Genomic DNA, 57,671 nt, shown 5'->3' with positions numbered 1-57,671 from the left:
CACGTTATTTAAAACTTTACCTGCCTCAATGACGCCAAGCCGATTCAAGATTTCAGATATAAATAAAATCGCAATTTGATCTCGGCATGACTGTTCAAATTCAGAAACAGTAGACATGTTCACTCCCTTTTAAAAATGGTCATTAACGTCATCCATCATGATGTTAGTTAACCATTTCTAATGTTAGTCAAACATTCCACGCTTTGAGTAGGAACTTTATCTACAAAAGTAAACAAATGTTTCCAAATGGGCTTTGGACTTAAAATAGCGCTTTCAATAAGTTAAGTTTAATTTGCGTTTTAAGAAACTCATGGCATAGTCAATTTATGAATTATTTAACCGCTCTGACCTGCACGCACACGACAACGATCACCATCAATGGTGGGTCGCGAGTTGTGGTGCGCGGTGTCTAAGACCTAGTGCACTGATTAAAAACAACTTTAGCCCCGCCGACTAGGCAGGGGTGCTTTTCTCCTGACCTAATGGCATTTAACAAGGAGAAAACCATGCAAAATAATTCCTCTTCAAAGCAGGCGCTGTTAGTTATCGATATGCAAATCGGTCAATGCTCAGTTGAGCCTTTACCCCTTCATCGCGAAGAGTTGCTGAATAATATAAACCGATTAACTGAACATTTTCATTCACGGCACCTGCCGGTTATTTTCGTTCGTCATGCAGGCCCACCGGGTTCACCTTTCGCGAAAGGAGAAGCTATCTGGAATATTGTCCCAGAACTTAATTTTGACGCTGATAAAGATATAGTTGTCGATAAATCACGTGCCAGCTGTTTTGATAACACCCCGCTCGCAGAGTTATTAGTCGAACAAAAAGTCAGTGAATTGGTTATTGTCGGCCTTAAAACTCAATATTGCGTAGATACTGCCTGCCGCACTGCTTCAGCCTATGGATTCAAGCCGATTCTTATATCTGACGCACACAGCTGTATAAATACCGATCAATTAAGCGCCGAAGCTATTATTCGCCATCACAATGCGTGCCTCAATGGGCCTGTTGCTCGGGTGGTTTCTACCGACGCGTTTATTGCCCAATAATGTCGGCGATAAACTGTTTCTCATTCCTTTAACTTCCCCACTCCTTCGCTACAGGAGCAAATTCCATGACTCCTGTAGCGACTCTACTCTACTATTCGATGTAAGCTGATGTTATTTAGGACAAGTCTTGAATAACGCTTCACACGAGATCAGGCCTTCAATACCTTAAGGTTTTCTTAATATAATGCTTTTACAATCAAGCAATTCTCCAACCTAGACAGAAGTTAAATAGAAGTTAATTTAGGAATGTCACTACTTTACGCTAGCAGAATAACTCTCTAACGTTGAACTCAGGCCTATTTTAGCAGTCTGGTGAAGGGCTTATTGATTAAGGACTCGTTAATACAGTTTTGAAAATGACCAGTTTGGACAATGATCAGTTTTGAACATGACCAGTTTTGAAAGTGACCAGTTTTGATAAAAATAATTTTTCGGCGCCTATTTTGCCGGTAAAAGATGAGGGTATATATGGAACAGCTTAACCATTTGCTGTTTACCTGGATCAATGCGACACCAGACTCGCCGTCGTGGCTGTTAAGTATCGCGCTTTTCCTGGCAAACGATTTGATATTCATTGTCCCGGTGCTGATCGTCGCACTTTATCTTTGGGGACATCATCACCACATCGCCTTTCAGCGAGAATTAGTCAGTAAAACAGCCATTGCGCTAATCTTTGCCATGACCTGTGCAAAAACACTTTCCGAACTGTTTCCGCATGCGCGTCCGTTTATGGAAGGCTTTGGCTACACCTTCTTGCACCACGCAGCCGACAGCTCCTTCCCAAGCGATCACGGCACCGCCATCTTCACCTTTGCCCTCGCCTTTCTGTTTTGGCATCGCGTGTGGTCAGGCGCTATCTTTCTGGTGGTCGCGCTCGGCATCGCCTGGTCTCGCGTTTACGTCGGCGTGCATTGGCCGCTAGATATGCTGGGTGGATTGCTGGTAGGCATGTTGGGTTGTCTGTTCTCCCAGCTTGTCTGGAATCTTTTTGGCAACGTAATCAGCGGTATGCTGGATAAAGTCTACCGTTTCAGTTTTGCCCTGCCTATACGTAAAGGCTGGGTGCGCGAATAGTATTAGGCTTTACGCTTTCGGTTTAGAATGTAAAAAGGCGAGGATAAATTTCTCGCCTTTTGTTTTGCTTTTCATAACACGTCAACGTGGTCGATCACGCTTATGAAGCGGTTTTTCCAAATACGCTGTCGTAAAGGCCACTAATTTTCATCATCACAAAATCGATGATTCGGCTAAAGAAGCCGCCTTCCGGTACATCGGCTTTCGCCACCAGCGGACGTTGGTCGATGACTTTGCCGTCGAGTGAAAAGTTGATCGTTCCCACAACCTGATTTTTTGTAATCGGCGCTTCAAGCTGCGGATTATTAAGCGTAAAGCTGGCTTTCAGATTCTTGAGCTGGCCTTTCGGGAAGGTCAGCGAAGCATCTTCTGCTACGCCAAGCGGCACAGTTTTATCGGCGCCGAACCAGACCCGCTGGGTGGTAAAGGCATCGGCAGCTTTAATGGGGGTGATGGTTTCATAGAAACGGAAGCCCCAAGTCAGCAGCGATTCGCTTTCGTTGAAGCGCACACGATCGCTCGGCGCGCCCATCACCACGGCAATCAGGCGCATGCCGTTGGAATCGATAGCCGAAGAGACCAAATTGTAACCCGCGCCCGAGGTGTAGCCGGTTTTGATGCCGTCTACGCTAAGATTGGTGCTCCACAACAGGCGGTTACGGTTAACCTGACGAATTCGGTTAAAGGTAAACTCTTTCTCTTTGTTAAGCGCGTACTCTTCTGGCGTGTCGTGGATAAGCGCGCGGGAGAGCAGCGCCATGTCGCGAGCAGAAGTATATTGCCCGTCAGAATCCAGCCCGTGTACGGTTTTGAACATCGTATTGCTAAGATTAAGCTGCTGGGAATAGCGATTCATCAGCCCGACAAAAGCGTCCTGGCTTCCGGCAACGTAATCGCCCAACGCGATACTGGCGTCATTCCCCGACTGAATAACGATGCCTTTGTTTAATTCAGATACCGGCACCTGATCGCCAGGTTTAAGGAACATCAAAGAAGAGCCGCGAAGCACTGGATTACCGGTGGCCCAGGCATCTTTACCCACGGTGACCAAGTCACTTTCGTGGATTTTGCCCGATTTCAGAGCCTGTCCGACCACATAGCTGACCATGATCTTGCTGAGGCTGGCAGGATCGAGGCGGGCATCAGGCTGCGACTCGGCAATAATTTTGCCGCTGCCGTAGTCCATCAGTACCCAGGATTTTGCGTTAATTTGTGGCGCGGCCGGCGCACCCGGCGTAGCGGTTGTTGGGGTTAGCGCGACCGATTTAGCCGGTGCCGTATCGGCATGCGCAGTGGGAAACGTCAGCAGAAAAACGGTGCCGCTGAACGTACAAAGAAGGTTCCGTTTGGATAAGAGAGATATTGTCATAGGTTATTAGCGCTTCTGTCCGGGTAACTGAAATTTGGTTATCTTTCAATCAGATCTTGATTTGCTGGAAGTCAAAATACTCCTAAACTCAGAATTATCTTGGCTTGACGGCTTTACCGAACTAAAAACTAACGTTTTAGCCGCTGATAAGAAACCATTCCATTGTAAAGTTTCTATGAATAGTAGACTTTAATGCGCTTTTGCCTGCTTTACACTCTCTAATGAGTCGATTTATATACAAAAACCACAAATTTTTTTAGTGCTCCCTCCGCAGGCAAAGCCAGGAACGTCAATCACGAAGGATTCTAAACGCTTCATCAACATTAAGGTGAACTCAGAAAAATATCAGATGTGATTTTTGAGCCTAGTCGGTTTAAAGGTCACAAGCTTTACTAAAAATTTGCTTAAGCCCCCCTAGTGTTCATCGGTTTTTCCGCTAACCTCAAATATGTCGACTAAGAGAAATGCCATCAAGCCATCGTTTTGAAACCATCGTCTTGATAAGCGGGGACCGGTTATGGATTTAGCGCTGTTTGACCTCGATAAAACGCTGATTTGCGATGACAGTTCCAGCCTTTGGCTTCAGTGGCTGGTCTCGCAAGGCTATACTTCCACCGCAACGTTACAGCATCACCAGCGGCAGATGTCTACCGTGACCCGTTATAGCGACGCCCCGCCCGATCCTCATTCTGTGACCCGTTATTTGAAAGATACTTTAACGCCGATGCGCGGATATCACTGTCGCACAGTGTCAGGATGGGTGGAACGTTTCGTTCATCGCGATATCATGCCTCGGCTTTATCCGCAGGCGCGTCAGCAGATTACCTGGCATCGCGAACGTGGTGACATGGTGGCGCTGGTCTCTTCTTCTGGTGAACATTTAGTTATGCCGATAGCTAAAAGGCTCGGAATACAGCAGGTGTTCGCCGTACAGCCCGAGCTCAACCCCGATCCTCTCTGTTTTACCGGCGAAACGCTGGGCGACATTACCTTTCATCAGGGCACGGTTGAGCGCCTGAAACAGTGGCTGGCACAGCCCGACACGCCTAAATTTGCTCACACCTTTGCCTATAGCGATTCGATTTTTGACCTGCCGCTGCTCGAGTTTGTTGACCGCCCTACCGTGGTTAACGGCTGTCAGGCGCTGCGTACTCTTGCCGAAGAGAAAGGTTGGCCAAGCATTGATTGGTTACGTCATCCCGTTCGGCAGAAAGTCATTTCCTAAAAATCAGCTCTTAAAATTCCATTCTCATCAGGCATTCAATCGGACCAAAGATTTCATAGCTTGAAATCCCGTTCGAATGCCTCGCTTTCACGCGTCAGCAAATCACAGCTGAAATCAATAAACTGGCTTAGCGCCGCCGAACGATGCTTGCCCGCCTGAGTTTGCAGCTGCAAGGTACGCTGATTAAGCTGCTCGATGTTGATCGATTTGACCACCAAATTGTCGGTACGCGCCTTAAACAGCAGTGAGAAATGACTACAAGCCACGATAGCGCCCGGCGTGCCGAGCATAAATTCATACAGCGTACTGAAACGATTGCAGCTTAATGCTGGCTCGAGAAATATTCCGTTCATTCGGCAGGTGATATCAAACAGCTGTCGAATGGTGCTGCTCGGCTCATTCAATGCCAGCGCGTAAGCATGCAAGTCGGTTAATAAAATGTCGCGGTCGGCTAGAGGATGATCGGGGCGCATCGCCATCCTAACCTTTGCAGGATGCGAGGCCAGCACGTCGACGCCCCGCTCGGGGCTTAGGCTAAACTGCAACGCCAAGTCACAATCGCCGCTGCGGATCATCTCCGATACCTGCAACGCGGTGCCCACGTTAAGGTAAAACATCACGCCAGGATTAATCGCGCGGAAACGGGCAAACATTTGCGGCAACAGGTCAAAAGCAGGGCCATCCGTGCAGGCCATTCGAATCACCGTACGGCGAACGGCTTTGAGTCCTTGAATTTCAGCAATCGCAAACTCCATATCCATCATGCTCTTACGCACGTGATTTTCCAGAATCTGCCCAGCATCGTTTAGCACCATGCCGCGCGCATGACGCTCAAATAACGTCGCACCGACCCGCGCTTCAAGCTGTTGAATCTGCCGACTGATTGCCGAAACTGCCACAAACAGCTGTTTACTGGCCGCGCTCAGTGAACCTGTACTCGCTACCGCCATGAAATAACGAATCTCGTTACTTTGCATAATCGCCCCAAAAGTGTGCGTGCCTCTATTTTGTGCATATGAGCGTTATAATTAAAGCAACGCTATATTGCAATTTTTATAATTGTGGCAACGCTCACTTTTGTATTAGATAGAACGATAACAACAAAACGATTTAACACTAATACGACACAACATCAGGCTATTCTTATGACTATTAATAAAACGACAGTGGATAAATTAACGGCAGAACATGCAGTAAATCGCGCAATGGCGTGGTTTGACCGCGGTGAGTTTAAAGCTATTTTAGCTCGCCGCGTGGCGCTGGCGACTGAAAGCCAGTCAACACAGCGCGATGACGAACTGATGCGTTACTTTGAACAAGAGATTAATCCCGCGCTGTTGGCGATGGGCTTTGAGCTGCAACTTATTGAAAATCCTCATGCAGCGCATCGTCCATTTTTGATAGCCACTCGCATCGAAGATGCCGCGCTGCCCACCGTTTTAAGCTACGGTCACGGCGACGTCGTGTTTGGTGACGACGAAAACTGGAGCGAAGGGCTGAACCCGTGGGAGCTGAAAGAAGACGGCGATCGCTGGTACGGACGTGGCAGCGCTGACAATAAAGGCCAGCACAGCGTCAATATTGCCGCGCTCGAGCAGGTTTTTGCGGCTCGCGACGGCAAGCTCGGATTCAACTGCAAGCTGCTGTTTGAAATGGGCGAAGAGATAAGTTCGCCGGGCTTGGCCGAAATTTGCCACACCTATAAAGAAGCGTTGAGTGCCGATATTTTTATCGCCTCCGACGGCCCGCGCCTTAGCGCAGAGCGCCCTACGCTATTTTTAGGCTCACGCGGCGCGGTAAATTTCCGCCTTACGGTGAACGCACGGGACAAAGATTATCACTCCGGTAACTGGGGCGGCCTGCTGCCAAACCCCGGCACGCTGCTCGCCAACGCGATTTCTTCTTTGATTAATCAACACGGCCAGCTGCAAGTGAGCGCGTTAAAACCGCCGGCAGTCAGCGCGGCGATTCGTGAGATTCTTTCAGACGTTGAAGTCGCCGCCACGCCGGGCGATCCGGAAATAGACGTAAATTGGGGCGAGGCCGGATTAACCCCTGCCGAGCGCCTATTTGCCTGGAACCAAATGGAAGTATTGTCATTCCTGACCGGCAATCCTGCGCGCCCGATGAACGCCATTCCGGGCAACGCGACGGCGGTTTGTCAGCTGCGATTTGTGGTGGGTACCGATTGGCAGAATCTGCAACAGCACGTTCGCGCACACCTTGATGCGCACGGCTTCCCGCAGGTTGAGGTGGAATTTATGCGCGGCTCACCGGCGACCCGTTTTGATCCCACCGATCCGCTGGTCAACTGGGCGCTCGACGTGATGGCGCAAAGCAGCGATAAAAAACCTGCGCTGCTGCCGAATCTGGGCGGTTCGCTGCCTAATGAAGTGTTTGCCGATATTCTTGGCCTACCGACGCTGTGGGTGCCGCACTCTTATCCGGCCTGCGGTCAGCACGCTGTCGATGAACATATGCTGATTTCAATTGCTCGCGAAGGGCTCGAAATCATGACTCGTCTATTCTGGGATTTAGGCGAGCGCGGCGATACGTTGCTGCAAGCCCACTATGAACACGCGGCACAGTCTGCAAAAGGCGGTAAAAAATGAGCCAGTTTTCCTCTGCAAAAGCTGCTGTAAACCCTTCTCCATTGGCAGGCAGTGTGGCAAAACCGAGCCTGACCAAAACGCTGTTTGTAACCTGTATCGGCAACGCGCTGGAGTGGTTCGATATCGCGGTTTATGGCTTCTTCGCGGCCTATATCGCCCGCGCCTATTTCCCGACGACAGACCAAACAGTCTCTTTATTGCTGGCTTTCGGCAGCTTCGGGGTGTCGTTCCTGATCCGTCCGTTGGGTGCAATCGTGCTCGGGGCGTTTGCCGACCGCGCGGGCCGCAAAGCGTCGTTATTGGCTTCAATAAGTTTAATGATGCTCGGCAGTTTGATGATTGTTGTTACGCCGTCTTACGCAACGATTGGTCTGGCCGCGCCGCTGCTTATCTTGCTGGCGCGTCTGATTCAGGGCTTCTCGGCGGGCGGAGAATTTGGCAGTTCGACGGCGTTTCTGGTCGAGCATTTCCCTGAGCGCAAGGCGTACATCGCCAGCTGGCAGTTTGCGACGCAGGGCGCGAGTACCCTTCTGGCTTCGGCTTTTGGTCTGGGCTTGGCGCAGGGGCTTTCTGAAGCGCAGATTCAGGATTGGGGATGGCGCATTCCGTTTGCCTTTGGCCTGTTGATTGGTCCGGTGGGTTTGTACATTCGTCGCAACATTACCGAAGCAGAGAGCTTTGTTAAAGCTGATAAAACCGCATCGCCCCTCAAAACGCTGTTTGGTAAGCAAAAATCGCTGCTGTGCATGGCGGTGGGTTTGATGGTGGTTTCTACCGCCGTCAACTACATGCTGAATTACGTGCCGACTTACGCTACTAAAACGCTGCATTTCTCGAGTCAAGTGGCCTTCACTGCTACGCTGCTGGCTGGCGTTATTCTGACTGTCGCGACGCCGTTGATGGGTCTATGGGCGGAAAAAGTCGGTCGTTTGCCGCTGATGTGGGGTTCACTTATCCTGCTGCTGGTGACGATTTATCCCGGATTTTGGTTGATGACTCACTACACCACGGCGTTTTCGCTGGTGGCGCTGGTCTGCTGGATGGCGTTACTGAAATCTGTTTATTTCTCGGCGGTACCGTCGATGATGGCGGATTTGTTCCCGGTGACCACGCGTGCTAGCGGCATGGCGATTGGCTATAACGTGGCGGTGACGGTATTTGGTGGTTTTGCGCCGTTTATCTGTACATTGCTGATTAGTGCGACTGGGACCAGTTTAGCGCCAAGTTATTATTTAATGATAGTGGCGTTATTGAGTTTATGGGCTTTAATAAAGTCGCAGCAAACTAAGAAATAACAACGAGTTGGATTTTAGATTTGGAATCTAAAGGCAATTTTCTAAGGGATTAGAATCTGGTCTTTAGATTCAATTTCAACTTTTAAATTCAAATTCAAATTCATGCGCTTCGCTTACTGGGCGCTGGCCCAGACCAGGCAGAGGGGCGTTAACGCGCCCCTCTGCACTCCCGCGTTTTTTTTCCACAGTTGCAACTTGAAAGCTTAAAAGTGAGATCTTTCCAGTGACTCCAAAGTGTGGCGTTGGTCGCGGCGCTTCGCGCTTCCGTCACTTCGTTCAGAAGCCAAAAACGTCTTCTTCACTCCGTTCCGCGCCGCCCTGAAGCCGCCAATTACAGCTTAAAAAGAAAAAACGGTAACTTTTCTGCGGTCAAGAACCGATTCTTCAACCTAAAATTTATTGTTTGAGGGATCGGCCTTTGACCGCCTAAGAGTTTCCGCCCTTGCCGTAGATTCTGTGATTGGCGGGATCAGGGCGGCGCTGAGTGGAGTGATTTGAGACGTGTTTGGCTCAAATCCGTAGTGAAGGAACGGCGAAGCCGCGCGACCTACGCCACGCGCTGAGGTATCTGGAAAGATCTCCCTTTCTAGTCCTCAAGTTGCAGCTGTGGAAAAAAAGCTTGGGATTCCAAAGGGGCGAGCGACTGCGCCTCTTTGGGCGGTCTGCGCCGCCGCGCAGTAAGCGAAGCGCATGAAGTTGAATTTAAAACCGCAATGGCTCGGTCAAACCCAGCACCGCGCAGTAAGCGAAGCGCATGAACTTGAACTTGAACTTGAACTTGAACTTGAACTTAAAAAATTTGAAATTAAAAAATCAAAACTATTTTGGTGAGATTTTTAAAAGCTTTCCTTTTGATTCGTCAGTCAAAACATAAACATACCCATCTGCCCCGACTTGAACCTCACGTATCCGCTGCCCTAAATCGGTCAGGCCGCGCTTCTCGTTTAAAACACGCTTATCGTTAACCCGCAGCTGAATTAGTGTGGTTTCTTTTAGCGCGCCGACAAACAACATATCTTTCCATTGGGGGAATTTGTCGGAATTGTAAAACGCCATGCCGCTAACAGCGGGTGAAACGCGCCAGTAATAGATTGGATCTTCCATTCCGTCGATGTGCGAACCCTTTGCTTCAGGGATTGGCACGCCGGAATAGTTAATCCCGAAGGTGGCAAACGGCCAGCCGTAGTTGCTGCCTGCTTTGAGAATATTCACTTCATCGCCGCCGCGTGGGCCGTGTTCGGTTTCCCACAGCTCGCCGCTTTGCGGATTAAAAGCCAACGCCTGCGTATTACGATTGCCGTAGGTCCAGATCTCATGCCGCGCGGAGGCATTTTTCACAAACGGATTATCAGCGGGAATGCCGCCCTCAGGCGTAAGACGGATGATTTTGCCGCGCAGAGAATTGAGATCCTGCGCCTGACTGCGCTGATTATTATCGCCCAGCGACATCAAAATATTGCCCTTGGCATCAAATACCAATCGGCCACCAAGGTTGATGCCACTTTCCAAAGCAGGCGTTTCTACGAAGATAGTTTTGAAGTTTTCCAGATGCAGCCCGTCCTGCGACAGCGTGCCGTAACCCAGCTCGGCGTGCGGCTCACCTTTGTCATCCTTGGCGGCATAGCTGAGATAGACGCGGCGGCTGGTAGCAAAATCTGGCGCCAGCCTGACGTCCCATAATCCCGCCTGCGCTTCTACCCACACGGCCGGCACGCCGGTTAAAGGCTCAGAAAGTGGCTTGCCTGGCTGCCATAAACGTAACGTTCCGCTGCGTTCGGTAATCAATGCGCCCTGATTATCCGGCAGGAAAGCCAGCGACCATGGATGATCTAATCCCGTTAATTCAGTTTCGACATTTAGCGCCAGTTTTGGCACCGGTTTGCCTGCGGCCTGCGCCAGTGCAGCGGCGGGCGTCGCTATCACGCCAGCCACCAGCAGCGCGGGCCAAACGCGGGAAGAAATCTTAAGGGAAAACGGCATGTGAGATCCTTTTCGAAACGGCAAATTGATGTTTAGTTGTATTTTAGACGAGTAATAACGCCCCAATGTATAGGGACTGTAAATTAAACAATATCTAAAGTATTGAAAAAGCTCAGGCCAAATGGAAAAGGCGGTTAATAAATCGACGCCTTTCTTATAGCCAAAAAATATATGCAAGGCGCGAAAAATGATAATCAAGGCCATTCCAAAGCAGGAAACAAGTCGCTACTATGCTTGTTAAATTAGACACCTAGCCTTATAGATGTCTATATAGTTCAATTTTAATATAACTAACCTGTGCATTCCTTTAATGCGTGACCTACTGGGATCCCGCCAACGCCTGACGGAGTAATAATGAAAAAAATGTCCGCGTCACTGCTCGCATTGAGCCTGTTTGCCGCTGTTCCGGCGTTCGCTGCCGAAAAACCTGCCATCGCCGCCATTCCTGCCGCCATCGCGCAGCATAATGGACCTATTCGCATCGCGGTGATTCGTAATCTTGGTTCCGATGACAATACGACCCAATTCTTGGCGGGTGCCATCAAGCAAGGCCGTGCGCTGGGCTTCAAGGTGGACACTTTCCTGAGCAACGGCGACGACGCAAAATTCCAGGACTTTGTTAATCAGGCGATCAGCCAGAAATATGACGGCATCATTCTCTCTCAAGGCCGCGGCCCCTATTCCAACAATTTGGTGAAACGCATTACCGATGCAGGCATCGCCGTTTCCGTATTCGATACTGAAGTCACCGAGGGCACGCCGGGAGTGACGGTGTCACGCCAAGATGATACTTCGTTGACTAAAGCGTCGATGGGCGAATTAGTTAAAGATTTCAACGGCAAAGCTAATATTGTGCGCCTGTGGGTGGCGGGCTTCCCGCCAATGGAGCGCCGTAACGTTACTTATCAGCAGATCTTGAAAGATAACCCGGGGATTCATCAGCTTGAGTCAATCGGTGCCGTCTCTTCCGACGTTCAGGGCGATACGGCTAATCAGGTCGGCGCGCTGTTAGCTAAATATCCGAAAGGAAAAATCGATGCCATTTGGGGCGCGTGGGATGCCTTCAGTCAGGGCGCATATAAGGCATTAAAAGAAAACGGCCGTACAGAAATCAAGCTTTATAGCATTGACGCGTCGAATCAGGATCTCCAACTGATGCGCGAGAAGGATAGCCCGTGGAAATTTACTGCCGCAGTGGATACTCAGCTTATCGGCGCGGTGAACCTGCGTTTAGTGGCGCTGAAAATTGCCGGTGAAAAAACGCCTGCGACTTATGAATTCCCGGCGCAGGTCATCCCGCAGGCGCTACTGGCGAGCCAGCCGGGTGCCGTTAACGTTAACGCGTTAGGCAAAATCATTCCGGGTTGGGGAAAATCGGAAGATTTCACCGCGCCGTGGTTCGCAACGCTTGAAGCCAAGTACAAAAAATAATCTTGTATTAAGTTTTCTCTCATCTGCTAATTACCCGTCAGCGAAAAACTGGCGGGTTTTTCTTTTCATCCTCTCTGCCAGCCTTCGCGTACACTCATCAAACAGCTCATCGATGAAAAAATTGCCTCTGTGATCGCGATCACACTGGAAGGCGATTAATTTTAATTGTATGATGAATGCATATTTCGACTGGGGCAAGACCATGAAATCCGCACTATCACTTCCTATCCAATATTTACGGGCATTTATTCTGATTTATGCCTGTCTTTACGCAGGGAATGCTATTTCCGCCCTGCTTCCGCTGGCTATACCGGGCAGCATTATCGGCATGCTGATTCTGTTTGTGCTGCTGTCGACTCAAATCTTGCCTTATAAGTGGGTCAAACCCGGTTGCAGTATTTTGATTCGTTATATGGCGCTGCTGTTTGTGCCGATTGGCGTGGGCGTGATGAACTATTACGACCAGCTGCGCAGTCAGTTTGGGCCGCTGGTGGTTTCCTGTTTTATCAGTACATTTATCGTGCTGCTGGTCGTGGCCTACTCTTCGCAATATGTGCACGCCGAGCGTAAAACCGTGATTGATCCGGAGGAAAAACCATGAGCGAAATCTGGTGGTCACTGCCGCTGACGCTGGTCGTGTTCTGGGCCACGCGCAAACTGGCAATCAAGCTGCGGATGCCGTTACTTAATCCATTATTAATGTCGATGGTAATAATCATCCCGATATTGCTAGTGACTCACGTCTCATACGCGCGCTATTTTGCCGGCAGCAAAATCCTCAACGATTTGCTACAACCCGCCGTCGTTGCCCTCGCCTTTCCTTTATACGAGCAGCTGCATCAAATTCGCGCCCGCTGGAAATCGATTCTGAGCATCTGCTTTATTGGCAGCGTGGTCGCGATGACGACAGGCACCGCGATTGCGCTTTGGATGGGTGCAACGCCCGAAATTGCCGCCTCTGTTTTACCGAAATCGGTGACCACGCCGATAGCCATGGCGACTTCGCAGGCAATCCACGGTATTCCGGCCATTAGCGCAGTGTGCGTTATTTTCGTCGGTATTCTTGGCGCAGTGTTCGGCCACACGATTTTAAATCTATTGAAGATAACGACTAAAGCTTCACGTGGATTAGCGATTGGTAACGCCTCGCACGCGCTTGGGACTGCACGTTGCGCCGAGCTTGATTATCAGGAAGGGGCGTTTAGTTCACTGGCGTTGGTGATTTGTGGGATTATCACCTCATTAGTGGCACCCTTTTTGTTTCCTATTTTATTAAAAATCTTTTAAAGCAAAATCTGTATTTTAGATTTTAAATCTAAAGGCAATTTTCTTTAGGTCTAAATCTTTAAATTCAATTTCAAATTCAACTGCATGCGCTTCGCTTACTGCGCGGCGGCGCAGACCGCCTCAAGGATGTTCCTAAGCGAACACCCTTGAGAATCCCGCGCTTTTTTTCCACAGCTGCAACTTGAGAGCTGAAAAAGTGAGATCTTTCCAGTGACTCCGAAGTGTGGCGTAGGTCGCGGCGCTTCGCGCTTCCGTCACTTCGCTCGAAAGCCAAAAACGTCTTTCTCAACTCCGTTCCGCGCCGCCCTGATCCCGCCAATCACAACACTTAAAGCAAGGGCGGATACTCTTGGGCGGTCAAAAGCCGATCCCTCAAACAATAAATTTTAGGTTGAAGAATCGGTTCTTGACCGCAGAAAAGTTACCTTTTTTTCTTTTTAAGCTGTAATTGGCGGGATCAGGGCGGCGCTGAGTGGAGTGATTTGAGACGTGTTTGGCTCAAATCCGTAATGAAGGAACGGCGAAGCCGCGCGACCAACGCCACACGCAGTGGTCGCTGGAAAGATGTAACTTTTTAGTCCTCAAGTTACAGCTGTGGAAAAAAAGCTTGGGATTCCAAAGGGGCGAGCTACTGCGCCTCTTTGGGCGGTCTGCGCCGCCGCGCAGTAAGCGAAGCGCATGCCGTTGAACTTGAATTTAAAACCCTAAATTTGAAATTAAAAAAAATTGCCTATAGATTCCAAATCTATACCACCACCCCTATGGATCCCCGAGCGATGAAAATCGCTCCAAACTCCTTAAGGGTGCCCGCGACTTCACCCCTCAAGTCGCAAATAATCCGTCTTGCCGCTTCCCTTCCCATCTCATACACCGGCTGTGCAATCACCGACAGCGGCGGGGAGACTATCTCCGTCCACGGGAAGTTATCGAACATCACAAATGATAAATCCTCCGGCACTCGCAGCTTGCGATTGGCAAGTTCGCGCAGTACGCTCATGGCGATCAGGCTGTCGGAGGCGATTAATGCCGTCGATGGCTGCGATGATTTAAAAAGTGTGTCGACGATAGCCGCGATGGCCTCGTCACTGGAGGCGTTGGGCTGGATAAGTTCGGCAATAAACGGCACGCCGCGCTCGGCAAACGCCTGCTCCATGCCCGCCACGCGCTGCGCTACCGGCGTTAAGCCAAGTTCATCGGCGCAGACAAAAGGCTTGTCGAGCGTCATGCTAGTTAAATAGCTAATACGCCGATGTCCTGCGTCGAGCAGCGCTAAAGTCGCCTGACGCGAAGAGGCCGTAAAATCGACCATAATTGCCTCCACGGGAAGACCAGGCACGCCGCGGTCAAACAGTTTTAACGCCCTGCCGTCGGCCAAAATCTGCGCCAAATGGGCGTTATCCTTCTGCAACGAAGAGCTTGGCGCGATAATAATGCCGTCGACCTGTTTCTCCAGCATCACTCTTACCGCGTCCTGCTCTTCCACCAGCGTTTCGTCACTGTTGCCAAGCAAAATGTGATACCCCTCCGCGCGCGCCACGTCGGCGATTCCACGCAGCGCCAAACCGAAGTGCGGGTTTTCAATGTCGCCAACAATCACGCCCAGCGTGTTGGAACGGCCAGTATTCATGCTGCGCGCCACTTCGTTGGGTCGATAAGCCAGCTTTTGCGCGGCCGCCATTACTCGCGTCAATACCTCTTCGCTGACGGAACCGTAACCGCCGAGAGCCCGCGCCGCTTGGGCCTTCGACACCCGTGCTTCCCGCGCGACGTCGGCCACGGTCGGGGCTTTACTGCGAATGTTACCTAGACTCATAAGTTATTCGTATCACAGGTTGCGTTAAGGGAGATTGACGTTTCGATAAAGCCGTTGCTAGTATCATCATAACTGATTTGAGACCGGTCTCACAATGATTCGTCTCGATTATCAGCACCTGCATTGAGACCAGTCTCCAGCGTCGTTTTGGGCGTTATAAAAAGGGCCGGCTCAAGTGTCGTTGATGTTAACTACAACAAAAACGGACTCACTATGAAATCGCAAAACTCCTTCGTTAAGCTGGCCGCTGCACTGATCGCCTCAGTGTCACTCTTTTCCCTCTCCTCTTCTTTCGCCACGGCGGCGGACAAACAGGCTAATCCTTACGGGCTGATTCAACCTAACGAGCTGCGCGTGGCAAGCCTCGGCGATGCCAAGCCCTACACGTTCACCGACGCTTCGGGCAATTTTACGGGCTTCGACGTAGAATTTTTCACTGACGTCGCGAAACGTATCGGCATCAATAAAGTGGTATTTATCGGTCAGGATTTCGCGGGCATCTTGCCTTCCGTGGCCAATGGCCGTTATGACGTGGGCGTCGCGGCGATCGGCATTACGCCTGCCCGTTCAAAAACTGTCGACTTCTCAGACGGTTATCTGGCCGGTTATCTGACCGTGCTGACCCGTAAAGATTCAGGCGTGACCGACGTTAACTCTCTCGCCAAACATCGCATGGCGGTCGTGCAAGGCACGTTGCAGGAAAATTACGCGGTCCAGCATTTTACCCAGACCGATCTGGTACGTTTCCCGGATAACAATGCCGCGATTTCAGCACTCAATAATGGCACCGTCGATGCCGACTTCCTCGATTACGAAGCCGCCAAGGATTACGCCGCGCGTTTTAACCTGATTCACGCCGCCGACATTCCTTCGTTTGATGCGCCAGCCGGTTTTGCTATCGCCAAAGACAAGCCGGAATTTAAAGCCGCGCTGAACAAGGCGATTCAGGCGTCGATGCAGGATGGCACCTGGAAAAAACTTTACGAGAAATGGTTCCCGGGTTCACCGATGCCAAAACAGTATCTGCCAAAATCTAGTTGAGACTGAATAACTAGCCTGAATACAAAGACTTCTCTCTGTTCATCCAGCGGTGGAGATATTCCACCCTGTGAATGAGCGAGAGAGCGAGTCCACCCTGTTAAAGAGCGAGTCCAAGTATGAGTCTATTTGAAATGCTCTCCCGCACCTTTTTCGATTTTCACTCGATGGGTGAAGTGTTGCCGCAGCTGCTGAAAGTCGGGCTGATCAACACGCTGATAATTTCGATTGCCGCGACCGTGCTGGGTACTACCATCGGGCTGATTCTGGCGCTGATGGGCATCTCACCTTCGCGCTGGCTGCGCGTGCCGTCGCGTATTTATACCGACCTGTTTCGCGGCCTGCCGTCAATTCTGACCATTTTGCTGATCGGTCAGGGATTGGCGCGCTACAGCTACGAGCTGTTTGGCCCCTCGCCTTATCCGCTCGGCATTTTTGCCCTAAGCTTGATTGCCAGCGCCTACATGGGCGAGATTTTCCGCGCCGGAATTCAAAGCGTGGAGAAAGGCCAGCTCGAAGCCTGCCGCGCGCTGGGCATGAGCTATGGTCGCGCGATGCGGCTGGTGATTATTCCGCAGGGCATTCGCCGCGTGTTACCGGCGCTGGTCAATCAGTTTATCGCCATCATCAAGGACTCTTCGCTGGTGTATCTGCTCGGTTTGATGGTCAACGAACGCGAGCTGTTCCGCGTGGGGCAAGACGCCGCCGTATTGACCGGCAACCTGTCGCCGTTGATGCTTGCCGGCCTGTTCTACCTGATTATTACCGTGCCGATGACCCATTTGGTCAACTATGTCGATGACCGTTTCCGCACCGGGCGTCGCAAAATGACCCGTCCGGTCAGCAGCTTGAAAGAAGTCGACGAGCTGAGCAAGCTGGATCCGCGCGGCGGCGGCAGTGCCTTCACCATCGAGCGAGGACAATAATCATGACGGCGTCTACTACACTGTTAATCAAAGATAAAAAGTTTGTTCAGGATAAAAAGCTTACGCAAGATGAAAAGACTGTCACGCAGGAAGAGACGCAGGCGTTTCACGGCGCAAGTGTTGAAATCCGTGATTTAACGCTGGCATTTGGTGATATTCAGGTGCTGCGTAATGTTTCATTAAAGGTCGCGCCGGGCACCACCACCTGCATTATCGGGCCATCGGGATCGGGCAAATCCACCCTGCTGCGTGGAATAAATCGGCTACACGAGCCGCATTCTGGCGACGTGCTGGTGTCGGGTCGATCGGTGTTGAAAGATAAACCCGACGCGCTGCGTTTGCGTATCGGCATGGTTTTCCAGCACTTTAATCTGTTTCCGGATCACACCGCGCTCGAAAACGTGGCGATGGCGCCCTGGAAAATCAAAAAATTACCCAAGGCCGTGGCTTATAAACTGGCGGCCGAAAGATTAAAAGAAGTTGGGCTCGAGCAGCGCGCCGACCATCGTCCGCGTTATCTTTCTGGCGGCCAGCAGCAGCGCGTGGCGATTGCCCGCGCGTTGGCGATGGACCCCGAAGTCATGCTGTTCGACGAAGCCACCTCGGCGCTGGACCCTGAATTAGTCAAAGGCGTGTTGAATTTAATGGCGGACCTGTGCCGCCGTGGCATGACCATGATCGTCGTCACCCACGAAATGGGTTTTGCCCGCAAAGTGGCGGATCAGGTGGTGTTTATGGATGAGGGCGAAATCGTCGAGGCCGGTACGCCGGAAGAGATTTTTGACCGTCCGCAGTCTGCTCGTTTGCAGCGATTTTTATCTGAGGTGTTGTGATCCATTGAGGCTCACGGCAGCTTGCAATTAACTCATTTATTAGCAATAGGAAAGATTATGTCATTAGAAAATAAGGCAAAAAGCGCCATTGTTCTCGGCGGCGGCATCATCGGCGTTTCGAGCGCGGTTCACCTGCTGCGCCGTGGCGTTGACGTCACGCTCATCACCGACGCGGCGCTGGTTTCGGGCGCATCGGGCCGCTCGCTGTCGTGGCTCAACTCGGCTGCCGATCGTACCAAGGAATATCACGCCATTCGCATGGCCGGCATCGACCGTTATCGCACCCTTTTTGCCCAAGATCCTTCCCGCGAATGGCTGCGTTTCGACGGCGGCCTCTATTGGGGCAAAGATAAGCAGCAGGAAACGCAGGCGCGTTACGCCTATGAAAGCGCGCACGGCTACGCTTCACAGCTGGTTGCGCCGGAAGAGGTCAGCAAAATCGACCCCGAAGTTAACGCCGACGCCGTCACCGAAAGCGCGCTGTTTAATCAGGGTGAAGGTTGGGTCAGCCTGCCGCATCTGGTGAACTTCTTGCTGGTCGAATTCCACAAATTGGGTGGGCAGCTGGTTGAACACGCCGGAAAATCCTCCGTGTTGACGGATGCCAGCGGCAAGGCGATTGGCGTGCGCACCAACAATGGCGAAAGCTTCTCGGCCGATGCCGTGCTGGTAGCCTGCGGGCCGCAAACGCCAGACGTTGTCGCCCCGCTCAACGTGACGATTCCAAATGATTCGCCGCTGTCGATGCTGGTGATCACTCAGCCGGTCGAAAAAAATATCAAGGTGGTGATGAATACCCCGCGCGTGGCGCTACGTCCTAATCCGGGCAAAACGCTGGCGCTGGATCACGACTGGTACGAATCTTCCATCACCCTTGATAACAAAGGCGAATATACCATTCCCGAAGCCGTGGTTAACGAACTGGTCGAGGAAGCGGCCAAGGTATTGGCGGGTGACAAAGGGTTGAAGGCCGCCAGCTGGAAAATAGGTTTGAAGCCTATTCCAGGTGACGGCAATCCGGTATTGGGCGAGCTAAAAACCGTGCCAAACTGCTTCGTGGCGTTTACGCATTCGGGCGCAACGTTAGGGCTGATTGTGGGCGAACTATTAGCCAGTGAAATCGCCAGCGGCGAAAAGCATCCGATGCTGGCAACTTTCCGCCCTGAACGCTTTTCTGCCTAATTTGAGATAAAACAGATTTAGTTCAACGGCATCCGCTCGGGGTCGGGATATTGATACTCAAAACCCAACTCTTTTACGATGCGGCTGCCGTCAACCAGCTTGCCCGCCGACTCAGCCGGTTCTGCAGCAAAAGTAGGTTCGGCCAGCCCTAATTTTCTGGCCGACAGCGGATAAAACTGCTGTTTGGCAGGATGCGCGGGCGCGCACAGATTGTACGTGTGACCGCCGCGCGGCAGAGAAAGCAGCAGTTGAATCGCCGCAACCACGTCATCCTGATGCACCAGATTCACGCCGTGATTCGCCCCTTTTACGTTACTTTTACCCGCCAAAAAGCGCCCCGGATGACGTTCCGCACCGACCAATCCCGCGAGACGCAGCACGTCAACTGAAGTATTCGGCAATCGATGGAACCACTCTTCCAGCTCTTTCAACACCTTGCCGCTTGAAGTTACCGGTAAAAGCGGCGAATCTTCACGCACGATCCCTTCAACGTCGCCATACACCGAGGTCGAACTGGTGAAAATAATCCGTCCGACATTGTGCGCCAGCGCGCTGTCCACCAGCATCTGCACTGACTGGAAATAAAGCTCGCTGCCTTCCACCGTGCGTCGCGCGGGCAAGGTAATAATCAGCACGTCGACGTTAAGCAAAACATCAAGATCGTCGGTGTCACATTCCCACGCCAGTTCGGGCGTGAAATTTAGCTGATAACAGTCGATGCCACTCATTCGCGCCGCTTCAACGCCGTCCAGAGTGGTTTTACTGCCGACGACTTGATAACCGCGCGCGCTCAGGGCCATGGCTAGCGGCATGCCGAGCCAGCCTAGACCAATTATCGATACCTTTTTCATCCTGCTCTCCGTGACTGCGTTTTCTTTGTTTAATTATGTTCATCTAACCTTGAGTTTAGCAGGCTAACGCCCTCATCCGCCTAACTCAACGCTATAATCGTGAATGAATTTAAACGTCTTTTCAGTGATTTACTTAAGCCGCCTCATTCAGGTCTTCTATACAACCCATGACAATTCATTCACGTTAATCATTAGACCGCCAAAGATATTAATATTATTCATCACCCTAAAAAAAGGTTGCGCAGTCGTGCGCGGTGGTTTAGGTTAAATGCCAACAGATTATTAACCTGTTGCCCTATCGCGGCAGGCACGATTCAAATAACGAGAGAAACACACCATGCTGAACGTTCTGATTAACCACCATCATCACCATCATCCTGACTAGTCTTTCAGGCAGATTGGTGCTGGGAGACTTTTAAGATCTTCCAGTGGCGCAGAACGCAGCAGAGAGCCTTCGGAAGATTTCTTCCGGGGGCTTTTTTTTCGCCCCGAAGATTTAGAAAAATGAATTAAAACATAAACTTAATTTTAATACTGTTTGAAAGGATTGAATCATGTTGGACAAGAACCGTTTACGTATCGCGATGCAAAAATCAGGTCGCCTCAGCGACGAATCCCGTGAGCTGCTGGCCCGCTGCGGGATCAAAATCAACCTGCAAGAGCAGCGCCTGATCGCCTTCGCCGAAAACATGGAAATCGACATTCTTCGCGTTCGTGATGACGATATCCCGGGTCTGGTAATGGATGGCGTGGTTGACCTCGGCATTATCGGCGAAAACGTGCTGGAAGAAGAGCTGCTGAGCCGCCGCGCTCAGGGTGAAGATCCGCGTTATTTCACGCTGCGTCGTCTCGATTTCGGCGGCTGCCGTCTGTCGCTGGCCACGCCTTTGGACTTCGATTACACCGGTCCTGAAAGCCTCGGCAACAAGCGTATCGCCACCTCTTATCCGCACATCCTCAAGCAGTATTTCGATAAAAAGAATCTTGATTTCAAATCTTGCCTGCTTAACGGCTCGGTAGAAGTAGCACCGCGCGCGGGTCTGGCCGATGCGATTTGTGATTTGGTCTCTACGGGTGCCACTTTAGAAGCCAACGGCCTGAAAGAAGATGAAGTGATTTATCGTTCGAAAGCCTGTTTGATTCAGCGCGATGGCGAAATGTCACAGGCTAAACAGCTGTTGATCGACAAGCTGATGACCCGTATTCAGGGCGTGATTCAGGCGCGTGAATCGAAATACATCATGATGCATGCACCAAGTGCGCGTCTGGACGAAATTATCGCCCTGCTGCCAGGTGCCGAACGTCCGACGATTCTGCCTCTTGCCAACGACCAGCAGCGCGTGGCGATGCACATGGTCAGCAGCGAAACGCTGTTCTGGGAAACCATGGAGAAACTGAAAGCGCTGGGCGCGAGCTCGATTCTGGTGTTGCCAATTGAAAAGATGATGGAGTAAGACGATGCAAGCCAACGGTTTCTCATCCTCTAAGGGTTTCTCGGAGTCTGTCGGGTTTTCAACGCCGATTGACTGGCAGGCCTGCGACGAGCAGCAGCGCCGCGAGCTGTTAACGCGCCCTGCTATCGCCGCGTCGGGCAGCATTACCGCAACCGTCACCGAGATTCTGGGCCGCGTGCGCAACGAAGGTGACGCGGCGCTGCGCGAATACTGCGCGCATTTCGATAAAACCGAGGTTGATAATATTCGCGTGACGGCAGAGCAAATCGAGCAGGCTTCCGCGCGTCTCGGCGACGACGTAAAGCAGGCGATGGCCGTCGCGGTGCGTAATATCGAGACTTTCCACGTTGCGCAAAAGCTGCCGCTAGTGGATATCGAAACTCAGCCTGGCGTGCGTTGTCAGCAGATTACCCGTCCGATCGCCTCCGTGGGCCTCTATATTCCAGGCGGTTCTGCGCCCTTGCCGTCAACCGTATTAATGTTGGCGACCCCGGCGCGCATTGCCGAATGCAATAAAGTGATTTTGTGTTCGCCACCGCCGATTGCCGATGAAATTCTCTATGCCGCCAAGCTGTGCGGCGTGACCGAGGTTTATCAGCTCGGCGGCGCGCAGGCTATCGCCGCGATGGCTTTCGGCACCGAAAGCGTGCCGAAGGTAGCGAAAATCTTCGGGCCGGGTAACGCTTTCGTTACGGAAGCCAAGCGTCAGGTGAGTCAGAGCTTGAACGGCGCGGCGATTGATATGCCAGCCGGTCCGTCAGAAGTGCTGGTGATTGCCGATGAAGGCGCGACGCCGGACTTCGTGGCCTCAGATTTGCTGTCACAGGCCGAGCACGGCCCTGATTCGCAGGTCGTATTGCTAACGCCAAGCCTCGAGATGGCAAAGGCCGTGGCGATCGCCGTCGAAAATCAGTTGCAAAGCCTGTCGCGCAGTGACATTGCCCGTAAGGCGCTGGAAAGCAGCCGACTGATCGTGGCGAAAGATTTGGCGCAGTGTGTTGAAATCAGCAACGCCTACGGTCCAGAGCACCTGATTCTGCAAACTCGCGAACCTGAAGCGCTGGTCGACAGCATTACCAGCGCGGGCTCGGTATTTCTGGGTGACTGGTCGCCAGAATCGGCGGGCGATTACGCCTCGGGCACCAACCACGTGCTGCCAACCTACGGCTATACCGCAACCTGCTCAAGCCTGGGTTTGGCCGATTTCCAGAAACGTATGACCGTGCAGCAGTTAACCCCGGCGGGCCTATTGGCGCTGGCCCCGACGATTGAAACTTTGGCTCAGGCCGAGCAGCTGACCGCGCACAAAAACGCCGTTACCCTGCGCGTGGCCGCCTTGAAGGAGCGTGGAAATGTCTGACAATCTTGAAAGTGAAGTTTCTTCCAGCGTCGTCTCTTTGGCACGCGAAAACGTGCAGGACCTGACGCCCTATCAGTCTGCCCGCCGCCTCGGCGGCAATGGCGACGTGTGGCTTAATGCTAACGAATACGCGCTGGCGCCTCAGTTCGAGCTGACTGCGCAAACGTTTAACCGTTATCCAGAAAGCCAGCCGGTAGAGGTTGTTCGTCGTTACGCGGCCTACGCCAACGTGCAGCCGGAGCAGGTTCTGGTCTGTCGCGGCGCGGATGAAAGCATCGAGCTGTTGATTCGCGCATTCTGCGAGCCGGGCAAAGACGCTATCCTTTATTGTCCGCCGACTTACGGCATGTACAGCGTCAGCGCCGAGACTTTTGGCGTCGAAGGGCGCACAGTGATGGCGAAAGCCGACTGGCAGCTTGATGTGCCCGCGATTGAGCAGTCGCTCGACGGCGTGAAATTAGTCTATATTTGCAGCCCGAACAACCCGACCGGCCAGCTGATTAATCCACAAGATATTCGCACCGTGCTGGAAATGACGCGTGGCAAAGCCATTGTTGCCGTCGACGAGGCGTACATCGAGTTTTGTCCGCAGGCGACGGTTGCAGGCTGGCTGAAAGATTATCCGCACCTCGCTATTCTGCGCACGCTGTCGAAAGCCTTTGCGCTGGCGGGCCTGCGCTGTGGCTTTACGCTGGCTAACGTTGAGTTGATCAACGTGCTGAATAAAGTCATCGCGCCTTATCCGCTTGCCACGCCGGTGGCCGATATTGCCGCGCAGGCGTTGAGCGATCAGGGTCTGGCAACAATGCGCGCACGCGTAGCCGAGGTGACTGAAACCCGTCACTGGTTGCAGCAGGAGCTTGAGAACTGTGACTGTGTCGAGCAGGTGTTTACCAGCGAAGCCAACTACTTGCTGGTGCGTATGACCGCCTCAGCAAGCGTGTTTAAAAGCTTGTGGGATCAAGGTATTATCCTGCGTGATCAGAATAAGCAACCGAGCCTTTCCGGCTGTTTGCGCATTACTATTGGCACCCGAAAAGAGTGCCAGCGCGTCATTGACGCACTGCGTCCGTTACCGGGCGCTCAATCATCCGTGAGTGAAAACCGTTGCGCCAGCAAGGAGCCTATGTGAGCCAGACCCCTGTTAGTCAAAAAATTCTTTTTATCGATCGTGACGGCACGCTGATTTCCGAGCCGCCGCAAGATTTTCAGGTCGACAGCCTCGAGAAGCTGGCCTTTGAGCCGGGCGTGATTCCTGCGCTGCTGGCCCTGCAAACGGCGGGTTTCAAGCTGGTGATGATCACCAATCAAGACGGTTTGGGCACCTCGAGCTTCCCGCAGGAAACGTTTGATCCTCCGCACAACCTGATGATGCAAATTTTGAACTCGCAGGGCATCGCGTTTGACGACATCCTTATCTGCCCTCACCTGCCGGCCGATAACTGCGAATGCCGCAAGCCGAAAACCCAGATGGTGCAGAGCTATCTCGACAGCGGCGTGCTCGACAGCGTCAACAGTTATGTCATTGGCGATCGCGAGACCGACATCCAGCTGGCACAGAATATGGGCATCGGCGGCCTGCGCTATCAGCGCGACACGCTGGGCTGGGCGGCTATCGCCAAGCAGCTTACGCAGCGCGACCGTCACGCCAAAGTTAATCGCGTGACCCGCGAGACCGCGATCGACGTCGACGTCTGGCTTGATCGCGAAGGCGGCAGCAAAATCAAAACCGGCGTGGGTTTCTTCGACCACATGCTGGACCAGATTGCGACCCACGGCGGTTTTCGTATGAACATCGAAGTAAAAGGCGATTTGTATATCGACGATCACCACACCGTTGAAGATACCGGTTTGGCGCTCGGCGAAGCATTGAACAAAGCGCTGGGCGACAAACGCGGCATTGGCCGTTTCGGCTTCGTGCTGCCGATGGACGAATGTCTGGCGCGCTGCGCACTGGATATCTCGGGCCGTCCGCACCTCGAATATAAAGCCGAATTCAGCTACCAGCGCGTGGGCGACTTAAGCACCGAAATGGTCGAGCACTTCTTCAGCTCGCTTTCGTATGCCATGGGCTGCACCCTGCATTTGAAAACCAAGGGCAAGAACGATCATCATCGTGTCGAAAGCCTGTTTAAAGCCTTTGGCCGCACGCTGCGTCAGGCCATTCGCGTTGACGGTAACACCCTGCCGAGCTCGAAGGGAGTGCTCTAATGAACGTCGTTATCCTCGATACCGGCTGTGCCAACCTGTTTTCGGTTAATGCGGCGATCAAACGTTTGGGTTACGAACCGAAAATCAGCCGTGAAGCCGACGTGGTGTTGCAATCCGACAAGCTGTTCCTGCCGGGCGTAGGCACCGCGCAGGCGGCAATGGACAAGTTGGAAGAGCGCGACCTGATCGAGTTAATCAAAGCCTGCACCCAGCCGGTGCTGGGTATTTGCCTCGGCATGCAGCTGCTGGCCGCCGCCAGTGAAGAGAGTGGCGGCATTCAGACGCTCGGTATTATTGATAAAAACGTCATCAAGATGCCGGATCGCGGCCTGCCGTTGCCGCACATGGGCTGGAATAAAGTGAAGGCGCTGGCCGGAAATCATCTTTTCCGTGGCATCGACGAAGACGCCTACTTCTATTTCGTGCACAGCTACGCGATGCCGGTGTGTGAAAACACCATCGCGCAGACGCTTTACGGCGAGCCGTTCAGCGCCGCCGTAGCAAAAGACAATTTCTTCGGCGTGCAGTTTCACCCGGAACGTTCGGGTTCCGCTGGCGCGCAGCTGTTGAAAAACTTTTTGGAGATGTAAGCAGCATGATTATCCCCGCTTTGGATTTAATCGAGGGCAGCGTGGTGCGTTTGCATCAGGGCGACTACGGCCAGCAGCGTGACTATGGCAATTCACCTTTGCCGCGCCTGCAGGATTATCAGGCTCAGGGTGCAGAAGTGCTGCATCTGGTAGATTTAACCGGCGCGAAAGATCCGGCAGCGCGACAAATTCCCCTGCTAAAACAGCTGGTTGCCGGTGTAAGCGTGCCGGTACAGGTTGGCGGCGGGATTCGTACCGAGCAGGACGTCGAAGCTCTATTAGCGGCGGGCGTGTCGCGCGTGGTGGTCGGTTCAACGGCGATTAAAAATCCTGAGCTAGTGCAGCAGTGGTTTACCCGTTTTGGTGCCGACGCGCTGGTGCTGGCGCTGGATGTTCGCATTGATGAAGCCGGAAACAAGCACGTCGCGGTCAGCGGCTGGCAGGAAAATTCGGACTCCACGCTCGAGCAGGTCGTTGAACAGTTTTTACCGTTCGGCCTAAAACACGTCTTGTGCACCGATATTTCCCGCGACGGCACTCTCGCCGGTTCTAACGTCGAGCTGTATCGCGAGGTCTGCGCGCGATTCCCGCAGGTGGCGTTTCAAGCATCTGGCGGCATTGGCGGACTGGCTGATATCGCCGCGCTTCGCGACACGGGCGTAAAAGGCGTGATCGTTGGCCGCGCCCTGCTTGACGGCAAATTTAACGTATCGGAGGCAATTTCATGCTGGCAAAACGGATAATTCCCTGCCTTGATGTCAAAGACGGTCAGGTCGTCAAAGGCGTACAGTTTCGTAATCACGAGATCATCGGCGATATCGTGCCACTGGCAAAACGCTACGCCGAAGAAGGCGCCGACGAACTGGTGTTTTACGACATCACCGCCTCCTCCGATGGCCGCGTGGTGGATAAAAGCTGGATCACCCGCGTCGCTGAAGTGATTGATATCCCATTCTGCGTGGCGGGCGGCATTAAAACGCTTGAAGATGCGGGCCGCATTTTAGAGTTCGGCGCGGACAAGATTTCGATCAACTCCCCTGCATTAGCCGATCCGACGCTGATTAGCCGTCTGGCCGATCGCTACGGCGTGCAGTGCATCGTGGTCGGAATCGATACGTGGCACGACGCAGAATCCGATACTTATCAAGTACATCAGTTTACCGGCGACGAAACGCGCACTAAAATAACCACCTGGCAGACGCTGGATTGGGTGCAGGAAGTGCAGCAGCGCGGCGCAGGCGAAATCGTGTTAAACATGATGAATCAGGACGGCGTGCGCAATGGCTATGACCTTCGTCAGCTCAATATGGTGCGCGAAGTGTGTCAGGTTCCATTAATTGCCTCCGGCGGCGCGGGCGAACGCGGACACTTCCTCGACGCCTTTACGCTGGCGAAAGTCGACGGCGCGCTGGCCGCTTCCGTGTTTCATAAACAAATCATAAATATCGGTGAGCTGAAACGCTATCTGGCCGAACAAGGCGTGGAGATCCGCTTGTGAGCAATCTAGAACAGAATCAAGAAGTTAAAAGCGTCAAAGCCCCCGTTATTCTTAGCGCAGAACAACTCGGTCAGCTCGACTGGGAAAAAACCGACGGCATGATGCCTGCTATCGTGCAGCACGCCGTCTCGGGCGAAGTGTTGATGATGGGTTACATGAATACCGAAGCGCTGGACGTTACGCAAAGCAGCGGCAAAGTCACCTTCTTCTCGCGCACTAAACAGCGCCTGTGGACCAAAGGCGAAAGCTCCGGCAACTTCTTGAATGTTGTCAGTATTACGCCGGATTGCGACAACGATTCGCTGCTGATTCTGGTCAATCCTATTGGCCCGACCTGCCACAAAGGCAACAACAGCTGCTTCCATCCGGCAAGCAGCGACTGGGGATTCTTGTACCATTTAGAGCAGTTGCTGGCATCGCGTAAAACCGCCAGCCCTGACAGCTCCTATACCGCCAGCCTTTATGCCAGCGGCACCAAGCGTATCGCGCAGAAAGTCGGCGAAGAAGGCGTTGAAACCGCGCTGGCAGCTACCGTCAATGACCGTTTCGAGTTGAAAAACGAAGCCTCGGATCTGGTCTATCACCTGCTGGTCCTGCTCCAGGATCAGGATTTAGATTTTAGTACAGTGATCGAGAATCTGCGTGAGAGGCACAGTAAGTAACTCATCGCACTTATCTGAATTATAGATGTTAAAAAGCCGCCAGAGTTGGGCGGCTTTTTTTATAGCTTAACTTAATAAAAATTTAAAAAAATGCATTGAAAACATCGTTAAATCAGTTCGTTATTTTTGCTTTGTCGGGAATAATTTCCGTTTAGAATCATGACTCAGCAAGCGATAAAATCGCAGTAATAAAACTTAAGTATTATAAACATAATTATTAGTTTACTGTGCGCTCACTAATTATCACCAAATCTCTATCTAATAAGTAAGAGAAATTAATAATAATGCTAAATAAAATGCAGAAAAGTCAGCTAGCTTTTACTATTTCATGCCTCGTTTTAGGTTTAATTGTAAGCATCTGGGTAGTTAATTTAAACTTTACTGTTGATGCGGATGTAGCTAATTCTTCGATAGTGTGGCATGAAATTCAGCAGCACGGTTGGTCAGTAATGAAAAATTGGCTACCCACGCCGGACAACTGGTATTTTTCTGTATACCCAATCCATTTTCTATTGTTTGAACTAACAGGTAGCACCTCACCAGACATAATGTATGGGGTCTCTATAGCTCAACTCTTTCTCTGCGCAACACTCATGGCCGCCATTTGCTATGAACGTAGTAACAACACCTTGAGCTTCCTATTAGTACCATTTTTTTGTGGTTTAAGCCAATATGCTGTCATTCCAGGTTATATTACTCACCCTTTCTCTCATAATATAACCAACCTATATGGACTCCTATGTCTTTATCTCTATCTAATTAATATCCGTAAGCGCAAAAACTCGATTGACATCCTCATTTATATACTCGTGATCATAGCTTCGGTCAGTGATCCCTGGATGTTAGCGGCTTATTATTTGCCGCTCCTGTTTGCCACATGTTATCAGACATTCATTCTCAAAATGCGAGAACGTAAGGCATTAATTATTCCAGCGTTGACTGGTATAATACTTTTCACCCATGCAATTGAACACCTGTTGCACCTCCCTATCGCCCGTTTCAAACTGGGTTCAGTCGAACAAATGCTCTCGAATGGCTATTGGTTTTTATACGGCCTTGGTGGCATGCTTAACCTATTTATGGTTCAGCAGGAAACTACTTTCATAATTTCTGCTCTGCTAATTATCGGCATGTATCTACTTTCTATTCGCAAACCGCTACGCATTAGCACTGCCGATTTCTTGATACTGATGTCAATATTGGGTATCACTTCTTCCTTTATATTAGGTGAAACGCCGGCAGCGCAATATAGTGCGCGCTTCTTAGTTAATATCATTTACCTGTCTATTGGCTGTATTTTTCTTCGTGCTATTTCAGACCGCAAAGTCTTTTTAATCCCACTGTTGATGCTGACCGTTTCTGGATATGCCTCGCATATTACGCTCGCACCTCACAAGGATCGCCCTTCCACCGCGAATGTGCTAGTAAAGTTCCTACGCGCAAATGACTTACATTATGGTTATGGCCCTTATTGGGGCACTGATGCCCTAGCAACCACGTGGTATTCCAACTGGCAACAAATTATTAGACCTATCACTTTTGATATTCATTCTGGTGAAGCCCTGTTCGTAGATAGAGGACAGACCTTTGTAAATTGGTATGACATTGATAGTGAGAATGCCCCTACTCGACAGTTTGTAGCCATTAAGAACGATGGTGAAACATGCCCAAATGTGGCACTGTGCTCAAAAGGGGTAGTTAACCAATTTGGTATACCTGATCAAACACTCAAATTCAACGATACGATTTTCCTCATTTACAATAAAAAGCTGATTTCCGATTTAGCGATAGCAAACTTATCTTCTCAAGGACATTTGACCTTTGGGGGAAGCAATAAAGCTTACTTGTGGAGAGATTGGAGTTGGAATCAAGAAAATTATCGTTGGACCGATGGCTATCATCCGACGATGCTATTAAATCCTCCAACTAACTGGAAAACTGGGAAATTTCTATTACATGCTTTGACCAATCAGCCATTAAAAGGTACGTTGAGCGCCAACGGGATTGTGGTAAAAAAACTAAATCTTTCTTCAGGTGTTCATGAAATCACCTTTAGCCTAGAGAATAACGTACCCAATAAAGCTTTACTGATATTAAGATTTGATTTTGAGGTCGTTAAAAGCCCAAGAGACCTCAAAATGAACGGCGACCCGCGTAAACTGGGTCTTCAAGTAAGTAACCTTGATTATAGTTTCGAGTAAATGTTAAGTAACTTTGCCGTAGACCTAAAAGCTAGCGGTTCAATGTACATCGTGCATTAAGTAGGAATATATAAGGGTTAGAGACAGAGCTAGCAGGATGGTTCAATACGGTTTCAAATGAAGCATTGGAGGGTTCATCACTTGATGGTCTATGTTTGGCCACAGGATTTAGATTTCCATACCATGCTTGAAAAGCTGCGTGAATGTCTTTATAGACAAATTTTACTATTTGCTCCAGATATGAAAAAGCCTCCTGAATTAGGCGGCTTTTTTTATAGGTCAATCACTTTTTAATAACGTATCTTGGTCTACCCTTTGTCTCAATATATATCCTGCCAATGTACTCACCAAGTATACCAATCCCAATCAGTTGCACACCGCCTAAGAATAATATAGAGGCCATAATTGAAGGATAACCGCTCACAGGGTTACCAAATACAAGTGTATCGAGAACTAACCAGCCGCCGTAGAGGAATGATAATAGTGAAACCATTAATCCTATATATGTCCAAACGCGAAGTGGAAATGTAGAAAAACTGGTGATGCCCTCAAGCGCCAAATTCCATAATTTCCAGCCGTTGAATTTACTGGTTCCCGCTACCCTAGCAGCCCTCGAATATTCCACAACTTCAGTTTTTCCTCCTACCCAGCTTAAAACCCCTTTCATAAACAGGTTTCTTTCAGGCAGTTGCTTGATATTTTCGACCATGTGGCGTGACATCAAACGAAAATCGCCGACATTTTCTTCGATTTGTGGATTACTGATTTTATAGTGTAATCGATAAAACATGAGAGCCGACTGACGCTTAAGATGACCATCGCTAGTACGGTCCGCTCTTTTGGCCAACACCATATCAGCACCCGCCTGCCACTTTTCAATTAAGCGTGGTATGACTTCTATGGGATCCTGTAAATCGACGTCGATAGGAATAACAGCATCACCGGTAGCATGTTCAAGACCCGCCACCAAGGCGGGCTCCTTGCCAAAATTACGGGTAAAGTTTACTTCCTGAACAAGAGGATCGGCCAACGCCAAAGAATTAACTATCGCCTCAGTCGAATCCTTGCTGCCATCGTTAATGAAGACAATCTCGACTTCATAATCCTTTAAGTCTTTATATTCGCGCACCGTTTTATAGAAAATCTGTATTGTGGCCTCTTAATTAAAAACGGGTACTACAAGAGAAATCCTCATTACACTTTTTTCCTAAATACGACAAAATTTGAATACAGAAAACCAATAACTAGACTGGTTATTGTAAAGCCAATCAAGGTGATTAATGGGTTAAACTGCATCTTATCGGCCATAAAACCAAAGGCGAGAGCAAGGCAACCCATGAACCCAACATACATGAAGTAGCGCAGGGTGGTTTGTTCGGCGTTAAAAGTCCACTTGGCATTGGCAAAGAAGCTAAAAGTTACAGCAATACAAAAGCCTACAAGATTACTCACCGCCTGCGTACCATGCAAAAAATGATAGACAACAGCAAAGGATATCCAATGCAGCGCAGTGTTAAAGCCTCCGACGACACAATATTTGAACAAGATTTTTATCATTGTGACCTTCTTTCTCGACAGTCAATTGACATGACCCGTAGGCATTCAAAATCAATATCATTCAACGCTGATAGATTTGATCCCTATCGCCAACATACGTGTATCAGGACCAAGACCAGCATTAATCGGAGTAATGGCATCCTGAAATTCAAAGTGAAGACTGATGGTTTTATGGCCTTCAGTTAATTCATCAGGGAGAGCAATTTCTTGAGACGATCCTGCTCCATCTGAACTTTTGAAATTGGCAATGGTTATCCCTTGTGATTTAATAACCACATGCTGAACTGGCGATTTAGATGATATAAACGGATTGTATTTCAACGTTATTTTATGACTACCCGCGTTGAGAGGAAGCATGATTGTAGCTTGCTTACCACTACTCCATACACCCCAAACTTCAGGAATTGACCAACCATCTGCTAAAAGAAGTGAATTTTTACCTTGCTGACTAAAATCAAAAGATTTTTCAATCAATCTTTTTTGATAAATTATCTGACATTGTGCACAAGGACCATATCCAGGAGCAAGAATATATACTCCGTCTATTTTGGCATAGAGATCATATGGTTGAATAGTGATTAACGAACTCCAATCCTTATCCATTACGTAAATAGTATCTTTTTTGTATTTGCCATCCAGCAATGACTCAAGAACATCTTTATTCATTTGCCCAGCTTTAATCGTATCAAAACGGGCCATATAAACAGCATTAGTTGCTTTATTTGCTTTAGACGCATAGAAGGAAAGCTCCTTCCAATAATTTTCAGACGAGTTATCAAAAGGCACCCATCGTATATTGCTATATTTATTTGCTGCGTTAGCCCAAAATTCGCTTGTAAGGTGAGGAGTCCAATTAGATTGTTCGTTAGTTGTATATTTTTTGTGGATCATTGACCAACCGTTACTAGTATCAACAATTTGTACGAATGCACAAAATGCCAATAAATAACAGGAGACTTCTCGACTATTATTCTTAATCGTCAATACTATCAAATACACAATAAACAAATAAGTGACAGGCCAGAAAAAACGCCCAGAAGCTCGAAACATGGCGCATAATCTAAGAATAAAATCCGGCAAAGGATAATGTAGCGTATAAGGGCCGATGCCAATCTGATTACTTAATGAATAAATAAACAAACAAATAACAGCAATGAGAATAGGTAATTGTTTTTTAAAATTTGAAATAGTTATAGATTTATATATATTTATAATATTTATTAGTGCAAGAAAAATTACACCAAGCCCTATAAAGTTAAAGCCTTCACCCTCAGTTGGTAAATAGCTATGTGTATTTATAATTAAAGACCATCCATTAGCTAAAAATGGTGATAAAAGATTTGCACGATAAGCACCAAAACCTTGACCAGCCACCCCATGGCTTACAGATAAATAACCGAACACATAAGCTAACATTGCAGAAATAACAATAATAGGAAGCATTTGAAACAGTACAACCCGAAGAACTAACTTCCTGTTATTTATGATGTTAACTAACATGACACAACCCCAGAAAGCACAGACCATCACCGATAGGTAAAGATGTACCAATATCGAAGAACAAATTAATAGCCCCCAACTTATTGCATTGTATCTGTATCTCGGACTAATCGTGATAAAAACAGCAGCCAATATAAAAAAATTCGCCATCAAATTAATATGATAGATACGATTTATCCATGCCGGGATAAACATCAGCAGCAATACCCCAGCTACTTTTAAAATCATACTATCTGAATAATTACTAATTATTTTCCAGGCAAATGTTGCTTGTAGAATACAACATAGCAACAACCACATACCAAAATACTGAAAGTCCGAAGGAAGGTATGAATTAAACAGCTTAAATATTACAGCTAATAACGGATTGGAATCTGAATAAACTATGGCATTACTAACTTCCATACCAAAATGTGGTGTCAAGCCTAAAACGGGAAAGCTCCATGGTGAATTTCTAAAAAAAATCCATCCTAGATACGCCTGTGCTGTATCACCCTGACTTAACCATGCAATATGTGTAGGGTTAAGAACATCGCTACCAAAAACTAAAAAATAAAAAGCCATCCCGAGAACTACCGAGATTAAATATCCGCTGTAGGTAGTGCTACCAGCAGGCCTGTCTTGCAACATGTAACTTCCTTAACCAATCTGTTAAAAATAGTAAGCATTTTGTCAAGAAGTGTACATAGATTAACCAAGTGTGTCCAAATTTTAAAACCCATTGGGATAATTAGTAATCAATTTCAGATAAAGTATATCTTTGCAAAAAAAAACCCAGACCGAATTAGTCTGGGTTTTCATTAGCGAGTGCGTTCACACTCCACTAAACGACAGGATAAAAATGTACTTATTCCATCCACTCGGTATGGAATACGCCTTCTTTATCGGTACGTTTGTAAGTATGTGCACCGAAGTAGTCGCGCTGAGCCTGGATCAGGTTAGCTGGCAGAACCGCGCTGCGATAGCTGTCATAGTAGTTGATCGCAGCTGAGAAGGTCGGTGTTGGAATACCGTTCTGCACAGCGTAAGAAACAACGTCACGCAGCGCTTGCTGGTATTCGTCAGCAATGTTTTTGAAGTATGGTGCCAACAGCAGGTTCGCGATGGAAGCATCTTCAGCGTAAGCATCGGTGATTTTCTGCAAGAACTGAGCACGGATGATACAGCCCGCGCGGAAGATCTTGGCAATTTCGCCGTATTGCAGATCCCAGTTGTTTTCGTCGGAAGCCGCTTTCAACTGTGAGAAGCCCTGAGCGTAAGAAACGATTTTGCCCAGATACAGTGCGCGACGGATTTTCTCGATGAACTCTGCTTTTTCGCCTTCGAAAGCCTTCACGGTTGGACCGGTCAGCACTTTCGAAGCAGCAACGCGCTGCTCTTTCAGAGAAGACAAGTAGCGAGCGAAAACGGATTCGGTAATCAGTGACAGCGGCTCGCCGAGGTCCAGAGAGCTCTGGCTGGTCCACTTACCGGTACCTTTGTTGGCTGCTTCGTCAAGAATAACGTCAACCAGGTAGTTACCCTCTTCGTCTTTCTTGGTGAAGATATCTTTGGTGATGTCGATCAGGTAGCTGCTCAGCTCGCCTTCGTTCCACTCAACGAAGGTTTTAGCCAGCTCTTCGTTGCTCAGGTTCAGAGACTGTTTCAACAGGGAATAAGCTTCAGCAATCAGCTGCATGTCGCCGTATTCGATACCGTTGTGAACCATTTTAACGTAGTGACCTGCGCCATCGGCACCGATATAAGCTACGCAAGGTTCGCCGTCTTCCGCCAATGCAGCGATTTCGGTCAGAATTGGGGCAACCAGTTCGTAAGCTTCTTTCTGACCACCAGGCATGATGGATGGGCCTTTCAGTGCGCCCTCTTCGCCACCGGAAACGCCGGTACCGATAAAGTTGAAGCCCTGCTCGGAAAGTTCTTTGTTACGACGAATGGTGTCTTTATAGAAGGTGTTGCCGCCATCGATGAGGATGTCACCTTTATCAAGGTGTGGTGTGAGGGAGGCGATAGTTTTATCGGTCGCTTCGCCTGCTTTCACCATCAGCAGAATACGGCGTGGTTTTTCCAGTGACTCAACAAACTCTTCAACTGTGTAGTATGGAACTAAGTTTTTACCCGGATTCTCAGCAACGACTTCTTCGGTCTTATCGCCAGAACGGTTAAAAATGGCAACGGAATAACCACGGCTTTCAATGTTAAGCGCCAGGTTACGACCCATTACCGCCATACCGACGACGCCGATCTGTTGTTTGGACATTAGCAACTCCTGTCTGAAATAGTTGATAGCTCGGTGCAACGCAATCCCATGTTATTAGTGGGATTATCGCCACCGCGCCATACAAATGAACCCAAGCATTGTACATCAGAATGACTGAGGGTGTACCTATCACAGCTATAACTATCACTACCACCGAAGTGGTCGGTGCAGTTCAGCCTCAGCCACCATGCTGAGCACGAAACACTTTACCGGTAACAGTGGCAAATTGCAGGTCAAAAAGAGCGATGAAATGTTTTGTGCGGAAGTTTTAAGCACTTCAACTATCGCACGCCGCCAGAGAGCAAACTTTCATATATTTTAGCGTACTGCTCAACCATCCGTTCTGCCGTGAACAGCTGATCGAAACGCACTTTCGAGGCTTCACCAAAGCGTTTGGCCTCTTCTGGATTTGACCAGATTCGATCCATAGCAACGCGTAAAGCCTGCGGATCGGCAGGAGGAACGACTAATCCTGTCGATTCATCAATATTAATAAAGGTAGTACCTGTCCCGATTTCGCAAGAAATTAACGGTTTGGCATAGAGCGACGCTTCGATAAGCGAAATACCAAACGCTTCAGAGCGTAAATGAGAAGGAAATACCAGGCAGGTCGATAACTCGAGTAATGCCGCTTTATCTTCATTACTTAGCGCGCCCAAAAAGTCGATATTAGTGACGCCACTTTTACTAGCCTGCTCTTTTAACTCGTTCTCAATCGGCCCACCGCCGATAATTACAATCGGATACTGCGAGTTTTTGGCCGCTTCAATAAGAATATGCAGCCCTTTATAATACCGGAATGCGCCTACAAACAGGAAAAACCCATCTGGATAACGCTGCTGCCATTGCGCTTTAACGTCAGCGGTGGCGGTATTATAAAATTTGCTGTCAAGGCCGTACGGGATAACCTCAACCTTGTTTTTAAATCGCTGTAATACGCTGCTGCTTTCAACATAATTTGGCGAAGCGGCAACGATCACATCCATATCCCCCAAAAATTTGTTCATCAGTGGAGTATAGAGATTCAAAAGGAATTTTTGTTTGACGATATCCGAGTGATAACTTAATACGCTCGGTTTTTTAATGCGGGCCCCGTAATGCAAGAAGTCCATAAACGGATACGGGAAATGATAATGAATAATATCCGCTTTTTCGGCCAGCTTTTTGAATTCATTAAAGGCTTTGAGCGAAAAAGGCGTTGAGGCCACTTCAAGCTGCGTTTTGACGCGATAGCTTGAATGATTCTCGATGGGGCTCGGATTAGCGCCAATCTCATTATCGGTCAGCGTAAAAACGGTCGAGGATATTCCCCGCTGTACTCCGCCTTCGGATAATTGGTAGATAACTTGCTCAATGCCACCAAAGGAATCTGGATAATAGGTTTTATAACAGTGTAAGACGTTAATCATAGAGTTCCGAAACCTGCTTATAGGCTTGAAGGGTTTTATCAGCACAGTGCTGCCATGAGAATTTACTGGCCCTTTCAATGCCGGCAGTTATCATGCTCTGCTCTACCGAAGAGTCCTGAATAAGCAGATTTATGGATTCCGAGAAGCTGACAACGTCATAAGGGTCATGCATCAACGCCGCTTCGCCTACCACTTCTGGCAGAGAACTGGCATTTGAGCAGATAACCGGCACGCCAGATGCCATGGCTTCCAGAACAGGTAATCCGAACCCTTCGTAAATAGACGGAAATAAAAAACCTTTCGCTGAGGCATAAAGCTTGGGTAAATCCTCAGAAGCCGTGAAGCCCAGATATTTTAACCAACCTTCATCGGTGCCTTTTTTGAACAGCTTGAACAGCTCGTCGTTTTCCCACCCTTTATAACCACTAATCACCAGCGGATAATTTCTTTTTGTTACCGCATTAAGCCGGTCATAGGCCTGCAACAGACTCAGAATATTTTTACGCGGTTCAATAGTGCCCGTATAAAGGAAGAACTGCTTATAACCCAGCTGATACTTGTCTAATACCGACTGCACCTCGCCTTGCTGACGCGGAGCAAAAAATCCACTGCTGGCAAGAGGCGCAACCACGACATTCGCCGCCTCAAGACTAAAGTAATCAACTAATTCAGTCTTGGTATATTCTGAATCGGTAATTAATACCTTGGCGCGGGCCACCGTCTTTTTCAACTCTTTCTGCATTAAATGCACGCGACCAGCCGGGTGAAATTCAGGCCAGTGGAAAACTGAAAGATCATGAAAGGTGGCAACGCTTTTACCGATATTAGGCGGGATATAATAGTTGGGACTGTGGAATATATGTTCTTTCTGCTTATTAAGCACATAAGACTTGGCATATGGATAAGTGATTCTATAGATATCACTTACCAGACGGCTTTTTTGTAACTGCCTCTTCAATCCTTGTCCGCTATTACCCGTCTCGCTGGCTACGGGTAATGTTTTTGTGATTGATAAGCCATTGAGATATGACAGGTCAACACTCTGGCTGATTTCGAGCTGTTTACCCAGCTCGAACGCATAGCGCCCGATGCCAGTTAACGGGAACTTGATGCAGTCAGTGGAAAGGATTATTTTCAACATCAGTTATTTAGCATCCAACGTAGCGTCTCTTCCAACGCTATTTTCGTAGGCAGGACTTTACATGTTGCCTGAAGGCGACGTGTATCACCGCAAAGCTCTTTAATCTCATTCGGTCGGACAAACTGTGGGTTCACTTGAACATCAATCTTGTGACCGGTGATTTTCTCGCAAAGAGCAATAACGTCGCGCAGGGAATACATTTCACCCGAAGCCACATTAAAGGTGCCGCCGAAAGCCTGGGCATTAATTAATGCGTGATATACCGCCGTCACGTAACGCACATCAGAAAAATCGCGCCAGACGTCAATATTTCCCAACTCGATAGTCGGAGAACGTCTTTTGAAATGATCGACGATTTTAGGGATCAGGAAGTTAGTCGCCTGACCTTCGCCAGTATAATTAAACGGTCGCGTTATAATAATCGGCAGCTTGGCCGAATACATTTTCGCCACATATTCCATGGCTATTTTACTGACCGCATAATCATTGGCCGGATTCAGTTCCGTCGCTTCACTTAATCGCCCTTCTGCTGCATTACCATAAACATTGGCACTACTGGCAATTAATACCGCTTCTGGCTGATGTGAGCAGTCAACTAAGGCCTGTAACAGATTACGTGTGCCGCAAACGTTCACATTATAAAAGGCGTTAATATCGGCGTGGCCGACAAAGGCAATGGCGGCCAAATGCACCACGACATCAGGTTTAATCTTTTCGATAACCGCTTTTGTTGCATCGACATCAGTCAGGTCGACGGCTGCGTAATTAATCAGTGAGGAGGATGGCTGAGTTCCCAGGCCAAAGACCTGGAAACCGGCAGCCGATAATTCGGCTGCCATGAAATGGCCTGTAAATCCCTTAATCCCAGTGATTAAAGCTATTTTGCCATTTTTAGTCATTAGAAGGAGAAACCTTGTTTATTACGACGAAGATCTTCTTCAACCATCATTTTACACAGCTGCTCGAGCGTAGTTTTTGGTTCCCAGCCCAGAACTTCTTTAGCTTTAGCTGGATCACCGATCAGCAGCTCAACTTCTGCAGGACGGTAGAACTTAGGATTAACTTTAACCAGCGTTTTATTGGTCGCAGTATCAATACCCACTTCGTTTTCGTCTTTACCTTCAAAGCGCAATTCAATACCCACTGCTTTGAATGCCATTGAAACGAAATCACGTACAGTTTCGGTACGGTTGGTCGCTAATACGAAGGTGTCAGGCTGATCGGCCTGCAGCATACGCCACATACCTTCCACGTACTCTTTTGCAAAGCCCCAATCGCGTTTGGCATCCATATTACCCAGCTCGAGCACGTCTAATTTGCCCAGGTGGATTTTAGCAACGGAATCGGTAATTTTACGGGTGACGAATTCCTGGCCACGCAGTGGTGATTCGTGGTTGAACAAAATACCGCTGGAAGCAAAGATGTTATAGCTTTCACGGTAGTTAATGGTCATCCAGTGGGCATAAAGTTTTGCTACGCCGTACGGGCTGCGTGGATAGAAAGGCGTATCTTCTTTCTGCGGAATAGCCTGAACCTGACCAAACATTTCAGAGGTTGAAGCCTGATAGAAACGTACTTTCGGGTTAACGATGCGAATAGCTTCAAGCAGGTTTACCGCGCCAAGGCCGGTAATTTCGGCAGTGGTAATAGGCTGTTCAAATGACACACCTACAAAGCTTTGCGCAGCAAGGTTATAAACTTCGGTAGCACCGGTATTCTGCAGCAAACGAATACTGGCTGACAAATCGGTCAGGTCATATTCTGTCAGGTGCAGATTAGGATTACCTTTAATTCCCAACTCTTCAATACGCCAGAAGTTTACAGAGCTGGTACGACGGTAAGTACCGTAAACGGTATAGCCTTTCTCCAGCAGAAGCTCAGCCAAATACGCGCCATCTTGTCCGGTAACACCAGTAATAATCGCTACTTTATTAGTCATCTTGAAATCCATCTAAGTTTACAAATGTCATAGTTTATTGATTATCAATTAAAAGTGCATTGATAAGTTGTTGTGTACTTTCAGCTCGGATTAAACAAACTATTTAACCTGAACAAATGTATCCGCTTTCTTAAAATCACTTTTGGGTCTGCTAACTATAAAAACGCATTATAACTTTTTATAGGCTGAAACAGTTTCCTCGGCACAGCGTGCCCAAGAGAATTTTTTGGACTGGCTGATACCTAAATCCATTGCCCTTCTACGCCAAACATTATCTTCTATCGCGCGCTGAATAGCATGACTAAATCCATCAACATCCATCGGCTCGCACATTAATGCGCAATCCCCCACCACTTCGGGCAGAGAGGCTGCATTAGAACAAACCACTGGCACACCTGAAGACATTGATTCCAGCACTGGCAATCCAAACCCTTCATATAGAGACGGAAAAAGGAAAGTATTCGCTCCTGCAAATAGTAAGGGCAAGTCTTGTGATGCTACATAGCCTAAATACTTTATCCAGCCTTCATGTTCGCCGCGTTTAAACCGCAGATGAATTTCTTCACTACCCCAGCCTGCGTAACCGCACAACACTAACGGATAATGATCCCTGATTGAAATCGGTAATTTCTCATAGGCATCCAATAGTGTCACAATGTTTTTTCTTGGCTCGATGGTTCCGGTATATAAACAGTATTTGCCATGCTTCAGACCCACCCTTTGCATGAGTTCGGCAGTTTCACTTTCAGAACGTGGATAAAACTGTCCACTACTCGCTAAAGGTGTTGTATCAATTTTGTCCAAGGGATAGTTAAAATAGTTGGCGATTTCTTGACGGGAGAATTCAGATATAGTCAGTAACCTATCCGCCCGTTTAAGCGAAAGTAGCATCTCTTTACGCATAAATTTAATGCGATCGGCTGGGTGACATTCAGGCCAGGTAAAAATCGACAAATCATGAAAAGTGGCGATCGCATGGTCAACATTCGGGGGCAAAAAATAGTTAGGGGAATGAAAGACTGCATCTGTCGCCTGATTTATAGCTCTAGACTTTAACCAAGGATATATATACCGATAAGCGCTCGTAATTATAGGGTTTTTACGTAACACACTTCTCACCCGAGGCTCTACCGCTCCATTTTCGTTTGGAACAGGTAAATGCTCAACCAAATGGCGACCATTGAGGTAATGAAGTGTTTTAATTTCGGCGTTTGTTTCAAGTTGGGTTGCTAATTCAAGAGCATAACGACCAATTCCAGTTAGAGGATATTTAATGCAGTCTGACGCAAACACTAACTTCATTTTTACATCCTTCTGCAATAGTCTTTAAATTAAACATCTTTATTAAATGCCATAAGCCAGCACTTAACCAATCAAGGCGCCGAAAATGAATATCCCTGCGCCTTAATTGATGACGATAAATTATAAAGGCAATTGCTTGACTAGTAATTCAGTACTTTCTCGCCATGTTAGCCAGTTGATATCCGAAGATTGAGGGATATTTCCTGTTTTAGCATTTTCTATCCAGCTTAAGATCACATCACTCAACACGGCAGGTTCAGAACCATTAAAATATGTTGCGTTGTCGCCAGCAATTTCACGGAATACCGGAATATCCCGAATGATAACAGGCAGATCTTTCTGAGCAGCTTCGATTACTGGCAAGCCAAAACCTTCAGCAAAGGATGATACCAGTAAAGCACTTGATTGGTCATAAAGTAACTCAAGGAATTCGTCACTGATACCGTTGAGCCAGAATAGCTGTTTATTAAGCTGCGGATGTTGGCGGATTTTCTCTACCAATTCCTCAACGGCCCATCCCTGCTTGCCCACTATAATAAGGTTACATTTCTTACCCTGACGCCATAAAAGATCGAATGCTTCGAAAGCTTGTTGATAGCCTTTACGTGGCTCAATGGTGCTGACCATCAAGAAGGATTCACTTTCTTTCATGGTAGCTAAGATCTGCGTCGCATTTTCAGGCATACCTTTACTAGGCATGCTGGCATTGAGATCTGCACCTAAAAGGAAATTTTTCACAGTAAGGTACGGATTAATATGAATGTTCTCACGCTGTTGGTCGAGCCATGTGCGTACTTCTTCTGCCACGCTGTGTGAGATACAAACAAGCCCATCTGCATGTTGTGCCAAAGACGCCAACCAGCCTGGGAATACTTTTTGAATACTCTCAGCCGCCCATTTTGGTTGTGAAATTGGAATAATATCATAAACCACAAAATGGACTTGAGCCCCTGTGCGCCGAATCTTATCAAGATGAGCATTTAAATAAGGGAACAAATGAGCAGTTAAATCGAGCACTAACAGCAGATCACCCTTACTAAATAACACCGCATCATCCTGACCATGTGCGGAATCAAATTTCAAATTCTGGTATTTATTCGCGTAATGGTAGTTTTTGCCCATCTGGCAATATACAGGCCGTACATCATAATCTGGGAAACTCATATCCAGCAAACACGATAATACGCTTCTTGCAACACGCTGTATTCCCGTGCCGGCATCATGCTCAACCAATACAGAAACATCAACGAGCAATTTCTTTTTATGGCTCGTGAAACTATTTTGCGCTAATGCCCACGCAGTACCTAAACGGTCTTCATCGTTAAGTTCAGGAATAGCTTTGATATCTGCAATAACCTGCTGAAGGCCACTATGATCAAGTAAAGGTTTATTGACAGAAGTCTGCATGAGCGCTTTATCAAAGGCTTCAAGTGAAAGCTCGGCACTACGCTGCCAAGAGAACTTAGTCGCCTGGATTGCCGCATGAGCTACCAGTTTGGCATGGAATACTTCATCTGTGAGCGCTCGCTCTATAAGCGCAGCCATTGCGGGAGTATCTCTAGGATCAAACATCCCTTCTTCCCAGCCCATGACTTCCGGCAGACTGGTCGCGTTAGAGGTTATAGTTGCCCCTCCACACTTCATAGCTTCAAGCGGAGGCAAGCCAAAACCTTCATGTAATGAAGGAAATACGAAAAGTCGGCAAATATTATATAGACCAATCAAATCGTCATCGGTGAGATAACCAGTAAAGACAATCTGATGCATCGGCACGCCGTGTTTTTTTGCGACTTCCAACAAGTAGGTTCGGTTATGTGGCTTAATCTGACAGGCTAAAACAAGGCTATAATCCGCACGGACAGCTTCAGGTAACAAACCGTAAGCTTCGATAAGCGCATCGATATTTTTGCGAGGTTCAACCACCCCGATAGTCATTAAAAACTCGCCAGGTATATGATATTTTTTACGCAAACTTTCGCGGTCAGTATCACTCATATCCAAGATTCGGAATTCGTCGTCAACAGCTGAAGAAATATGTTGAATTCTTTCAGGCAACACTTGCGTATGCTTTTTAATTTCTTCTACTACAGAGTAAGAAATAGCTAATAGCCCATCAAAGTTCTCATATTCCTTAATTTTATTTATATAAAATTGCTTGAATAGAGCATCACTTAAATAGACAGCAGGATTGATCAATGGAATCAAGTCATAGCAGATACAAAATGTCTTCCAAGGATTATTATTTGAGGTTTGCGATACCACGAAGTTATCTGAAAAACCCTCAAAAAAGGAAGAAACAAAGACTATATCAGGACTGATATTAGCTATAGCATGTTCACGATTAATTTGTGCTGCTTTTAACCGTCCATGATTAGAAGTATCACTGAAATGCGTTGGCATGTGTGCTGAAAAAACATACATATCAGCCGGATCAATTAAGTCCTTATATATATTTTTTACCGCATTGATATTATCAATGTCGTACATGCCATTTATGAGTATCGAAATTTTATGCTGTGTTGCAAGACGAATAAGTGCTTTAGTTAAAGAAACAGTATAGCGACCAATTCCGCGCAAGCGACTTTCAGATTGACAACCTTGAAGGTCAATTAATATGTGCAAAGTATCTGTCCTCAAATTATTGTTATTTTAGCTTCGAGAAGATGTCTTTAACTTCTGGCGGAAGCAAGCTCATATCATGTAGCTGATTGACAAGATCCTGATGCTGTAAAATCTCCTCAGGTGAAGCAGCAACTTGAGGAATACTTTGTGCCTTCACATATATTTTTCTGGAGATTTTTTCCAGGCCTGCTTTCTTGACGCCCCTTACCAATTTAGCTTTTAGTTCTGGATGACGATTAAGCCTGTTGTTTAACGCAACTAGAATACGCTTGATAATTTGTTTCGAGCGATTCACTGGACCATGTTGAGCGACATATCTAATTTGTTGGCCAGCGACACGATAGGGCTTGGTCATTTTCCAGGAGCGACTAAATACAACGTGATGGTGGGCGGTACTAATATCGTTATATTCTCGCGTTTTTTGATCAAGTGCCGCTTTAAGGTGTTCGTTCTCGAGCTCCAAGGCTGCTTTTAATTGATCAGTTTTGACACCTAAGGCGGCTTCAAGTTCATCCCTTTCAAGCTCAAGAGCTGCCTTAAGTTGCTCTTTTTCATCCGTTAACTGCTTATTAGCTAATTCAAGCTGTTGGTTTTCATATTCAAGGCGAATTTTTTCTTCTAGAACGCCGCTTGTGCTAAACGCTTCTACTCTATCAAGATTATTTTTCAGTTCGCTTATCTCCTCTTGCATAGTCTGAACGCGAGCCAGTTGAGCGTCTTCTTTGAGGTGAAGTTTGTCATCATAAGCATTCGCAAGCTGAATCAGTGACACGCCATAATTCTTAGCGAAGGGGGTATCAAAATGAGCAAGGATCTCTTCATTGGCCGTTTTCTGGGCTACTACGCTGTAATCAGGGCTGACAGAAAGCAACACATCAGTGAGCGTAAACGTTTCATTCTCAAGACTAATATGTTCAGGCTCCTGCAAACGCATAATCTTTGTGCGATGGAAGCCTGAATACTCAGCTACGAACTCAAGCAGCTGATGAGGAATCGGTTTATCGTGAGTTGGATCCAAGTGGAAGGTATGCGTGCCAACCTGTAAGTTTTCAGCATTAGGCGTTTCTAATATCATCACCCCGCCCGGCTTTAATACCCGTAACGCCTCCGAGATAAGGCTACGGACGTTATCAAAACCAATATGCTCGACTAAGTGAAAAGAAGAAATTAAGGCGATTGAGTCATCAGGTAATTCTCTTAAGCTAGCAATCGCTTCTGCTTTTTCAGCTTTAAGATTTAACTCTGAACAATATGAGAGCATTCCATCATCGAGATCGACACCGCGAGCATCAAAACCCAATTTAGTGACCATCTCCAGCCATTCACCTCGCCCACAGCCAAGATCTAATGCGCTAGCATCCGGATATATTTCGAGTAATGGCGAAATAATCGGAATATAAGCCTCAAGGCGCTTGGCAATTAATTCACGAGAGCCACGGTATTTCTTTTCAAATGCGCTATAAAAACTATCTTTCATAAGTACACTCTAACTCCGTTTGCAGCCAAGATACTCCCATAAAGGTCGATTGCTCAATGTTAATTACATTGAATACCAGCGCAAGATCTCGCCACTCAAAATTATTATTGATATGAGTATCGCGGTCATGCAAGGCCGTAGCGATAGAAAAATTACCCTCACCTAGGTTCATTGGGAATTTATAATTGAAAGTGACTTTCTGACCTGCAGGCAAATCGTGAATAATCTCCTTCATATGATAGGAGTTAGTGCCGAAAACAACCTGCCCCAAGCGGTCTTTAATTTGGAAGCCTAATACTAGTTCTCTTATTGGGCGATGAATATCAACTTCAATCTTTAAGGTAACTAAGTCTCCAACGCCAATATTTTCTGATACCTTCCCGCTACTGTTGATAAAGGAGATAGAAGTGACGGTTGCATCGCCGTTACCAGAAATGGTCTGAATTTGACCGGTTTCAGTTTGCTCTTGACGAATAGTAACAGGATTGCCAGATTTCTCTGCCAGCATCGCGTTGTAATAATCCATAATTTCTTCAGGATTACCCTGCTTCTCAATGCGTCCTTTATTGAGCAAGATAGCGCGATCGCAAATTGACTGAATCGCCGTTTTATCATGTGACACGAGTAGAAGCGTAGTGCCCTGTTCGCGAAACTCACGGATACGCGCAAAACTTTTATGTTGGAAATAGGCATCGCCAACGGAAAGCGCTTCATCAACAATCAAAATATCAGGACGAATAGCCGTAGCAATACTAAAAGCCAATCGCACTTGCATGCCGCTTGAATATACACGAACCGGCTCGTCGATATAATCAGCTATCTCTGCGAACTCTTCTATTTCAGGCATGAGATCGGTAATTTGCTGGGAAGTCATTCCAAGCAATTGCCCAGACATGTAAGCATTTTGTCTGCCGGTAAAATCGGGGTGAAAACCCATACCTAATTCCAGCATCGCCGCAACACGGCCTTCAAGACGGATTTCCCCAGTCGTTGGTTTTGCCGTACCTGTGATTAATTTCAGCAGAGTACTTTTACCTGCGCCGTTAATACCAATAATACCAACAGCTTCACCAGGCTTAACCACAAACGAAATATCGTTAAGTATCCACTTGAGTTTATGATGCGATTTGCTGGTAGGTGATAACCACTCTACTAAGCGGGCAGATTTTGAAGGATATTGTTTGTAGGCTTTGCCGACTTTATCAACAGAAATAAAGCTCATTATAATTCATCCACCATGTCTGCAGAATGCTTTCTAAAAAGTCGCATTCCTAACGCACAAAAAATAATCCCGCATAATAGTACTGGCCATAAAGAGTACCAATCAGGCATTTTTTGATAAGCAAAAATCGATTGATAAGCAGCCATCAGACGCGCCATCGGATTGTACATCAGTATGTTGTGCGCCCAACTTGGCAATGAATTGAGAACATAGACTACGGGGGTGAACCAAAACCAAAATTGCAATAAGACGCTTACAAACTGGCCAACGTCGCGGAAGAAAACGTTCATCACGCCGAAAACCATGCCTAACCCAACTGAAAATAATAACTGTATAAATAGTAGTGGAATTATCGCAAGGAATAACGTACCTGGAAAACTTCCGCTAATCAGCAAAAAGATCACAAACAGGCTGAAAATTATCAGAAAGTTCATTACTGCTGATAACACCACAATGATAGGCAAACAAATTTTCGGGAAGTTAAGCTTTTTGATTAGATTAGAATTAGCGATGAAAACGTTTTGGCTTTTATCGATAATTTCAGTGAACAAGGTCCAGGTTAATACGCCGGAACAGAGGTAAATACTGTAAGCAAACGGACCAATCACGCCCGGCATTTTAGCTTGCATGACTTGAGAGAAGACAAGGGTATAAACCAAAATCATGGCGAGTGGTTGTAATACCAACCACAGTGCACCCAACATGCTGGTTTGATAGCGAGACTGAAAGTCTCGCTTCACGCTGCTTATAATAAAACCACGATAACGATATATTGCTAGTAGCAAATCTTTCACTGAGCAACCCCGCCCATTAACGCTAATATCTCAGCTGTTTTCTGGTTCATCAGCTCGGTATTACCTTTTGATTCCACGTTCAATCGGATAACAGGCTCAGTGTTGGAGCTTCTCAAGTTGAAACGCCAGTCGGCAAATTCAAGGCTGAGTCCGTCGGTGAAGTCTACGTTTATTGCATCGGATTCGTAGGTATCACGGATTCTCTGGATAACCAGTTTAGCATCGTCTACTTTGCGGTTGATTTCGCCGGAAGCCGGGAATGCGGCCATGCGATCTTTTACCATGCTGCTCAGTGAGTGACCTTTTACAGAAACCAGCTCGGCCACCAGCAACCACGGGATCATTCCGCTGTCGCAGTAAGCGAAATCACGGAAATAGTGGTGAGCACTCATCTCGCCGCCATAAACGGCGTCTTCGCTGCGCATGCGTTCTTTAATAAACGCGTGGCCCGTTTTGGACATAATTGGCACGCCGCCGGACTGCGTCACAATATCCTGCGTGTTCCAGGTTAAACGCGGGTCGTGAATAATTTTTTGGCCCGGGTTCTTTTCAAGGAATGCCTGACCCAGCAAGCCGACAATATAGTAGCCTTCAATGAATTCGCCCTGCGCGTCAAAGAAGAAGCAGCGGTCAAAATCACCGTCGAAAGCAATACCCATATCGGCCTGATGCAATTTAACGGCTTCGGCAGTATCGGCACGGCATTCCGGTAATAATGGATTAGGGATACCGTTAGGGAAGTTACCGTTAGGCTCATTGTGCACCTTGATAAAGGTCACGGGCACATTGTCGCGTTTAAAACGGCGTTCGATTTCGTCGATAACATGACCAGCTGCGCCGTTGCCCGAGTTAATCACCAATTTCATTGGCTTCAAGGCAGAGGCATCAATATAGTTCAGCAAGTGGTCGACATAATGCTCAAGAATATTAATTTGCTGATACGCCCCGCGTTTAGAAGACTCAGGTTCAGCAAACGTATTCTGCTCGGCCAGTTTTTTAATATCCAGTAAACCGGTATCGCCACTGATTGGCTGGGAATTCTTACGCACCAGCTTCATGCCGTTATAGTTCATTGGATTATGGCTGGCAGTCACTTCTATTCCGCCATCCATTTCAAGATGGAAAGTCGCGAAATAGACTTCTTCAGTGCCGCTTACGCCAATATCGTAAACGTCTGTACCGGCATCCATCAGGCCATTTGCCAGTGCGAGTTTCAGCTCTTCACTTGTTAGACGAACATCGCCGCCTAAAACCACTTTCTCGGGCTTCAGGTATTCACCAAATGCGCGCCCGATGCGATAAGCAATATCAGTATTTAACTCTTCGCCTAATTTGCCGCGAATATCGTAAGCTTTGAAACAACTCAATGTACTCATTCTTGCCTCGTAATATGACTACGACTGGAGATTATAACGACCGTATTGATCCTGGATACGCACAACATCGTCGGCACCTAAATAAGAGCCCGAGCTTATTTCAAGCAGCTCAAGAGGGATCTTGCCCGGGTTTTCCAACTTGTGTAACGAACCAATTGGAATAAATGTCGATTGGTTTTCAGTCAGTAAAAAGGTTTTCTCGCCAATCGTCACTTTGGCAGTACCGGCCAGAATAACCCAGTGCTCGGCGCGATGATGGTGCATTTGCAATGAGAAGCTGCCGCCCGGAATAACGGTAATACGGTTCACATTAAAGCGGTCTTCTGCGACCACGGCATCACAACGGCCCCATGGACGATAGATATCGCGGTGATGGCGATATTCGCTGCGCTCATTTTCCTTGAGGAATTCTACAACCCGTTTTACGTCTTGAACTTGAGATTTATCAATAACCAGCACAGCATCTTTGGTATTCACAATCACCAGATTCTCAACGCCAATTGCCGCTACCAACTTTTCGTCAGTATTAATGTAGCAATTATTGGTATTGTGCAGGAATACGTCGCCGGTCAGGGCGTTCTCTGCATCATCTTTACTGTTAACTTCCCACAGTGCCGACCATGAACCTACGTCGCTCCACTCTGCCGATAAAGGCACTACCATCGCGTCATGGGTTTTTTCCATTACTGCATAGTCGATGGATTCATCAGGACAGTTGGCAAAGGTCTCTTTATCGACGGAGATAAAATCTGAATTGGCATGGGTATTGGCCAAGGCTTGCTCGCAGGCTTCAAGAATATCTGGACGGAATTTCTTCAGCTCCTGCAAATAACGCTGGGCGCGGAACATAAACATGCCGCTGTTCCAATAATAGTCGCCCGTTTCGATGTAACTTTCAGCGGTCGGTTTATTAGGCTTTTCAACGAAGCATTTTACTTTATAGCCTTCATTATTCTCGCCGATTAACTCACCGCGCTGAATATAGCCGTAACCCGTTTCCGGACCTGTTGGCACAATACCAAAGGTGACCAGACGATCGGCTTCGGCGAAAGGAATTGCGGTTTCAATCGCGGCATGGAAGGCATCAACGTTATTAATAACGTGATCGGCTGCCAGAACCAGCATTACCGGATCATTACCGTCTTTAACGGCATTGATTGCGGCTAGGGCAATGGCAGGCGCGGTATTACGCCCCATCGGTTCCAATATAATGTTATTGGATAACTTTTTGATTTCGCGTAACTGTTCTGCAACCAGAAAACGGTGTTCTTCATTACAGATGACTACCGGCTCGCTAACGCTCAGATTATTAAGGCGCAGCAGGGTCTCTTGCAACATTGAATTCTTGCTGTGTAATCTCAAGAATTGTTTTGGGTACATTTCACGCGACATAGGCCACAGACGACTCCCTGTGCCTCCCGCCATAATGACCGGAAGTATCATTTTTTAATCCTTACAGAATTGCTAATTTTTCAAATATAGTGATAAACAGCTAATTGAATAAATTGTGGACCAAAATCCGCACGCTACCGCCCTTGGCATGTAGCAACCAAAGTACTGGAAAACCTTTTGCATGTTGGGCCGACGCGGCGAGTAACCTGTGTCTACATCTCGAAAACCATTACAACCAAAAGCGATTTTAATTCAATAAGTTAGTGCAAAACTTATTGAATATTTCTAAATATTGCCACCGCATAGTAGCATCACCGTCACGAATTTTCTTCCGGAAAGCTCTCGTTGTTTTAATACTCTTTATTTAGATCAAAGTATCATTCGAAAACGTTATGGAAGAAGCTTAATGCTTCAAACCTGCTTTGTTCATTTTGGTTTAATTTTGTGCAATTTCTAATTACGTATAAACGAAAAATGGAAAGCCCATGACCTGGTGCTTTCCATTTTCGAGACAATCAGTGCATTACTTGGCGGTGAACTCTTCCAGCCACTGTTTGAATGCTTCACCGGTGCCTTTATGGCGGATGCCGTATTCAACGAAAGCTTTCATGTAACCCAGTTTGTCGCCACAGTCGTGGGAACGGCCAGTCATGGTGAACGCTTCAACGGTCTCTTTCTTCATCAACAGCGCGATAGCATCGGTCAGCTGAATCTCATTGCCCGCGCCGTAAGGCGTCACTGCCAGCAGCGGCCAGATGTCTTCATTGAAAACATAGCGACCTACTACGGCCAGGTTGGAAGGCGCATCTTTACGATCCGGCTTCTCGACAATTGCTTTCATTGGAATGCTTTTGCCCGGTTCGCCTTCAACGCCGTTGCAGTCAACCACGCCATATTTAGAAACGTCTTCTTCCGGAACTTCTTCAACCATAACCTGGCTGTGACCGGTTTCTTCGAAACGACGCAGCATGGCGGCAAGGTTATCTTTGCGCAGATCGCAGGAAACTTCGTCCATCAAAACGTCTGGCAGAATAACGGCGAAAGGTGCATCGCCAATCAGCGGACGTGCACACAGAACCGCGTGACCCAGACCTTTGGACTGGCCCTGACGCACGTTCATGATGGTGACGCCTTTCGGGCAGATTGACTGAATCTCTTCCAGCAGTTGGCGCTTGACGCGAGATTCCAGCATGCTTTCAAGTTCAAAAGAGGTATCAAAGTGGTTTTCGATAGCATTCTTGGACGAGTGAGTGACCAGGATGATTTCTTTAATGCCGGCAGCAGCACATTCGTTAACGATGTACTGAATCAGTGGCTTGTCAACGATAGGCAACATTTCTTTTGGAATGGCTTTCGTTGCAGGCAACATGCGGGTACCAAGACCGGCTACAGGGATAACAGCTTTTAACATTGTAAGAGATACTCCTCAACACCATGAGATTAAGTTCAGTCTGCAGAAACCCAAAGAGGGTAACGCTGCTCCGTACTGAAGTTTCTTAAATTTGTTTGCTACAAAAATCTTTTACCACGCTCTAAAATCACTTAAGCAAAGTATAGACCGTCGTCTTAAATTTAGTAGGCCCAAAACACAGGTCCTTTTCTGTAAAAAGGCGTTGGCTTATAGTTGCTTAATAACTAGGCAATCTTACCCAGTAAACATTTCGCCTTCGTTAGTAAGATAGCAGTATCTTGAACAACACTGTAACCTAAAGCCCTAAATTTAAGATTGTTACCTACCAATCGTCGTGTTTTTGAACAAATCCCCTGCGTTTTTTGAGCAGCGCCGAGTCCTGCTCTGCCTTGTCTAGCTCACTGATTTTAAATTTGAATTTTTCCCAGCCTGCGGCCATTATTCATCAGGCGGACTCCCCCGCGTTTTCAAGGTTAATAGCGTTATGGAATGGATCGCCGATCCGTCAATCTGGGCCGGGCTGGCTACCCTGGTGGTTCTCGAAATTGTACTTGGTATCGATAACCTGATTTTTATCGCGATCCTTGCCGACAAGCTGCCTAGAAGCCAACGCGAACGCGCTCGCGTTACCGGCCTGCTGCTTGCGCTGGTGATGCGCCTGATTCTGCTGGCCTGCATTTCGTGGCTTTCTACCCTGACTCAACCTTTTGTTACCCTTTTCTCTCACGCCTTCAGCGCCCGCGATTTAATCATGCTGACGGGCGGGATATTCCTGCTGTTTAAAGCCACAACCGAATTAAACGAAAGGCTGGAAGGTAAAGACGAGGAGGATGGACAACAAGGCAGCCGCGCGCGCTTCTGGCCCGTTGTGGCGCAGATTGTGGTGCTCGACGCCGTGTTCTCGCTCGACTCCGTAATCACCGCCGTCGGCATGGTCGACCACTTGCCCGTGATGATGGTAGCAGTCTGTATCGCGATAGGTTTAATGCTGCTCGCCAGCCGTCCGCTGACCCGCTTTGTTAACGATCACCCTACCATCGTTATCCTTTGTTTAAGCTTCTTGCTGATGATTGGCTTTAGCCTGGTGGCTGAAGGCTTTGGTTATCACATTCCGAAAGGCTATCTGTACGCCGCGATTGGTTTCTCGGTGATTATCGAAATGCTAAATCAGTGGGCGCAGTTCAATCGCCGACGTTTTCTTTCGTCACGTCGTTCCCTGCGCGAGCGCACGGCTGAAACCGTATTACGCGTGCTGCGCGGAAAGCATGACGACGCCGAGCTCGACGCTCACTCGTCTAATATGATTGCCGATATAGATAAAGAACAGGATGCGATTTTCAATCAGCAGGAACGGCATATGATTGAGCGCGTACTCGGATTGGCGCAGCGTTCGGTGAGCAGCGTGATGACCTCACGTCACGACGTCGACAACCTCGAGCTCAGCGAGCCGCTGGAGATGCTGACTCATCAAATTGCCGAAAACTCCCACACCCGAATGTTAGTCACCGAAAACAGTGCCACAGACTCGCCATTAGGGGTGGTTCACGTTGTTGATCTTCTCCGCCAGCAGTTGCTGCATAACAAGCTGAACTTGAAGGCGATTATCAAGCAACCGCTGATATTCCCGGAGCAGCTTTCCCTATTGGCGGCGCTGGAACAGTTTAAACAGGCCAAGACGCATTTCGCCTTTGTGGTCGATGAGTTTGGCTCGGTAGAAGGCATTGTGACCCTAACCGACGTGATGGAAACCATTGCGGGCAGCATGCCAGAATCAGCGGCAGCGCTGGATGCTCGTCATGACATCGTTCAACTGGAAGACGGCAGCTGGATTGCCAATGGCTACATGCCGCTCGACGATCTGGTGATGTACATTCCGTTGCCTATCGAAGAGAAACGCGAATATCACACCATTGCCGGATTACTGATGGAATACGCGCAGAATATCCCGCAGGAAGGCACGCAGCTGCACATCGATAACTACATTTTCGAACCGCTGGAAGTGAATAGCCATCGCATTTTGAAAGTGAAAATCACTCCGCTCAAAACGCTGGAACCCGATTACGAAGTGTAGGAAGTCCAAGAAGTCATAGAAGAATAGAAGAATAGAAGAATAGAGTTAGAAACGAAAACGCTGCACGGAAAAGGAATTTTCGTGCAGCGTTTTTTGCTATCAAGCGTTATCGATTAACAATGCCGAATGCTTATCTAATGAAAACCTACAGCTTGTCGATCAATGACTTTGCCTTATCGCTCTCTTTCTTGCCGGCATTCTTGTCGATCCAGTTTTGGATCGCGCTACGAGCATCATTTTGCAGCTGCTGGCGCAACACCTGATCGGCTTTCAACTGATAGTTAAGCTGCTTCCACGGACCAAACACCCGCAGCGGAATATCGGTTTTCTGTAGCGTGGCGATCAGCGCGTTGTCGCCCTGCCAGCCGCCAGTGACTCTAACCAGAAGATTCATGTCCGCCTCTTCGTTCGGGAAGTTAATCTTGCCCTCACCTTTAACGTTCATCATCTCTGACTCGGCCGCGAGATTGTTCAGCGACAGCACGCCGTTGCGCAGATTACCGTGGGCATTGAGCTGCTTGATGTCGGAGTAACGATCGTAACGCTCCATGCCCTGCACTTTGTTACTGCTGCGACTTACCGCCTGCTGCACCAACTGCTGGATATTGAGGCCGTTAAGATGCGCGTTAGCCATCGACAGCTCCGCGTCGCCCTGCCAATTACTGTTGAAATCGGCCAGCGAAAGACCTTTGCCACTCAGCTCGCCCTGCATGGTGAAGCTGCCGGTCAAGGCCTGCGGCAGATTGTAAGCTCGCAGCAGGTCGCTTAATTCGATATTTTGTAAATCAGGGGTGAAATTCACCTGCAGCTGTTTTCCGGTGGCATTTAGCGTGCCCGGCAACGCAAAGGTGCCGGTGCCCAAATTACCGGTCAGGGTCGAAAGCTGCACGTTGCCCGCGCGGTTCGTTGCCTGCAAATCGAGGTTTTTAATGTTGAGGCCGCGATAGGTTAAATCGACGGCTTTCAGCGCCACCTGTGCATTAAAGCTGGTCAGCACGCTTAGACTGTCCTGCTCGGCCGCCATGTCCCGCGCGATAACCGGCGCAGAGGTGACCGCCTGTCCCTTTTGCATCGTGCTGTCGGTGCCCCTCGGCTGCCAGCCGGAAATAGCATCGAGGTCCATCTTGTCGGACTGCAAATTCAGCTGGTAACTCGGCATGTCGTCGAGCACCGCCTGTCCGCTGCCAGTCAGCTGGTTGTCGTTGGCGGTCAACGCCAGCTTGTTCAAGGTGACGGTATTACTGTTTTGCAGATACTTGGCCTGCAAACTTCCCTGCCCGCTAATACCCTTGCTCGGCACGTCGGCACCGGTGAGTGTATAGGTCAGGTTACTGATGTTGGCGGCGTATTGGCGCGGATAGTTCTGCATATCCAGCGTCGCGTTGAGCTTGAGCGTCAGGTCGCGCTGGTCGCGATTAATGCGGCTTGAAAGCTGCACCGTCGCCTGCCGACGATCGTTTTGTTCCATCTGCAAATTAATATCGCGGACGTTAATCTGGTCGCTGTTGCCGCGCTGCCAGATAAGCAGGCTATCGGCGACATCAAGCCGACCGATATCAAACTTCCAGCCGTGCTCGGCGTCGCTGACATTTTGCGTGCTCGAGGAGTTGGCCGGCGCAATCGGCGCATCGGGCTCGTTGGCTTCGCTGTCGGGCGTTAGTCGAATGACCGCGCTTTTCAGCATCACTTGCTTAACCGAAAGCTGATGCGAGAGCAAAGGCAGAAGACGGACATCGAGACGCATATTCTCCGCGCTCACTACCGGATCTTTCGCGCCGGGTGCAGTGAGTGAAGTTTGACCCGCCAAAATGCTCAGCTGGGGCCAGACGTGCCAGCGAAGGTCGCCATCGATAGCCAATTTGTAACCGCTTTTTTGTTCAACGCGATTGACCATGTAATTACGGAAGTCGTTCGGGTTAATCAGAAAAACCAGCGAGGTCATACCGGCGATCAGTACCACCAGCAAAATAACCAACGTTGTCACTAATCTCTTCATGCCATCCTCTTGTAATTTGCCTGCCCTTGCATCCTGCCAGAGCGTATTAGTCTTTATCTATACGGCTGGCGACCGCACTCTGCTGGTCACGATATTTCGCATCCTGTCGACTATTATAAGGACGCGCCGCCGGACCCGACAAAGGTTCAAAGCTCAGCGCGCCAATCAGCATGCCCGGACGCAGTGCCAATGGCAGCTTACCTGAATTATAGAACTCAAGCACAATGCGGCCTGACCAGCCCGGATCGATACGATGGGCCGTAACGTGAACCATCAGGCCCAAACGTGCCAGCGAGGAGCGGCCATCGAGCCAGCCGACCAGATCGTTTGGTAAAGTGACCACTTCCAACGTTACCGCCAGCGCCAGTTCGCCCGGATGCAGGAAGAACGCTTCGCCTTCAGGCAACACGATTTCATCACTCATCACGCGATCCAACGCCGCGCCAACTTCATCTTTTGGCCCGCTCAGGTCAATAAAACCGGCATTGTGGCCCAAGAAAACGCGAAAACCGTTGCCGAGGCGCACGTCGATGGTTGCGCCGTTAATGCGTTCGACGGGTGGACGCGGCAAAATGCTTAAACTGCCTTCGTCCAAGGCTTTCTCTATGTCCCTATCACACAATCTCATGGTTATTTTCCCTCTTCCCGCGTACTCGGGCTTGTCTCGGCGTTGGCTGCGTTCGTTCGCCCGACTCACTGATTTATGTCAGCTCATCGGGACTCGCTCGCTTGCCGCCTTGATACAAACCCGATGACTTGGGGTTGCTTATGTGTTGATCAGTCAAAAGAATAGTTAATGGTTAACTTTAGCTATAAGTATAACTATTCAAAGAACTGGCTGATTTTTGCCTTAAGGATATCGATGGCGATGCGGTTTTTACCGCCGCGTGGCACGATGATATCGGCATACTGTTTGGAAGGTTCGATAAACTGCAGGAACATTGGACGCACAGTCTTCTGATACTGGGCCATCACGGAGTCCATGGAGCGGCCGCGCTCGTTGACGTCGCGCTTCATGCGGCGCATCAGGCAGATGTCCAGCGGCGTATCGACAAAAATTGAGAAATTCAGCTCTTCGCGCAGACGCACGTCGGTCAGCAGCAGGATCCCTTCAAGAATGATCACTTTTTTAGGCGCTAACGTTACTGTCTCGTTAAGGCGAGTGTGCTCGATAAAACTGTAGCTTGGCAGCTCGATAGCCTTCCCGGCTTTCATCGCCTGCAAATGCTGGAACAGCAGATTGTGATCCATCGCATTTGGATGGTCATAGTTGGTTTTGATCCGCTCTTCCATGGTCAGATGACTCTGATCCCGATAGTAGCAATCTTCCGGGATTACACCGATATGTTCGTCACCGACCTGATCGCGCAACTCACGATATAAGGTACTGGCAATAAGGCTTTTTCCAGAGGCAGATGCGCCAGCGATACCTACGATGACACACTGATGGAACTTGTCAGACATAAAATTAACGACCTGATTTGGAGTTTGAAGGGCAAGCAGCCAGATGGCGCTTTGATCGCGCCAATTATAGGTACAACAGAGGGATGAAGCCAGCCTTAAAGCCACTAAGCGGCTGGCTGGCTTAAATTAATCGTTAAAAAATGATAATTAAACCGCGCGGAAAGCGATTTCGGTCGGAATGGCATCGCCTTTCCAATAAAGCTGCGACGCGACCTTCGACGCAAGCTGGCGATAAATGGCGGTGAATTCGCTGTCGGGGTTAGCCACGACCGTCGGCTCGCCGCGATCCAAATCTTCACGCAGCGAAATATGCAGCGGCATTTGCGCCAGCAGTTCGCAGCGATATTTCTCGGCCAGCTTTTGCGCGCCGCCCGTGCCGAAAATCGCTTCGTGATGACCACACTGCGAGCAGATGTGCATGCTCATGTTCTCGATAATTCCCAGCACCGGCACGTTGACCTTTTCGAACATCACGATGCCCTTCATGGCGTCGAGCAGCGCGATGTCCTGCGGCGTAGTAACGACCAGCGCGCCCGTCACCGGCACGCTCTGCGCCAGCGTTAATTGAATATCACCGGTGCCCGGCGGCATATCCAGAATCAGATAATCGAGGTCCGGCCACAGCGTGTCCTGCAACATTTGCAGCAGCGCCTTGCTGGCCATCGGGCCGCGCCATACCATGGCGTTATCATCGGTGACAAGGTAACCAATCGAGTTGGTCGCCAGTCCGTGGGCCATAATCGGCGCCATGTGCTGGCCGTCGGGCGAGGTCGGACGTTCATCTTCGGTGCCCAGCA

49 protein-coding genes and 1 other annotated feature (2 of these 50 only partly in view) are annotated in these 57,671 nt (G+C 48.5%); of the genes, 23 read left to right on the top strand and 26 right to left on the bottom strand.

Annotation, left to right across the window (positions count from 1 at the left end; all coding sequences use genetic code 11):
- Window positions 1-117: the 5' portion of a hypothetical protein gene (locus SC206_RS21885; RefSeq protein ID WP_332740813.1), read on the bottom strand. 129 nt of this gene lie to the left of the window's left edge; only the first 117 of its 246 coding nucleotides appear in the window; it begins with the start codon at window positions 115-117; its stop codon lies off the left edge, out of view.
- A gap of 389 nt (window positions 118-506) precedes the next feature.
- On the opposite strand from SC206_RS21885, the gene SC206_RS21880 reads away from it, so the two are divergent.
- Window positions 507-1,052, top strand: a complete 546-nt coding sequence (locus tag SC206_RS21880) for a cysteine hydrolase family protein (protein ID WP_332740811.1) — start codon at window positions 507-509, stop codon at window positions 1,050-1,052.
- 468 nt (window positions 1,053-1,520) lie between these two features.
- Entirely contained in the window at window positions 1,521-2,126 is a 606-nt protein-coding gene (gene ybjG, locus SC206_RS21875; protein WP_332740809.1) for an undecaprenyl-diphosphate phosphatase, read from the top strand.
- Window positions 2,127-2,226: 100 nt separating this feature from the next.
- Here the strand turns inward: ybjG and SC206_RS21870 are convergent, their stop codons facing one another.
- Window positions 2,227-3,495 (bottom strand): serine hydrolase, encoded by a 1,269-nt coding sequence (locus SC206_RS21870; RefSeq protein ID WP_332740807.1) that lies wholly within the window; start codon window positions 3,493-3,495, stop codon window positions 2,227-2,229.
- Between the two features lie 517 nt (window positions 3,496-4,012).
- Here SC206_RS21870 and SC206_RS21865 point away from each other — a divergent pair.
- Complete coding sequence (locus SC206_RS21865; protein ID WP_332740804.1) at window positions 4,013-4,720, top strand: HAD family hydrolase; 708 nt, start codon at window positions 4,013-4,015, stop codon at window positions 4,718-4,720.
- A gap of 53 nt (window positions 4,721-4,773) precedes the next feature.
- On the opposite strand, the gene SC206_RS21860 is transcribed toward SC206_RS21865, so the two are convergent.
- A complete protein-coding gene (locus tag SC206_RS21860; RefSeq protein WP_332740802.1) occupies window positions 4,774-5,697 on the bottom strand; it encodes a LysR family transcriptional regulator in 924 nt (307 codons plus the stop codon).
- Between the two features lie 168 nt (window positions 5,698-5,865).
- Here SC206_RS21860 and SC206_RS21855 point away from each other — a divergent pair, with 168 nt between their 5' ends.
- The 3 genes from SC206_RS21855 to SC206_RS21845 all read left to right on the top strand — a co-directional run bounded on the left by SC206_RS21855 (window position 5,866) and on the right by SC206_RS21845 (window position 9,458).
- Window positions 5,866-7,332, top strand: a complete 1,467-nt coding sequence (locus SC206_RS21855) for a M20 family metallopeptidase (RefSeq protein ID WP_332740800.1) — start codon at window positions 5,866-5,868, stop codon at window positions 7,330-7,332.
- Window positions 7,329-8,627: an MFS transporter gene (locus tag SC206_RS21850; RefSeq protein ID WP_332740798.1), complete on the top strand. Its 1,299-nt coding sequence runs from the start codon at window positions 7,329-7,331 to the stop codon at window positions 8,625-8,627. Before SC206_RS21855 ends, SC206_RS21850 begins: the two co-directional genes overlap by 4 nt.
- Window positions 8,628-9,317: 690 nt before the next feature.
- Complete coding sequence (locus SC206_RS21845) at window positions 9,318-9,458, top strand: hypothetical protein (protein WP_332740796.1); 141 nt, start codon at window positions 9,318-9,320, stop codon at window positions 9,456-9,458.
- Here SC206_RS21845 and SC206_RS21840 read toward each other — a convergent pair.
- Window positions 9,447-10,607: a PQQ-dependent sugar dehydrogenase gene (locus tag SC206_RS21840; protein WP_332740794.1), complete on the bottom strand. Its 1,161-nt coding sequence runs from the start codon at window positions 10,605-10,607 to the stop codon at window positions 9,447-9,449. The two genes, SC206_RS21845 and SC206_RS21840, sit on opposite strands and share 12 nt — an antisense overlap.
- Window positions 10,608-10,961: 354 nt before the next feature.
- Between SC206_RS21840 and SC206_RS21835 the strand changes: the two genes are divergently transcribed.
- The 3 genes from SC206_RS21835 to SC206_RS21825 all read left to right on the top strand — a co-directional run bounded on the left by SC206_RS21835 (window position 10,962) and on the right by SC206_RS21825 (window position 13,325).
- On the top strand, window positions 10,962-12,038 hold the full coding sequence (locus SC206_RS21835; protein WP_332740791.1) for a sugar ABC transporter substrate-binding protein: 1,077 nt from the start codon (window positions 10,962-10,964) through the stop codon (window positions 12,036-12,038).
- A gap of 202 nt (window positions 12,039-12,240) precedes the next feature.
- Window positions 12,241-12,639: a CidA/LrgA family protein gene (locus SC206_RS21830; RefSeq protein WP_332740789.1), complete on the top strand. Its 399-nt coding sequence runs from the start codon at window positions 12,241-12,243 to the stop codon at window positions 12,637-12,639.
- Window positions 12,636-13,325: a CidB/LrgB family autolysis modulator gene (locus tag SC206_RS21825; RefSeq protein ID WP_332740787.1), complete on the top strand. Its 690-nt coding sequence runs from the start codon at window positions 12,636-12,638 to the stop codon at window positions 13,323-13,325. Before SC206_RS21830 ends, SC206_RS21825 begins: the two co-directional genes overlap by 4 nt.
- A 745-nt stretch (window positions 13,326-14,070) precedes the next feature.
- On the opposite strand, the gene SC206_RS21820 is transcribed toward SC206_RS21825, so the two are convergent.
- Window positions 14,071-15,138: a LacI family DNA-binding transcriptional regulator gene (locus tag SC206_RS21820; protein WP_332740785.1), complete on the bottom strand. Its 1,068-nt coding sequence runs from the start codon at window positions 15,136-15,138 to the stop codon at window positions 14,071-14,073.
- A 213-nt stretch (window positions 15,139-15,351) separates the two neighbouring features.
- Between SC206_RS21820 and SC206_RS21815 the strand changes: the two genes are divergently transcribed.
- The 4 genes from SC206_RS21815 (at window position 15,352) to SC206_RS21800 (ending at window position 19,117) form a co-directional block, all read left to right on the top strand.
- Window positions 15,352-16,179: an ABC transporter substrate-binding protein gene (locus tag SC206_RS21815; RefSeq protein WP_332740783.1), complete on the top strand. Its 828-nt coding sequence runs from the start codon at window positions 15,352-15,354 to the stop codon at window positions 16,177-16,179.
- A 116-nt stretch (window positions 16,180-16,295) separates the two neighbouring features.
- The gene (locus tag SC206_RS21810; RefSeq protein ID WP_332740780.1) at window positions 16,296-17,102 is read left to right on the top strand and encodes an amino acid ABC transporter permease; all 807 of its coding nucleotides are present in this window, start codon (window positions 16,296-16,298) and stop codon (window positions 17,100-17,102) included.
- 2 nt (window positions 17,103-17,104) lie between these two features.
- Window positions 17,105-17,935, top strand: a complete 831-nt coding sequence (locus SC206_RS21805; protein WP_332740778.1) for an amino acid ABC transporter ATP-binding protein — start codon at window positions 17,105-17,107, stop codon at window positions 17,933-17,935.
- Between the two features lie 57 nt (window positions 17,936-17,992).
- A complete protein-coding gene (locus tag SC206_RS21800; RefSeq protein ID WP_332740776.1) occupies window positions 17,993-19,117 on the top strand; it encodes an NAD(P)/FAD-dependent oxidoreductase in 1,125 nt (374 codons plus the stop codon).
- A gap of 17 nt (window positions 19,118-19,134) precedes the next feature.
- On the opposite strand, the gene SC206_RS21795 is transcribed toward SC206_RS21800, so the two are convergent.
- Window positions 19,135-19,968 (bottom strand): SDR family oxidoreductase, encoded by an 834-nt coding sequence (locus SC206_RS21795; RefSeq protein WP_332740774.1) that lies wholly within the window; start codon window positions 19,966-19,968, stop codon window positions 19,135-19,137.
- A 360-nt stretch (window positions 19,969-20,328) separates the two neighbouring features.
- Window positions 20,329-20,452 (top strand) — a sequence feature (His leader region).
- A gap of 70 nt (window positions 20,453-20,522) precedes the next feature.
- Between SC206_RS21795 and hisG the strand changes: the two genes are divergently transcribed.
- The 9 genes from hisG to SC206_RS21750 all read left to right on the top strand — a co-directional run bounded on the left by hisG (window position 20,523) and on the right by SC206_RS21750 (window position 29,944).
- Window positions 20,523-21,422 carry an ATP phosphoribosyltransferase gene (gene hisG / locus SC206_RS21790; RefSeq protein WP_332740772.1) on the top strand — a complete coding sequence of 300 codons (900 nt, stop codon included), beginning with the start codon at window positions 20,523-20,525 and terminating at the stop codon, window positions 21,420-21,422.
- A gap of 4 nt (window positions 21,423-21,426) precedes the next feature.
- Complete coding sequence (gene hisD / locus SC206_RS21785) at window positions 21,427-22,782, top strand: histidinol dehydrogenase (protein WP_332740769.1); 1,356 nt, start codon at window positions 21,427-21,429, stop codon at window positions 22,780-22,782.
- Window positions 22,775-23,914: a histidinol-phosphate transaminase gene (gene hisC, locus SC206_RS21780; protein ID WP_332740767.1), complete on the top strand. Its 1,140-nt coding sequence runs from the start codon at window positions 22,775-22,777 to the stop codon at window positions 23,912-23,914. The genes hisD and hisC overlap by 8 nt, the downstream gene beginning before the upstream one ends.
- The gene (gene hisB, locus SC206_RS21775) at window positions 23,911-24,993 is read left to right on the top strand and encodes a bifunctional histidinol-phosphatase/imidazoleglycerol-phosphate dehydratase HisB (protein WP_332740765.1); all 1,083 of its coding nucleotides are present in this window, start codon (window positions 23,911-23,913) and stop codon (window positions 24,991-24,993) included. Before hisC ends, hisB begins: the two co-directional genes overlap by 4 nt.
- Window positions 24,993-25,583 carry an imidazole glycerol phosphate synthase subunit HisH gene (gene hisH, locus SC206_RS21770; RefSeq protein ID WP_332740763.1) on the top strand — a complete coding sequence of 197 codons (591 nt, stop codon included), beginning with the start codon at window positions 24,993-24,995 and terminating at the stop codon, window positions 25,581-25,583. The genes hisB and hisH overlap by 1 nt, the downstream gene beginning before the upstream one ends.
- A gap of 5 nt (window positions 25,584-25,588) precedes the next feature.
- Complete coding sequence (gene hisA / locus SC206_RS21765; RefSeq protein ID WP_332740761.1) at window positions 25,589-26,326, top strand: 1-(5-phosphoribosyl)-5-[(5-phosphoribosylamino)methylideneamino]imidazole-4-carboxamide isomerase; 738 nt, start codon at window positions 25,589-25,591, stop codon at window positions 26,324-26,326.
- Window positions 26,308-27,081 (top strand): imidazole glycerol phosphate synthase subunit HisF, encoded by a 774-nt coding sequence (gene hisF / locus SC206_RS21760; protein WP_332740759.1) that lies wholly within the window; start codon window positions 26,308-26,310, stop codon window positions 27,079-27,081. The genes hisA and hisF overlap by 19 nt, the downstream gene beginning before the upstream one ends.
- A gap of 47 nt (window positions 27,082-27,128) precedes the next feature.
- Complete coding sequence (gene hisIE, locus SC206_RS21755) at window positions 27,129-27,743, top strand: bifunctional phosphoribosyl-AMP cyclohydrolase/phosphoribosyl-ATP diphosphatase HisIE (RefSeq protein WP_332740896.1); 615 nt, start codon at window positions 27,129-27,131, stop codon at window positions 27,741-27,743.
- 284 nt (window positions 27,744-28,027) lie between these two features.
- Entirely contained in the window at window positions 28,028-29,944 is a 1,917-nt protein-coding gene (locus SC206_RS21750) for a hypothetical protein (RefSeq protein WP_332740757.1), read from the top strand.
- A gap of 283 nt (window positions 29,945-30,227) precedes the next feature.
- Here the strand turns inward: SC206_RS21750 and SC206_RS21745 are convergent, their stop codons facing one another.
- The 16 genes from SC206_RS21745 to galU all read right to left on the bottom strand — a co-directional run bounded on the left by SC206_RS21745 (window position 30,228) and on the right by galU (window position 51,343).
- Entirely contained in the window at window positions 30,228-31,094 is an 867-nt protein-coding gene (locus tag SC206_RS21745) for a glycosyltransferase family 2 protein (RefSeq protein WP_332740894.1), read from the bottom strand.
- A 44-nt stretch (window positions 31,095-31,138) separates the two neighbouring features.
- Window positions 31,139-31,501 carry a GtrA family protein gene (locus tag SC206_RS21740; RefSeq protein WP_332740755.1) on the bottom strand — a complete coding sequence of 121 codons (363 nt, stop codon included), beginning with the start codon at window positions 31,499-31,501 and terminating at the stop codon, window positions 31,139-31,141.
- A gap of 57 nt (window positions 31,502-31,558) precedes the next feature.
- A complete protein-coding gene (locus SC206_RS21735; protein WP_332740753.1) occupies window positions 31,559-33,631 on the bottom strand; it encodes a DUF6311 domain-containing protein in 2,073 nt (690 codons plus the stop codon).
- A gap of 217 nt (window positions 33,632-33,848) precedes the next feature.
- Complete coding sequence (gene gndA, locus SC206_RS21730) at window positions 33,849-35,258, bottom strand: NADP-dependent phosphogluconate dehydrogenase (RefSeq protein ID WP_332740751.1); 1,410 nt, start codon at window positions 35,256-35,258, stop codon at window positions 33,849-33,851.
- A gap of 281 nt (window positions 35,259-35,539) precedes the next feature.
- Entirely contained in the window at window positions 35,540-36,667 is a 1,128-nt protein-coding gene (locus SC206_RS21725) for a glycosyltransferase family 4 protein (RefSeq protein ID WP_332740892.1), read from the bottom strand.
- Window positions 36,660-37,808: a glycosyltransferase family 4 protein gene (locus SC206_RS21720; RefSeq protein ID WP_332740749.1), complete on the bottom strand. Its 1,149-nt coding sequence runs from the start codon at window positions 37,806-37,808 to the stop codon at window positions 36,660-36,662. The genes SC206_RS21725 and SC206_RS21720 overlap by 8 nt, the downstream gene beginning before the upstream one ends.
- Window positions 37,808-38,707, bottom strand: coding sequence for a GDP-mannose 4,6-dehydratase (locus SC206_RS21715; protein WP_332740747.1), 900 nt, complete (start codon window positions 38,705-38,707; stop codon window positions 37,808-37,810). Before SC206_RS21715 ends, SC206_RS21720 begins: the two co-directional genes overlap by 1 nt.
- Window positions 38,707-39,747: a GDP-mannose 4,6-dehydratase gene (gene gmd, locus SC206_RS21710; protein WP_332740746.1), complete on the bottom strand. Its 1,041-nt coding sequence runs from the start codon at window positions 39,745-39,747 to the stop codon at window positions 38,707-38,709. The genes SC206_RS21715 and gmd overlap by 1 nt, the downstream gene beginning before the upstream one ends.
- A 168-nt stretch (window positions 39,748-39,915) precedes the next feature.
- Window positions 39,916-41,049, bottom strand: coding sequence for a glycosyltransferase family 4 protein (locus SC206_RS21705; protein WP_332740745.1), 1,134 nt, complete (start codon window positions 41,047-41,049; stop codon window positions 39,916-39,918).
- Between the two features lie 120 nt (window positions 41,050-41,169).
- A complete protein-coding gene (locus SC206_RS21700) occupies window positions 41,170-43,671 on the bottom strand; it encodes a glycosyltransferase family 4 protein (protein WP_332740743.1) in 2,502 nt (833 codons plus the stop codon).
- A 22-nt stretch (window positions 43,672-43,693) separates the two neighbouring features.
- The gene (locus SC206_RS21695) at window positions 43,694-45,148 is read right to left on the bottom strand and encodes a class I SAM-dependent methyltransferase (protein WP_332740741.1); all 1,455 of its coding nucleotides are present in this window, start codon (window positions 45,146-45,148) and stop codon (window positions 43,694-43,696) included.
- Window positions 45,138-46,370, bottom strand: coding sequence for an ABC transporter ATP-binding protein (locus SC206_RS21690; RefSeq protein ID WP_332740739.1), 1,233 nt, complete (start codon window positions 46,368-46,370; stop codon window positions 45,138-45,140). Before SC206_RS21690 ends, SC206_RS21695 begins: the two co-directional genes overlap by 11 nt.
- Window positions 46,370-47,164: an ABC transporter permease gene (locus tag SC206_RS21685; RefSeq protein WP_332740737.1), complete on the bottom strand. Its 795-nt coding sequence runs from the start codon at window positions 47,162-47,164 to the stop codon at window positions 46,370-46,372. Before SC206_RS21685 ends, SC206_RS21690 begins: the two co-directional genes overlap by 1 nt.
- Window positions 47,161-48,540 carry a phosphomannomutase CpsG gene (gene cpsG, locus SC206_RS21680; RefSeq protein ID WP_332740735.1) on the bottom strand — a complete coding sequence of 460 codons (1,380 nt, stop codon included), beginning with the start codon at window positions 48,538-48,540 and terminating at the stop codon, window positions 47,161-47,163. Before cpsG ends, SC206_RS21685 begins: the two co-directional genes overlap by 4 nt.
- Window positions 48,541-48,558: 18 nt before the next feature.
- Window positions 48,559-49,983 (bottom strand): mannose-1-phosphate guanylyltransferase/mannose-6-phosphate isomerase, encoded by a 1,425-nt coding sequence (locus SC206_RS21675; RefSeq protein ID WP_332740733.1) that lies wholly within the window; start codon window positions 49,981-49,983, stop codon window positions 48,559-48,561.
- Between the two features lie 472 nt (window positions 49,984-50,455).
- On the bottom strand, window positions 50,456-51,343 hold the full coding sequence (gene galU, locus SC206_RS21670) for a UTP--glucose-1-phosphate uridylyltransferase GalU (RefSeq protein WP_332740731.1): 888 nt from the start codon (window positions 51,341-51,343) through the stop codon (window positions 50,456-50,458).
- A 484-nt stretch (window positions 51,344-51,827) separates the two neighbouring features.
- Here galU and SC206_RS21665 point away from each other — a divergent pair, with 484 nt between their 5' ends.
- Window positions 51,828-53,414 carry a TerC family protein gene (locus tag SC206_RS21665; protein ID WP_332740729.1) on the top strand — a complete coding sequence of 529 codons (1,587 nt, stop codon included), beginning with the start codon at window positions 51,828-51,830 and terminating at the stop codon, window positions 53,412-53,414.
- Window positions 53,415-53,559: 145 nt separating this feature from the next.
- Here SC206_RS21665 and asmA read toward each other — a convergent pair whose 3' ends face one another.
- From asmA to apbC, 4 genes are all read right to left on the bottom strand, one after another.
- Entirely contained in the window at window positions 53,560-55,410 is a 1,851-nt protein-coding gene (gene asmA / locus SC206_RS21660) for an outer membrane assembly protein AsmA (protein WP_332740727.1), read from the bottom strand.
- Between the two features lie 46 nt (window positions 55,411-55,456).
- On the bottom strand, window positions 55,457-56,038 hold the full coding sequence (dcd, locus tag SC206_RS21655; protein WP_332740725.1) for a dCTP deaminase: 582 nt from the start codon (window positions 56,036-56,038) through the stop codon (window positions 55,457-55,459).
- A gap of 194 nt (window positions 56,039-56,232) precedes the next feature.
- Window positions 56,233-56,874, bottom strand: coding sequence for a uridine kinase (udk, locus tag SC206_RS21650; RefSeq protein WP_332740723.1), 642 nt, complete (start codon window positions 56,872-56,874; stop codon window positions 56,233-56,235).
- Window positions 56,875-57,021: 147 nt separating this feature from the next.
- Window positions 57,022-57,671, bottom strand: the 3' portion of a protein-coding gene (gene apbC, locus SC206_RS21645; protein ID WP_332740721.1) for an iron-sulfur cluster carrier protein ApbC. It continues 463 nt past the right edge of the window; 650 of the gene's 1,113 nt are visible here — the last part of the coding sequence; its start codon lies off the right edge, out of view; its stop codon occupies window positions 57,022-57,024.

Origin of the sequence: Rouxiella sp. T17 (assembly GCF_036663475.1) — a bacterium.
Classification (GTDB): Bacteria; Pseudomonadota; Gammaproteobacteria; order Enterobacterales; family Enterobacteriaceae; genus Rouxiella.
The sequence above is the reverse complement of the archived record's forward strand: the minus strand, read 5'-3'. Positions and strand labels throughout refer to the sequence as shown.

Excerpts from the sequence above, each read along its gene's own strand:
- SC206_RS21880 (WP_332740811.1), top strand. The coding sequence starts at position 507 with ATGCAAAATAATTCCTCTTCAAAGCAGGCGCTGTTAGTTATCGATATG.
- ybjG (WP_332740809.1), top strand. The coding sequence starts at position 1,521 with ATGGAACAGCTTAACCATTTGCTGTTTACCTGGATCAATGCGACACCA.
- SC206_RS21870 (WP_332740807.1), bottom strand. The coding sequence starts at position 3,495 with ATGACAATATCTCTCTTATCCAAACGGAACCTTCTTTGTACGTTCAGC.
- SC206_RS21865 (WP_332740804.1), top strand. The coding sequence starts at position 4,013 with ATGGATTTAGCGCTGTTTGACCTCGATAAAACGCTGATTTGCGATGAC.
- SC206_RS21860 (WP_332740802.1), bottom strand. The coding sequence starts at position 5,697 with ATGCAAAGTAACGAGATTCGTTATTTCATGGCGGTAGCGAGTACAGGT.
- SC206_RS21855 (WP_332740800.1), top strand. The coding sequence starts at position 5,866 with ATGACTATTAATAAAACGACAGTGGATAAATTAACGGCAGAACATGCA.
- SC206_RS21850 (WP_332740798.1), top strand. The coding sequence starts at position 7,329 with ATGAGCCAGTTTTCCTCTGCAAAAGCTGCTGTAAACCCTTCTCCATTG.
- SC206_RS21845 (WP_332740796.1), top strand. The coding sequence starts at position 9,318 with ATGAAGTTGAATTTAAAACCGCAATGGCTCGGTCAAACCCAGCACCGC.
- SC206_RS21840 (WP_332740794.1), bottom strand. The coding sequence starts at position 10,607 with ATGCCGTTTTCCCTTAAGATTTCTTCCCGCGTTTGGCCCGCGCTGCTG.
- SC206_RS21835 (WP_332740791.1), top strand. The coding sequence starts at position 10,962 with ATGAAAAAAATGTCCGCGTCACTGCTCGCATTGAGCCTGTTTGCCGCT.
- SC206_RS21830 (WP_332740789.1), top strand. The coding sequence starts at position 12,241 with ATGAAATCCGCACTATCACTTCCTATCCAATATTTACGGGCATTTATT.
- SC206_RS21825 (WP_332740787.1), top strand. The coding sequence starts at position 12,636 with ATGAGCGAAATCTGGTGGTCACTGCCGCTGACGCTGGTCGTGTTCTGG.
- SC206_RS21820 (WP_332740785.1), bottom strand. The coding sequence starts at position 15,138 with ATGAGTCTAGGTAACATTCGCAGTAAAGCCCCGACCGTGGCCGACGTC.
- SC206_RS21815 (WP_332740783.1), top strand. The coding sequence starts at position 15,352 with ATGAAATCGCAAAACTCCTTCGTTAAGCTGGCCGCTGCACTGATCGCC.
- SC206_RS21810 (WP_332740780.1), top strand. The coding sequence starts at position 16,296 with ATGAGTCTATTTGAAATGCTCTCCCGCACCTTTTTCGATTTTCACTCG.
- SC206_RS21805 (WP_332740778.1), top strand. The coding sequence starts at position 17,105 with ATGACGGCGTCTACTACACTGTTAATCAAAGATAAAAAGTTTGTTCAG.
- SC206_RS21800 (WP_332740776.1), top strand. The coding sequence starts at position 17,993 with ATGTCATTAGAAAATAAGGCAAAAAGCGCCATTGTTCTCGGCGGCGGC.
- SC206_RS21795 (WP_332740774.1), bottom strand. The coding sequence starts at position 19,968 with ATGAAAAAGGTATCGATAATTGGTCTAGGCTGGCTCGGCATGCCGCTA.
- hisG (WP_332740772.1), top strand. The coding sequence starts at position 20,523 with ATGTTGGACAAGAACCGTTTACGTATCGCGATGCAAAAATCAGGTCGC.
- hisD (WP_332740769.1), top strand. The coding sequence starts at position 21,427 with ATGCAAGCCAACGGTTTCTCATCCTCTAAGGGTTTCTCGGAGTCTGTC.
- hisC (WP_332740767.1), top strand. The coding sequence starts at position 22,775 with ATGTCTGACAATCTTGAAAGTGAAGTTTCTTCCAGCGTCGTCTCTTTG.
- hisH (WP_332740763.1), top strand. The coding sequence starts at position 24,993 with ATGAACGTCGTTATCCTCGATACCGGCTGTGCCAACCTGTTTTCGGTT.
- hisA (WP_332740761.1), top strand. The coding sequence starts at position 25,589 with ATGATTATCCCCGCTTTGGATTTAATCGAGGGCAGCGTGGTGCGTTTG.
- hisF (WP_332740759.1), top strand. The coding sequence starts at position 26,308 with ATGCTGGCAAAACGGATAATTCCCTGCCTTGATGTCAAAGACGGTCAG.
- SC206_RS21750 (WP_332740757.1), top strand. The coding sequence starts at position 28,028 with ATGCTAAATAAAATGCAGAAAAGTCAGCTAGCTTTTACTATTTCATGC.
- SC206_RS21740 (WP_332740755.1), bottom strand. The coding sequence starts at position 31,501 with ATGATAAAAATCTTGTTCAAATATTGTGTCGTCGGAGGCTTTAACACT.
- SC206_RS21735 (WP_332740753.1), bottom strand. The coding sequence starts at position 33,631 with ATGTTGCAAGACAGGCCTGCTGGTAGCACTACCTACAGCGGATATTTA.
- gndA (WP_332740751.1), bottom strand. The coding sequence starts at position 35,258 with ATGTCCAAACAACAGATCGGCGTCGTCGGTATGGCGGTAATGGGTCGT.
- SC206_RS21725 (WP_332740892.1), bottom strand. The coding sequence starts at position 36,667 with ATGATTAACGTCTTACACTGTTATAAAACCTATTATCCAGATTCCTTT.
- SC206_RS21720 (WP_332740749.1), bottom strand. The coding sequence starts at position 37,808 with ATGTTGAAAATAATCCTTTCCACTGACTGCATCAAGTTCCCGTTAACT.
- SC206_RS21715 (WP_332740747.1), bottom strand. The coding sequence starts at position 38,707 with ATGACTAAAAATGGCAAAATAGCTTTAATCACTGGGATTAAGGGATTT.
- gmd (WP_332740746.1), bottom strand. The coding sequence starts at position 39,747 with ATGACTAATAAAGTAGCGATTATTACTGGTGTTACCGGACAAGATGGC.
- SC206_RS21705 (WP_332740745.1), bottom strand. The coding sequence starts at position 41,049 with ATGAAGTTAGTGTTTGCGTCAGACTGCATTAAATATCCTCTAACTGGA.
- SC206_RS21695 (WP_332740741.1), bottom strand. The coding sequence starts at position 45,148 with ATGAAAGATAGTTTTTATAGCGCATTTGAAAAGAAATACCGTGGCTCT.
- SC206_RS21690 (WP_332740739.1), bottom strand. The coding sequence starts at position 46,370 with ATGAGCTTTATTTCTGTTGATAAAGTCGGCAAAGCCTACAAACAATAT.
- cpsG (WP_332740735.1), bottom strand. The coding sequence starts at position 48,540 with ATGAGTACATTGAGTTGTTTCAAAGCTTACGATATTCGCGGCAAATTA.
- SC206_RS21675 (WP_332740733.1), bottom strand. The coding sequence starts at position 49,983 with ATGATACTTCCGGTCATTATGGCGGGAGGCACAGGGAGTCGTCTGTGG.
- galU (WP_332740731.1), bottom strand. The coding sequence starts at position 51,343 with ATGTTAAAAGCTGTTATCCCTGTAGCCGGTCTTGGTACCCGCATGTTG.
- SC206_RS21665 (WP_332740729.1), top strand. The coding sequence starts at position 51,828 with ATGGAATGGATCGCCGATCCGTCAATCTGGGCCGGGCTGGCTACCCTG.
- asmA (WP_332740727.1), bottom strand. The coding sequence starts at position 55,410 with ATGAAGAGATTAGTGACAACGTTGGTTATTTTGCTGGTGGTACTGATC.
- dcd (WP_332740725.1), bottom strand. The coding sequence starts at position 56,038 with ATGAGATTGTGTGATAGGGACATAGAGAAAGCCTTGGACGAAGGCAGT.
- udk (WP_332740723.1), bottom strand. The coding sequence starts at position 56,874 with ATGTCTGACAAGTTCCATCAGTGTGTCATCGTAGGTATCGCTGGCGCA.